Origin of the sequence: Paraburkholderia lacunae (assembly GCF_003353175.1) — a bacterium.
Taxonomy (GTDB): domain Bacteria; phylum Pseudomonadota; class Gammaproteobacteria; order Burkholderiales; family Burkholderiaceae; genus Paraburkholderia; species Paraburkholderia lacunae.
On sequence record NZ_QHKS01000014.1, the window covers coordinates 115,343 to 170,799 of the forward strand.

The 55,457-nt window shown below is 63.5% G+C and carries 54 protein-coding genes, 1 tRNA gene, 2 pseudogenes and 1 riboswitch (1 of these 58 cut by a window edge); of the genes and pseudogenes, 22 read left to right on the forward strand and 35 right to left on the reverse strand.

Features of this window, described 5'->3' with window-relative positions:
- A protein-coding gene (pabB, locus tag DLM46_RS22040) for an aminodeoxychorismate synthase component I (protein WP_115103800.1) crosses the window boundary here: on the forward strand, positions 1–902 show its 3' end. The gene continues 985 nt to the left of window position 1, outside the view; 902 of the gene's 1,887 nt are visible here — the last part of the coding sequence; its start codon lies beyond the left edge, outside the window; it ends in the stop codon at positions 900–902.
- Between the two features lie 51 nt (positions 903–953).
- Here pabB and DLM46_RS40975 read toward each other — a convergent pair whose 3' ends face one another.
- The 8 genes from DLM46_RS40975 to DLM46_RS22075 all read right to left on the reverse strand — a co-directional run bounded on the left by DLM46_RS40975 (position 954) and on the right by DLM46_RS22075 (position 7,529).
- Positions 954–1,088 carry a hypothetical protein gene (locus DLM46_RS40975; protein ID WP_279635213.1) on the reverse strand — a complete coding sequence of 45 codons (135 nt, stop codon included), beginning with the start codon at positions 1,086–1,088 and terminating at the stop codon, positions 954–956.
- 140 nt (positions 1,089–1,228) lie between these two features.
- A complete protein-coding gene (panB, locus tag DLM46_RS22045; RefSeq protein WP_115103802.1) occupies positions 1,229–2,044 on the reverse strand; it encodes a 3-methyl-2-oxobutanoate hydroxymethyltransferase in 816 nt (271 codons plus the stop codon).
- Positions 2,045–2,083: 39 nt separating this feature from the next.
- Entirely contained in the window at positions 2,084–2,764 is a 681-nt protein-coding gene (locus DLM46_RS22050; protein ID WP_115103941.1) for a deoxynucleoside kinase, read from the reverse strand.
- Entirely contained in the window at positions 2,761–3,309 is a 549-nt protein-coding gene (gene folK, locus DLM46_RS22055) for a 2-amino-4-hydroxy-6-hydroxymethyldihydropteridine diphosphokinase (RefSeq protein ID WP_115103805.1), read from the reverse strand. Before folK ends, DLM46_RS22050 begins: the two co-directional genes overlap by 4 nt.
- Before the next feature lie 48 nt (positions 3,310–3,357).
- Positions 3,358–4,953, reverse strand: a complete 1,596-nt coding sequence (gene pcnB, locus DLM46_RS22060; protein WP_115103807.1) for a polynucleotide adenylyltransferase PcnB — start codon at positions 4,951–4,953, stop codon at positions 3,358–3,360.
- Positions 4,950–5,636, reverse strand: a complete 687-nt coding sequence (locus DLM46_RS22065) for a histidinol-phosphatase (RefSeq protein ID WP_115103810.1) — start codon at positions 5,634–5,636, stop codon at positions 4,950–4,952. The genes pcnB and DLM46_RS22065 overlap by 4 nt, the downstream gene beginning before the upstream one ends.
- Positions 5,629–6,390 (reverse strand): DnaA regulatory inactivator Hda, encoded by a 762-nt coding sequence (hda, locus tag DLM46_RS22070; RefSeq protein ID WP_115103812.1) that lies wholly within the window; start codon positions 6,388–6,390, stop codon positions 5,629–5,631. Before hda ends, DLM46_RS22065 begins: the two co-directional genes overlap by 8 nt.
- A 62-nt stretch (positions 6,391–6,452) precedes the next feature.
- Complete coding sequence (locus DLM46_RS22075) at positions 6,453–7,529, reverse strand: AI-2E family transporter (protein WP_115103942.1); 1,077 nt, start codon at positions 7,527–7,529, stop codon at positions 6,453–6,455.
- Positions 7,530–7,623: 94 nt separating this feature from the next.
- On the opposite strand from DLM46_RS22075, the gene purM reads away from it, so the two are divergent.
- A complete protein-coding gene (purM, locus tag DLM46_RS22080) occupies positions 7,624–8,691 on the forward strand; it encodes a phosphoribosylformylglycinamidine cyclo-ligase (RefSeq protein ID WP_115103815.1) in 1,068 nt (355 codons plus the stop codon).
- 73 nt (positions 8,692–8,764) lie between these two features.
- Here purM and miaA read toward each other — a convergent pair whose 3' ends face one another.
- Positions 8,765–9,712, reverse strand: coding sequence for a tRNA (adenosine(37)-N6)-dimethylallyltransferase MiaA (gene miaA / locus DLM46_RS22085; RefSeq protein ID WP_115103817.1), 948 nt, complete (start codon positions 9,710–9,712; stop codon positions 8,765–8,767).
- A gap of 43 nt (positions 9,713–9,755) precedes the next feature.
- Complete coding sequence (mutL, locus tag DLM46_RS22090; protein WP_115103819.1) at positions 9,756–11,789, reverse strand: DNA mismatch repair endonuclease MutL; 2,034 nt, start codon at positions 11,787–11,789, stop codon at positions 9,756–9,758.
- A gap of 309 nt (positions 11,790–12,098) precedes the next feature.
- Between mutL and DLM46_RS22095 the strand changes: the two genes are divergently transcribed.
- Complete coding sequence (locus DLM46_RS22095) at positions 12,099–12,773, forward strand: DedA family protein (protein WP_208866312.1); 675 nt, start codon at positions 12,099–12,101, stop codon at positions 12,771–12,773.
- A gap of 108 nt (positions 12,774–12,881) precedes the next feature.
- Here the strand turns inward: DLM46_RS22095 and DLM46_RS22100 are convergent, their stop codons facing one another.
- Together DLM46_RS22100 and DLM46_RS39875 are read right to left on the reverse strand one after the other, a co-directional pair.
- Positions 12,882–13,694 (reverse strand): mechanosensitive ion channel family protein, encoded by an 813-nt coding sequence (locus DLM46_RS22100; RefSeq protein WP_115103825.1) that lies wholly within the window; start codon positions 13,692–13,694, stop codon positions 12,882–12,884.
- A 107-nt stretch (positions 13,695–13,801) separates the two neighbouring features.
- Positions 13,802–14,161, reverse strand: coding sequence for a hypothetical protein (locus DLM46_RS39875; RefSeq protein ID WP_208866313.1), 360 nt, complete (start codon positions 14,159–14,161; stop codon positions 13,802–13,804).
- A gap of 856 nt (positions 14,162–15,017) precedes the next feature.
- Between DLM46_RS39875 and DLM46_RS41135 the strand changes: the two genes are divergently transcribed.
- On the forward strand, positions 15,018–15,878 hold the full coding sequence (locus tag DLM46_RS41135; RefSeq protein WP_115103828.1) for a DUF2846 domain-containing protein: 861 nt from the start codon (positions 15,018–15,020) through the stop codon (positions 15,876–15,878).
- Here the strand turns inward: DLM46_RS41135 and DLM46_RS39560 are convergent.
- The 10 genes from DLM46_RS39560 to ydfG form a co-directional block, all read right to left on the reverse strand.
- Positions 15,871–16,176, reverse strand: a complete 306-nt coding sequence (locus DLM46_RS39560) for a serine hydrolase (RefSeq protein WP_165848040.1) — start codon at positions 16,174–16,176, stop codon at positions 15,871–15,873. The two genes, DLM46_RS41135 and DLM46_RS39560, sit on opposite strands and share 8 nt — an antisense overlap.
- A 536-nt stretch (positions 16,177–16,712) precedes the next feature.
- Positions 16,713–16,788 (reverse strand) — tRNA-Lys (locus DLM46_RS22120).
- Positions 16,789–16,976: 188 nt separating this feature from the next.
- Positions 16,977–17,726: a tol-pal system protein YbgF gene (ybgF, locus tag DLM46_RS22125; RefSeq protein ID WP_115103830.1), complete on the reverse strand. Its 750-nt coding sequence runs from the start codon at positions 17,724–17,726 to the stop codon at positions 16,977–16,979.
- Between the two features lie 19 nt (positions 17,727–17,745).
- Positions 17,746–18,255: a peptidoglycan-associated lipoprotein Pal gene (gene pal, locus DLM46_RS22130; RefSeq protein ID WP_115103832.1), complete on the reverse strand. Its 510-nt coding sequence runs from the start codon at positions 18,253–18,255 to the stop codon at positions 17,746–17,748.
- Between the two features lie 33 nt (positions 18,256–18,288).
- Complete coding sequence (gene tolB, locus DLM46_RS22135; RefSeq protein ID WP_115103833.1) at positions 18,289–19,581, reverse strand: Tol-Pal system beta propeller repeat protein TolB; 1,293 nt, start codon at positions 19,579–19,581, stop codon at positions 18,289–18,291.
- A gap of 148 nt (positions 19,582–19,729) precedes the next feature.
- Positions 19,730–20,728, reverse strand: a complete 999-nt coding sequence (gene tolA, locus DLM46_RS22140) for a cell envelope integrity protein TolA (protein WP_115103835.1) — start codon at positions 20,726–20,728, stop codon at positions 19,730–19,732.
- Entirely contained in the window at positions 20,725–21,171 is a 447-nt protein-coding gene (tolR, locus tag DLM46_RS22145; RefSeq protein ID WP_115103837.1) for a protein TolR, read from the reverse strand. The genes tolA and tolR overlap by 4 nt, the downstream gene beginning before the upstream one ends.
- Before the next feature lie 10 nt (positions 21,172–21,181).
- On the reverse strand, positions 21,182–21,859 hold the full coding sequence (gene tolQ, locus DLM46_RS22150; RefSeq protein ID WP_012431821.1) for a protein TolQ: 678 nt from the start codon (positions 21,857–21,859) through the stop codon (positions 21,182–21,184).
- Positions 21,860–22,015: 156 nt separating this feature from the next.
- Positions 22,016–22,495, reverse strand: a complete 480-nt coding sequence (ybgC, locus tag DLM46_RS22155) for a tol-pal system-associated acyl-CoA thioesterase (protein ID WP_115103839.1) — start codon at positions 22,493–22,495, stop codon at positions 22,016–22,018.
- Between the two features lie 70 nt (positions 22,496–22,565).
- Positions 22,566–23,312 (reverse strand): bifunctional NADP-dependent 3-hydroxy acid dehydrogenase/3-hydroxypropionate dehydrogenase YdfG, encoded by a 747-nt coding sequence (gene ydfG, locus DLM46_RS22160; RefSeq protein ID WP_115103945.1) that lies wholly within the window; start codon positions 23,310–23,312, stop codon positions 22,566–22,568.
- A 238-nt stretch (positions 23,313–23,550) separates the two neighbouring features.
- Positions 23,551–23,659, forward strand: a riboswitch (ZMP/ZTP riboswitch).
- 166 nt (positions 23,660–23,825) lie between these two features.
- Between ydfG and glyA the strand changes: the two genes are divergently transcribed.
- The 7 genes from glyA to DLM46_RS22200 all read left to right on the forward strand — a co-directional run bounded on the left by glyA (position 23,826) and on the right by DLM46_RS22200 (position 28,556).
- On the forward strand, positions 23,826–25,073 hold the full coding sequence (gene glyA / locus DLM46_RS22170; protein WP_115103842.1) for a serine hydroxymethyltransferase: 1,248 nt from the start codon (positions 23,826–23,828) through the stop codon (positions 25,071–25,073).
- 6 nt (positions 25,074–25,079) lie between these two features.
- Positions 25,080–25,562 (forward strand): transcriptional regulator NrdR, encoded by a 483-nt coding sequence (gene nrdR, locus DLM46_RS22175; protein ID WP_115103844.1) that lies wholly within the window; start codon positions 25,080–25,082, stop codon positions 25,560–25,562.
- Between the two features lie 215 nt (positions 25,563–25,777).
- Positions 25,778–26,344 (forward strand): GspH/FimT family pseudopilin, encoded by a 567-nt coding sequence (locus tag DLM46_RS22180; RefSeq protein ID WP_425274009.1) that lies wholly within the window; start codon positions 25,778–25,780, stop codon positions 26,342–26,344.
- Positions 26,341–26,787, forward strand: a complete 447-nt coding sequence (locus tag DLM46_RS22185) for a type IV pilus modification PilV family protein (RefSeq protein WP_115103950.1) — start codon at positions 26,341–26,343, stop codon at positions 26,785–26,787. The genes DLM46_RS22180 and DLM46_RS22185 overlap by 4 nt, the downstream gene beginning before the upstream one ends.
- Positions 26,784–27,593 carry a PilW family protein gene (locus DLM46_RS22190; RefSeq protein WP_115103847.1) on the forward strand — a complete coding sequence of 270 codons (810 nt, stop codon included), beginning with the start codon at positions 26,784–26,786 and terminating at the stop codon, positions 27,591–27,593. The genes DLM46_RS22185 and DLM46_RS22190 overlap by 4 nt, the downstream gene beginning before the upstream one ends.
- Before the next feature lie 74 nt (positions 27,594–27,667).
- Positions 27,668–28,114, forward strand: coding sequence for a pilus assembly PilX family protein (locus tag DLM46_RS22195; protein ID WP_115103953.1), 447 nt, complete (start codon positions 27,668–27,670; stop codon positions 28,112–28,114).
- Between the two features lie 10 nt (positions 28,115–28,124).
- Positions 28,125–28,556, forward strand: coding sequence for a type IV pilin protein (locus DLM46_RS22200; RefSeq protein WP_115103850.1), 432 nt, complete (start codon positions 28,125–28,127; stop codon positions 28,554–28,556).
- A gap of 159 nt (positions 28,557–28,715) precedes the next feature.
- On the opposite strand, the gene DLM46_RS22205 is transcribed toward DLM46_RS22200, so the two are convergent.
- The 3 genes from DLM46_RS22205 to DLM46_RS22215 form a co-directional block, all read right to left on the reverse strand.
- Positions 28,716–29,195 (reverse strand): DUF3318 domain-containing protein, encoded by a 480-nt coding sequence (locus tag DLM46_RS22205; protein WP_115103852.1) that lies wholly within the window; start codon positions 29,193–29,195, stop codon positions 28,716–28,718.
- A gap of 108 nt (positions 29,196–29,303) precedes the next feature.
- Entirely contained in the window at positions 29,304–29,690 is a 387-nt protein-coding gene (locus tag DLM46_RS22210; RefSeq protein ID WP_115103854.1) for a phage holin family protein, read from the reverse strand.
- Positions 29,691–29,826: 136 nt separating this feature from the next.
- Positions 29,827–30,129, reverse strand: coding sequence for an ElaB/YgaM/YqjD family protein (locus tag DLM46_RS22215; protein ID WP_091796641.1), 303 nt, complete (start codon positions 30,127–30,129; stop codon positions 29,827–29,829).
- Positions 30,130–30,472: 343 nt separating this feature from the next.
- Here DLM46_RS22215 and DLM46_RS22220 point away from each other — a divergent pair, with 343 nt between their 5' ends.
- A complete protein-coding gene (locus DLM46_RS22220; protein ID WP_115103856.1) occupies positions 30,473–31,111 on the forward strand; it encodes a peroxiredoxin in 639 nt (212 codons plus the stop codon).
- A gap of 230 nt (positions 31,112–31,341) precedes the next feature.
- Here the strand turns inward: DLM46_RS22220 and DLM46_RS22225 are convergent, their stop codons facing one another.
- Positions 31,342–32,532, reverse strand: coding sequence for an acyl-CoA dehydrogenase (locus tag DLM46_RS22225; RefSeq protein WP_115103859.1), 1,191 nt, complete (start codon positions 32,530–32,532; stop codon positions 31,342–31,344).
- 105 nt (positions 32,533–32,637) lie between these two features.
- Here DLM46_RS22225 and DLM46_RS22230 point away from each other — a divergent pair, with 105 nt between their 5' ends.
- Complete coding sequence (locus tag DLM46_RS22230; RefSeq protein ID WP_115103861.1) at positions 32,638–33,423, forward strand: IclR family transcriptional regulator; 786 nt, start codon at positions 32,638–32,640, stop codon at positions 33,421–33,423.
- 80 nt (positions 33,424–33,503) lie between these two features.
- Here DLM46_RS22230 and DLM46_RS22235 read toward each other — a convergent pair whose 3' ends face one another.
- Entirely contained in the window at positions 33,504–34,337 is an 834-nt protein-coding gene (locus DLM46_RS22235; protein ID WP_115103864.1) for an EAL domain-containing protein, read from the reverse strand.
- A gap of 339 nt (positions 34,338–34,676) precedes the next feature.
- Between DLM46_RS22235 and DLM46_RS22240 the strand changes: the two genes are divergently transcribed.
- From DLM46_RS22240 to fahA, 3 genes are all read left to right on the forward strand, one after another.
- Positions 34,677–36,038 carry an MFS transporter gene (locus DLM46_RS22240; RefSeq protein WP_115103867.1) on the forward strand — a complete coding sequence of 454 codons (1,362 nt, stop codon included), beginning with the start codon at positions 34,677–34,679 and terminating at the stop codon, positions 36,036–36,038.
- A gap of 73 nt (positions 36,039–36,111) precedes the next feature.
- Positions 36,112–37,476, forward strand: a complete 1,365-nt coding sequence (gene hmgA / locus DLM46_RS22245; protein WP_244306325.1) for a homogentisate 1,2-dioxygenase — start codon at positions 36,112–36,114, stop codon at positions 37,474–37,476.
- Complete coding sequence (fahA, locus tag DLM46_RS22250; RefSeq protein WP_165848041.1) at positions 37,473–38,771, forward strand: fumarylacetoacetase; 1,299 nt, start codon at positions 37,473–37,475, stop codon at positions 38,769–38,771. The genes hmgA and fahA overlap by 4 nt, the downstream gene beginning before the upstream one ends.
- A gap of 23 nt (positions 38,772–38,794) precedes the next feature.
- Here fahA and DLM46_RS22255 read toward each other — a convergent pair whose 3' ends face one another.
- From DLM46_RS22255 to DLM46_RS22270, 4 genes and pseudogenes are all read right to left on the reverse strand, one after another.
- Positions 38,795–40,528 (reverse strand): PQQ-binding-like beta-propeller repeat protein, encoded by a 1,734-nt coding sequence (locus tag DLM46_RS22255; protein ID WP_115103959.1) that lies wholly within the window; start codon positions 40,526–40,528, stop codon positions 38,795–38,797.
- Between the two features lie 193 nt (positions 40,529–40,721).
- Positions 40,722–40,871: pseudogene (locus DLM46_RS22260) on the reverse strand (MFS transporter); the annotation flags it as partial.
- A gap of 148 nt (positions 40,872–41,019) precedes the next feature.
- Entirely contained in the window at positions 41,020–42,186 is a 1,167-nt protein-coding gene (locus DLM46_RS22265; RefSeq protein ID WP_115103871.1) for an MFS transporter, read from the reverse strand.
- Positions 42,187–42,496: 310 nt separating this feature from the next.
- Positions 42,497–43,321 carry a crotonase/enoyl-CoA hydratase family protein gene (locus DLM46_RS22270; protein ID WP_115103874.1) on the reverse strand — a complete coding sequence of 275 codons (825 nt, stop codon included), beginning with the start codon at positions 43,319–43,321 and terminating at the stop codon, positions 42,497–42,499.
- Between the two features lie 62 nt (positions 43,322–43,383).
- Between DLM46_RS22270 and DLM46_RS22275 the strand changes: the two genes are divergently transcribed.
- The gene (locus DLM46_RS22275; RefSeq protein WP_115103876.1) at positions 43,384–43,995 is read left to right on the forward strand and encodes a plasmid fertility inhibition factor family protein; all 612 of its coding nucleotides are present in this window, start codon (positions 43,384–43,386) and stop codon (positions 43,993–43,995) included.
- Positions 43,996–44,094: 99 nt separating this feature from the next.
- Here DLM46_RS22275 and DLM46_RS22280 read toward each other — a convergent pair.
- Positions 44,095–44,301, reverse strand: a pseudogene (locus DLM46_RS22280) (2-hydroxyacid dehydrogenase); the annotation flags it as partial.
- Positions 44,302–44,495: 194 nt separating this feature from the next.
- On the opposite strand from DLM46_RS22280, the gene DLM46_RS22285 reads away from it, so the two are divergent.
- The gene (locus DLM46_RS22285; RefSeq protein WP_115103878.1) at positions 44,496–45,722 is read left to right on the forward strand and encodes a pyridoxal-phosphate-dependent aminotransferase family protein; all 1,227 of its coding nucleotides are present in this window, start codon (positions 44,496–44,498) and stop codon (positions 45,720–45,722) included.
- Between the two features lie 108 nt (positions 45,723–45,830).
- Here DLM46_RS22285 and DLM46_RS22290 read toward each other — a convergent pair whose 3' ends face one another.
- Complete coding sequence (locus DLM46_RS22290; protein ID WP_115103880.1) at positions 45,831–47,042, reverse strand: MFS transporter; 1,212 nt, start codon at positions 47,040–47,042, stop codon at positions 45,831–45,833.
- Between the two features lie 387 nt (positions 47,043–47,429).
- Between DLM46_RS22290 and xdhA the strand changes: the two genes are divergently transcribed.
- The 3 genes from xdhA to xdhC are packed head-to-tail and all read left to right on the forward strand — an operon-like array spanning position 47,430 to position 51,941.
- On the forward strand, positions 47,430–48,941 hold the full coding sequence (gene xdhA / locus DLM46_RS22295) for a xanthine dehydrogenase small subunit (RefSeq protein ID WP_115103883.1): 1,512 nt from the start codon (positions 47,430–47,432) through the stop codon (positions 48,939–48,941).
- Positions 48,942–48,970: 29 nt separating this feature from the next.
- Positions 48,971–51,337: a xanthine dehydrogenase molybdopterin binding subunit gene (gene xdhB / locus DLM46_RS22300; protein WP_115103885.1), complete on the forward strand. Its 2,367-nt coding sequence runs from the start codon at positions 48,971–48,973 to the stop codon at positions 51,335–51,337.
- 37 nt (positions 51,338–51,374) lie between these two features.
- Positions 51,375–51,941 (forward strand): xanthine dehydrogenase accessory protein XdhC, encoded by a 567-nt coding sequence (xdhC, locus tag DLM46_RS22305; RefSeq protein ID WP_115103961.1) that lies wholly within the window; start codon positions 51,375–51,377, stop codon positions 51,939–51,941.
- A 122-nt stretch (positions 51,942–52,063) separates the two neighbouring features.
- Here the strand turns inward: xdhC and DLM46_RS39565 are convergent, their stop codons facing one another.
- Positions 52,064–52,609 carry a hypothetical protein gene (locus DLM46_RS39565; RefSeq protein ID WP_165848042.1) on the reverse strand — a complete coding sequence of 182 codons (546 nt, stop codon included), beginning with the start codon at positions 52,607–52,609 and terminating at the stop codon, positions 52,064–52,066.
- A gap of 904 nt (positions 52,610–53,513) precedes the next feature.
- On the opposite strand from DLM46_RS39565, the gene DLM46_RS39570 reads away from it, so the two are divergent.
- A complete protein-coding gene (locus DLM46_RS39570) occupies positions 53,514–53,660 on the forward strand; it encodes a hypothetical protein (protein ID WP_165848043.1) in 147 nt (48 codons plus the stop codon).
- 527 nt (positions 53,661–54,187) lie between these two features.
- Here the strand turns inward: DLM46_RS39570 and DLM46_RS22310 are convergent.
- Positions 54,188–55,195, reverse strand: coding sequence for a LysR substrate-binding domain-containing protein (locus DLM46_RS22310; protein ID WP_115103887.1), 1,008 nt, complete (start codon positions 55,193–55,195; stop codon positions 54,188–54,190).
- Positions 55,196–55,457 lie beyond the last annotated feature (262 nt).

A 55,457-nucleotide genomic window follows, 5' to 3' on the forward strand; every position in this document is an offset into this window, starting at 1 on the left:
TCGAAAGCACGCAGCGTGGTCTCTACACCGGTGCGATCGGCTGGCTCGATGCACCTGCCGCCCATTCAAACGATAACGCTTGCGGCGACTTCTGCCTGTCGGTCGCGATCCGTACGCTGACGCTGAATGCAGTCACCCAGGACGGCGGGCGTCACGGCACGATGGGCGTCGGCGCGGGCATCGTGCTCGACAGCGTCGCCGCCGACGAATTTGCGGAGTGCCAATTGAAGGCCAGTTTTCTGACCGGCGCCGAGCCGGGCTTCGAACTCTTCGAAACGATGTACGCGACGCGGGAAGAAGGCGTGCGGCATCTGTCGCGCCATCTCGCGCGACTTTCGGCGAGTGCCGCAACGCTGGGTTTCAAGTTCGACGGGAACGGAATCCGCACGTCGCTCGCGGGGACATGCGCGGCGCTGTCGGCGCAAACGCCGCATCGCGTACGCCTTGCGCTGAACAAAAGCGGCGCGGTGCAGATAACCGCTGCGGTGTTGGCGCCACTAGCCGAACCAACCGCCGGCGTACTGCTGGCGCCTGAGCATGGGTTCGCCACGATGGAGGCGAACGATCCGCTGTTACGCCACAAAACCACCCGTCGCGCGGAATACGATCGCGGCTGGCGCGAAGCGGAAGCGAAGGGCGCATTCGACACGTTGTTCTTCAACGAACGAGGCGAGTTGACCGAAGGCGGCCGCTCGAACGTGTTCGTGAAACTGGCGGGGCAGTGGTGGACGCCGCCGCTTGAGTCTGGCGTGCTGCCCGGGATCATGCGAAGTGTGCTGCTCGAGGACACCGGCCTTCACGCCGCGCAGCGTGTGCTGACTCGAGCCGATGTGCAGAATGCCGAGGCGCTTCTGGTGTGCAACGCACTGCGTGGCGCAGTACCGGCACGGATTGTGGACTGAGGCCGAGAGGATACGCGCTGCCGGTTCGAGCGGCGCGTCCCCGGCTACGCCTCAGCGCTGGCGAACGTGGAGCAGGCGCGCCATCCAGTCGGTCAGGCGCGCGTGCCAGGTCGATTCACGCACGTCATGCGGTGCGGTGGTGTGGTCGCGTATTTCCGCGACGTCGATCAGGCAAAAGGGGCTCATGGTCATCTCTCTTCGGCTGGCGGCAGTGCCGCGTTAACAGGTAGACGAAGATAGACGACCGGGTTTTGATGCGATATCGGATCTGTGTCAAAACGCGCGCTAGTGTGCTGCCGGACTTATCCGGTTCGCCACCAGGGTGATCAGAACGTGTGTTCGGGCCCGGGAAACGAGCCGTCCTTCACCCCGCGCACATACGCTTCGACAGCAGCCAGAATGCTCGGCTGTCCCTGCATGAAATCCTTCACGAAGCGTGGCCGCTTGCCGGGGAAGATTCCCAGCATGTCGTGCAGCACCAGCACCTGACCCGAGCAGTTCAGACCCGCGCCGATGCCGATCGTCGGAATCCGCAGTTGCTTCGTGACTTCGCTTGCGAGCAGCGTCGGAATCGCTTCCATCACGATCAGTTGCGCACCGGCGTCCTGCACGGCGAGCGAATCGCGCAGCAACTGGCTCGCACCCGCTTCGGTTTTGCCTTGCACCTTGAAACCGCCGAACGCATGCACCGATTGCGGCGTCAAACCGACGTGCGCGCACACCGGGATCGAACGCTCGACCAGAAAGCGCACCGTGTCCGCGAGCCATTCGCCGCCTTCGAGCTTCACCATCTGCGCGCCCGCGCGCATCAATTCGACTGAGCTCCTGAAGGCATCCTCCGGCGTGCCGTACGTGCCGAACGGCAAGTCGGCCACCACCAGCGCCGACGGCCGCGCCCGCGCGACGCTCGCCGTGTGATACGCGATGTCCGCGAGCGACACCGGCAGGGTGGTGCTCTGGCCTTGCAGCACGTTGCCGAGCGAGTCGCCGATCAGCAGCACGTCGACGCCCGCGCGATCAAGCAGTGCGGCGAAGCTTGCGTCGTAACAGGTGAGCATGGCGATCTTCTCACCGGCGTCGCGCATCGCCTGCAGTTTCGGCACGGTGATGGCGTTCCGGCTCGCTTCCTGCAAATAGGTCATGGAGTCAATCCGTTGGAAAAGAAGAGGAGGCCGCGCGGCTTACAGCGACGTGCCTTTGACAAAGAATTCCTTGCGGCCGCGCATGGTTCCGATGCGCTCGGCGAGCAACGCAAGGTCCGCGTCGGAGTCGAGCGGATTCAGATGTTCAGCGTTGACCGTCAGCACCGGCGTCTGGTCGTAGTGATAGAAAAACTCGTTGTAGGCGTCGCACAGCGCATGCAGGTAGGCATCGGAGATCTGCAACTCCATCGGTACCGCGCGCTTCTGAATGCGGGCGAACAGCACCTCGGGACTCGCTTGCAGATAGACGACGAAATCCGGCGCTGGCGCGCTCACGTCGATGTGCGCGGCAAGCGCGCGATACAACTGCCACTCGTCCTCCTGCAGCGTCAGACGCGCGAAAATGTCGTTCTTCTGCGTGATGAAGTCGGCGATCAGCGGCGTGCCGGATAGCTGCGCCGCGGCGACTTCCTGCGCCTGGCGCGCCCGTTGCAAGGCGAAATGCAATTGCGCGGGCAGCGCGTAACGCGCAGTGTCGCGATAAAAGCGTTCAAGAAAGGGATTGTCCTGCGGACGCTCGAACAGTTCATGCATCGACCAGCGCTCGGCGAGACGGCGTGCAAGCGACGTCTTGCCGACGCCGATCGGCCCTTCGATCGCGAGATAGCCGAATGGCGGATGCAGTTGCGGCGCAGTGACGGTGAGCGGCGGCGTGTTCATTCGCATCGGCCTTTAGCCGGCGTGCCGTTGCCGGCAGCCAATGCATCGAGCATCGGGCACTGACAGTGCGACCTGACCTTTTCGATGCGCTGGTCGGCGACGCCGGCAAGCAGTGTGTCGGCGCGCCCATGTAGCGGGATGATCAGCGCCGCATCGATTTCGACTAGCGGTACGAGGGCAAAAGCGCGTTCGATCAGACGCGGATGCGGCACGATCAGATCGGCTTCGTCGATCGATTGATCGCCGTAGAGCAGGATGTCCAGATCCAGCGTGCGCGGTGCATTGCGAAACGGCCGCTCACGGCCGAACTGATGCTCGATCTTATGGCACAGCGCCAGCAGATGGCGCACGGGGAGCGTCGTATCGACCTTGACGACGCAGTTGAAATAGTCGTCGCCGCCCGCGTCGATCGGGGCAGTACGATACAGGCTCGACTTGGCGAGCACGGTGATGGTGTGCTGTTGTGCGAGGCACACCACCGCGTCTTTCAGGGTCTGGCGCGCGTCCCCGAGATTCGCGCCGAGGCCGAGATAAGCAACCGTCATGGCATAACTTCCTGCAACTATCGTTCGACGGCTTCAGCGAACGCCGCGTCAGTCTTCGTGTGAGCCGTTGTGGCCCGCCTCGTTGACTGTGCGTTCGGCTGGCGTGCCGCCCTCCATTCCGTCACCCGGTGTGCGGTTTCTCGCGCCACTGCTGCGCCGCCGGCGTTTTCTGGGGCTTCGGTCCTTCCCGCCGTGCGTCAGCAATGCCTCGCGCGCGGCGACGTCTCCTTCAATGAACTCCGTCCACCACGCACCGACTGACTCGTCCAGTTCGCCCGATTCGCAGCGCAACAGGAGGAAATCATACCCCGCTCTAAATCTTTGGTGTTCCAGCAGCTTCAGCGCGCTGCGGCCCGAGCGTTTCTCGAGACGCAGCTGCAGGCCCCAGATCTCGCGCATATCCGACGAGAAGCGCTTGTGAATCGCGAGTTTCTCGGTTTGCATGTCGAGGACTTCGTCCATCGCGCGATGCAGCGCGGGCACCGGATATTCGCCGTTCGCTTCAAATTGTTGCCAGCGCTGCTGCACGTCGTGCCACAGGAGCGTGGCGAACAGGAAGCCCGGCGACACCGGCTTGCCGGCGCGTACCCGGGTGTCCGTGTTGGTCAGCGCGAGCGTGATGAATCTTTCGCCGACGGGCTGCTCCAGCACCACGTCGAGCAGCGGCAGCAGGCCGTGATGCAGGCCTTCCTGGCGCAGGCGTTTCAAACACGCCAGCGCATGGCCCGAGAGCATCAGCTTGAGCATCTCGTCGAACAGACGCGCGGCGGGCACGTTGTTGATCAGATCGGCCATTTTGACGATCGGCGTGCGGGTCGCTTCTTCGATCTCGAAGTCGAGCTTCGCGGCGAAACGCACCACACGCAGCATGCGCACCGGGTCTTCGCGATAGCGCGTGGCCGGGTCGCCGATCATGCGCAACAGGCGCGCACGCATGTCGGCCATGCCGTTGTGGTAGTCCAGCACGGTTTGCGTGGCCGGATCGTAGTACATCGCGTTGATCGTGAAGTCGCGGCGCGTGGCGTCTTCGTGCTGCTCGCCCCAGACGTTGTCGCGCAGCACGCGGCCGCTGGCGTCCACCGCATGGGTGCGGCGGTCGAGCTCGTCGCGCTTCAGGCGGCGTGGCGGCGCGGCGTCGGCCGCCGGCGGGTCGACCAGCGCGCGAAACGTCGAAGTTTCGATGATTTCCTGGCCGAACTGCACATGCACGATCTGAAACCGGCGGCCGATGATGCGCGCCCGGCGGAACAGCTTCTGCACCTGTTCGGGGGTGGCGTCGGTGGCGACGTCGAAGTCTTTCGGCGCGATGCCGAGCAGCAGATCGCGTACCGCACCGCCGACGATGAACGCCCGGTGGCCGGCCTGCTGCAAACCTTCTGTGACGCGAATCGCGTTCCTCGAGATCAGCGAGGGATCGATGCCGTGGACGTCGTGCGGAATGATGACCGGCACGTCCGGGTCGCGCACGGTTCTGGCGGCGCTGGGCCGTGCCGGTTTGCGGCGTGCCTTGTTGGCGCCGGACGCGCCAGCCGCGCTGCGTGCCGATGCGCCGCCGGTTTCGTCGGCTGTGGCCTCGGCGGGCGAGGTGTCGTCAGCGGGCGCCGGGCCCTGGCCGAATAGCTTGCGGATAAGTTTTTTGATCACGAGGGTTGGAAGAGTTCGAGGATGCGCCAGCCTTTGGCCTGCGCATGGGCGCGCAATGTGTCGTCGGGATTGGTCGCGATCGGATCGGTGACCTTTTCGAGCAGCGGGATGTCGTTGTGCGAATCGCTATAGAAATAGCTGTGCTCGAAGTCGCTCCAGGTTTTGCCGAGGGAGGCGAGCCACGCCTCGGTGCGCACGATCTTGCCTTCCTTGTAGCTCGGCGTGCCGGTGGGGCGGCCGGTGTACGGCGAATGCGGGTGGCCGTCCACGGTTTCCGCTTCGCAGGCGATCAGCGCATCCACGCCGAAGGCCTGCGCGATGGGGCGGGTAATGAATTCGTTGGTGGCGGTGACGACGCAGCAAAGATCGCCTGCCTCACGGTGCTGCTTCACGAGTTCGAGCGCGGCGGGAAAGATCGCCGGCTTGATGACCTCGTGCATGTACTGCGCGTGAAAGTCCGCGAGCTGCGCGCGCGTGTATTTCGCGAGCGGCGTGAGCATGGCGATCAGATAGGCGTGAATGTCGAGCTTGCCGGCCTTGTAGTCGGCGAAAAAGCGGTCGTTTTCACGCGCGAAATTTTCCGCATCGACCATGCCGTGTTTCACCATGAAGCGGCCCCATTCGTGGTCGCTGTCGGTGGGGATGAGCGTGTGATCGAGGTCGAAGAGTGCGAGATTAGCCATGGGGGCCTATTTTACTTGAAGCGGCGGATGAAGCGGATGAGGCGGGCGCCGTGCGCCGCTCGTCGGCGTCGGGCGATGCCAGCATGGTGCGCAGCAGCGGCAGCGTGACGGCGCGTTTCTGTTCGAGCGAGAAGCGGTCGAGTGCGTCGAGCAGCGCCATCAGGCTCGGCATGTCGCGGCGAAAATGCGTGAGCAGGTAGGCGGGGACGTCGTCGGCGAGCATGATGCCGCGTTCGCGCGCCGCGTGTTTCAGCACCGCGGCCTTGCCGTCGTCCGGCAGTGGCGCGAGATGGAACACGAGACCCCAGCCGAGGCGCGTGCGCAGATCTTCGCGCACCGTCATGCCGATCGGCGGCGCGTTGCCGGCGGCGACCAGCGCGCTGGTCGGATGCGCGCGCACTTCGTTGAACAGGTTGAAGACGGCGATCTGCTGTGCGGCCGACAACCCGTCGCAATCGTCGAGCGCGTACAGTGCGACGCGCGGGTCGAAGGCAAAGGCAGCGAGACTGCTTTGCGGACCGGCATAGCGCGCATGGCCCGGCGGCGCTTCGTGGACGAGCGCCTGCAACAGATGGGTGCGGCCACTGCCGGCTTCGCCCCAGAGGTAGAAGGTGCGGTCGGCCACCGGGCCGGCCGCGAGCGCGTTGTCCAGCTCGCGCAGCCGCGTGACCAGCTCGGCGTTGGCGCCGGCGAAGAAATTGTCGAATGTCGATGGCGGCGGGGTGCCGAGATCGAGCGTCAGTTGACGAAGCACAGTAGGTTAATGCCGAAAATGAGGCGCAGGCCGCAATGGCCCGTGCCTCGGGCCGAAAACAGTCAGTTGTTGTAAAGCGTGCTCGTCAGGTAGCTCTGGCGCAACTCGCGCAATGCCACCGATAGAATTGCGCTGACCGGCAGCGCCAGCAACACGCCGAAAAAGCCGAACAGCTGGCCGAACGCGAGCAACGCGAAGATGACCGCAAGCGGGTGCAGACCGATCCGTTCGCCCACCAGCCGCGGCGTGAGGTAAAAGCTCTCCACGATCTGGCCGATTCCATAAATCACCGCGACCGCGCCAAAGCCGTACCAGTCACCGAACTGTAGCAGTGCCGCGAGCAGCGCCAGCGCCAGACCGGTTGCAAAACCGATGTACGGGATGAACACCGCGAGACCCGTGAAAATGCCGACCGGCAAGGCAATCTCGAAGCGGGCAATGGTCAGCGCGATCGCGTAGTAGGCTGCGAGCACCGCCATCACGAGCAACTGGCCGCGCAGGTATTGCGACAGCATCTGGTCCATGTCGCGGGCGAGTTGCAGGGTCTTGTCGAGCCAGCGGCGCGGCACCACGATCTGCATGCGCGCGAGCATGCGGTTCCAGTCGTACAGCAGATAGAACAGCACGAGCGGCACCATCACGACGTTGCCGATCAGTGTGATCATCATGTTGCCGCTGGTGCGGATCGACGTCCACGCGTAGCGAGCGACGGTCTGCGCACTGCCTTCCAGTTGTCCCATCACGAGATCGCGGATGCTGGCGAAATCGAGCGAATCGGCGAGACCCAGCAGGGCGAGTTTCGGCTGCAGCCACGCGCTGACGTGCGCGAAAAATACCGGCACCTGCTGCTTCAGCTGCGGGCCTTCCTTCTGGATGACGGCCAGCACCAGCAGCACGAGCATCGTCATGAGCAGCGAGAAGAGCAGCATCATCAGCAAGGCGGCGAGTCCGCGCGGCACGCGCCGGCGTACCATCCAGGCGACGCCCGGCTGCAGAATGTACGCGAGAATCGCTCCGAGCAGGAACGGCGTGAGGACCGGGCTCAGTAGCCACAGCAGAATACCGACGCCCAGCGCAATGGCTAGCCAGATGAAGGCGCGGCGCTGAACGGGTGTCAGAATCGGAGGGGTTTGCTGCAAAATGCGTTTCCCAGGTGGTTGGCGCGGGTGAAAGTCCAGCCAACCGGCCGGCATCGGGTAAAATCGCATTTTACCGACCTTCGAGCTCTTCCCCATGAATCAACCGAAATCCGCCCCGAGTTCAACCGATTCGGCCCAAGGTTTGTCGTATCGCGACGCCGGCGTGGACATCGACGCGGGCGACGCCCTTGTCGACGCGATCAAGCCCTTTGCCAAAAAGACGATGCGCGACGGCGTGCTGGGTGGCATCGGCGGATTTGGCGCGCTCTTCGAGGTGCCGAAGAAATACCGCGAGCCGGTGCTGGTTTCGGGTACCGACGGCGTCGGCACCAAGCTGCGACTGGCGTTTCAGCTGAACAAACATGACACGGTCGGCCAGGATCTGGTGGCGATGAGCGTCAACGACATCCTCGTGCAGGGTGCCGAACCGCTGTTCTTCCTCGATTATTTCGCTTGCGGCAAGCTGGACGTCGGCACGGCGGCAACGGTCGTCAAGGGTATTGCGCACGGCTGCGAGCTGGCCGGTTGCGCGCTGATCGGCGGCGAGACGGCTGAAATGCCGGGCATGTATCCGGACGGCGAGTACGATCTGGCCGGTTTTGCGGTCGGCGCGGTCGAAAAGAGCAAGATTATCGACGGCAGCACGATTGCCCCGGGCGATGTGGTGCTCGGTCTGGCGTCGAGCGGGATTCATTCGAATGGTTTTTCGCTTGTGCGGAAGATCATTGAGCGTGCGCAGCCTGATTTGAATGCCGATTTTGACGGGCGCTCATTGGCTGATGCATTGATGGCGCCTACGCATATTTATGTAAAGCCGTTGCTGTCCCTGATGCAGCAGGTTGCCGTGAAGGGTATGGCGCATATCACCGGCGGCGGGCTGGTCGAAAATATTCCGCGGGTGTTGCGTGATGGTTTGACGGCAGAGCTGGATCATCGGGCGTGGCCGTTGCCGCGGCTGTTCTCGTGGCTGCAGGAACACGGTGGTGTGGCCGATGCTGAAATGCACCGCGTGTTTAATTGCGGGATCGGGATGGCTGTGGTTGTTTCCGCTGCCGATGCGGATGCCGCGATTGAGGTGCTGGCTGCCGCCGGTGAGCAGGTTTGGAAGATCGGCGTGATTCGCGAGAGCGCGGTTGGCGAGGCTCAGACCGTCGTTGTTTGATTCTTTTGCCTGACGCGGCGCAATGGACCGTTTGCGTACAGCGAATAACCAAAGCGCCGCGAGCGGCAAACGCTCAAATTAACCCTTCAACAACGCTGACAACCCGCGCGGTAGCGCCCCCATCACAGCAATCGACCACGACCCTCTCGGGCATGCTCCGCAGCCACGTGAGTTGGCGCTTGCACAATTGCCGGGTCGCGAAAACCCCCTTATCCCGCATGGTCGGATAATCGATCACTCCGTCGAGATATTCCCAAACCTGCCGATACCCGACACACCGCATCGACGGCATCCCCGGCGACAAATCCCCGCGCTCGCGCAACCTCACGACTTCATCGACGAATCCGTCAGCGAGCATCGCATCGAATCGCCGTTCGATCCGGGCATGCAGCACGCTGCGATCGGAAGGCTCCAGCGCTATCGGCACGAACCGCCATGCCTGCGCAGCATCATCGGAGCGCGGGGGCGCCGCCAGCAGAGCGGACATTGCCTGGCCGGTCAGCGTGAACACCTCGAGCGCACGCTGAATTCGCTGCGAATCATTCGGCGCGAGGCGCGCAGCAGTAACAGGGTCGACCGCGGCAAGCCGCGCATGCATAGCCGGCCAGCCATCGCGTGCGGCGTCGGCATCGAGGGCGGTCCGGACCTCGGCATCGGCGGCAGGCAGGTCGTTCAGCCCCTGTGTGAGCGCCTTGTAGTACAGCATGGTCCCGCCGACCAGCAGCGGTACCCGCCCGCGCGCGCTGATCTCGCCGATCAGGCGCAGCGCATCGGTGCGAAAATCCGCCGCTGAATAGGCGTCAGCCGGATCGACGATATCGATCAGATGATGTGGCGCCAGCGCACGCTCTTCCACCGTCGGCTTCGCGGTGCCGATGTCCATCTCGCGATAAACCAGCGCCGAGTCGACGCTGACGATCTCCACCGGCCGCCGTGCGGCCAAGGCCAGCGCGGCAGCGGTTTTGCCGGACGCGGTCGGGCCCAGCAGGCAGGGGACGGGCGTGGGAATACGTGAAGTCATAGGCGAGCCGGTGCGCGCGGCAAAAACGTAAGCGGGCTCACCCTCACTGTCCGCGCATGAACAGCCGGTCGAGATCGGGCAGCGTCAGCTGATACCAGGTCGGACGCCCGTGGTTGCACTGGTCGGCGCGCTCGGTCGCTTCCATCTGGCGCAGCAGCGCGTTCATTTCGTCGAGCGTCAGCCGACGCTTCGCCCGCACTGCGTGGTGGCACGCCAGTGTGCCGAGCAGCTCATGCTGGCGCTCGGTCAGCACACGCGAGCCGCCGAACGCGTGCAAGTCGGTCAGGACCGCTCGCGCGAGCGCCTGCAGATCGGCGTCTTTCAGCAAGGCCGGCACCGCGCGGATCGCGAGCGTGGTCGGCGACAGCACGGCGAGGTCGAAACCGAGCGCGTCGAGCGTGTCGCGCTCTTCTTCTACCGTGCCGATTTCGATCGGATCGGCCTGCATCGTCTGCGGAATCAGCAGCGGCTGAACGGCGATCGTGCGATCGGCCAGCGCGTTCTTGAACTGTTCGTACAGAATGCGCTCGTGCGCGGCGTGCATGTCGACAATCACCAGCCCATGCGCATTCTGTGCAAGCACATAGATGCCGTGAATCTGGCCGAGCGCAAAACCGAGCGGCTGTTCGTCGGAGGCGTGGAACGCGGGGGACGCATACGGCGCGGGCGCGTCATACCGCGACGGCGTTTCGGCGGCGGAGTCGCGCGCCTCGAAGAGCGTCGCGCCATCGGCGGTGCCGGCGTTCGGGTCTTTACGGCCGAACAGCGCATCGTAAAACGCCAACGGTTGCGCAACCGGGAGCGTGCCCTGCGTCATGCGCGCCTGACGCATCCACGTATTGCCCGGCTGCGAGCCAAATCCACCGCCGAGGCCGCCTGTTCCGGCGCCTGTGCTTGCACCTGCACCGAAGCCGCCCGTGCCCGCGCCACCGGGCGGCGTAGCGCCAAACGACGCCGGACCACCTGCCGCGGGTTCGAGGTGCGCCGCGTGGCCGCCCGCCGTCGTTTCCGGCGACGCACCCGCATGCCGCGCCAACGCGCGCTGTACCGCGTGAAACACGAACTGGTGAATCGAGCGCGAATCGCGAAACCGCACTTCGATTTTCGACGGATGCACGTTCACGTCGACCGCTTCAGGCGGCAGATCGAGAAACAGCACATAGGACGGATAGCGGTCGCCGTGCAGCACGTCTTCATATGCGGCGCGTACGGCATGCGTGAGCAGCTTGTCGCGCACGAAGCGGCCGTTGACGAAGAAATACTGCTGGTCGGCGCGCCCGCGGCTTGCGGTCGGCAGGCCGGCGCAGCCATAGACGGCAAGCGGTCCGGCGGATTCGTCGAGCGGCAGATGGGCCGTCGCGAAGGTCTCGCCGAGAATCTTCGCGACCCGCACAGGCGGCTCGCTGGCGTTCCAGTGCTCGACCGCGCGGCCGTTATGCAGCACCGAAATCGCCACCTCCGGCCGCGCCAACGCGGCGCGGCGAATCTGTTCGAGGCAATGGCCGAGTTCGGTCTGCTCGCTTTTCAGGAATTTGCGGCGCGCGGGCGTGTTGAAGTACAGTTCGCGGACTTCGATCGTGGTGCCCTGGGTACCGGCGGCAGGACTCAGCACACCGGTTTGTGCGTCGATGCGCACGGCGTGCGGCGCGTCGGCAGTGCGGCTCGTAATGAACATCTCCGCGACCGACGCGATCGACGCCAGCGCCTCGCCACGAAACCCTAGCGTGGCAACGGCTTCGAGTTCAGCGAGCGAGCGGATTTTGCTGGTCGCATGGCGCATCAGCGCGAGCGGCAGTTCGCTTTCGGGGATGCCGCAGCCGTCGTCGGTGATCGAGATGCGTTTGACGCCGCCTTCGTCGAGCACGATGCGCAGTGTCTGCGCGCCGGCATCGAGCGCGTTTTCCAGTAACTCCTTGACCACCGAGGCCGGCCGCTCGACCACTTCGCCGGCGGCAATCTGGCTGATCAGCTGGTCGGGAAGGGGCTGGATCGCCCGCAACGGGCGTGGGACAGGCGCGGCGGCCGGAGCTGCGGCCGCGGCGGCGGTGTCGGCAGGCGTTTGGGAGAATTCGGGCATGGCGAAATTATAGCGATTCGGCGCGCAGGGACCGGACGCGGGCCGAATACCTTGGACTTGGTGGTCCGGCGACCCGAGCGCCCCGACCCGGCAGCAAGGCGGTCATGGGGGGGAGAGCGTGATATCCAACCCGCCGCACGGAATCCAGGTTGCCTACCCACGCAGATTTTCAATCGCTTCCGGGCACTTTCGGTATCATGACGCGGTCAATTTCCGGCGGTAAGCTTGCGCTCGCCGCCCATCGCTCGCAGGCCCGCTAACGCGGCCCTTCTCGCCACCCGCACACATTCGCTCTATAAAGGACGCTTTTTGGACACGCTGCTGCAGTTCGCAAACCTTGTCTTGCATATCGACAAGTTTCTGGGAGTCTTCATCCACCAGTACGGTGCCTGGGTCTACGCGGTGCTGTTTTTGATCGTGTTTTGCGAAACCGGGCTCGTTGTACTGCCGTTTCTGCCGGGCGATTCGCTGCTGTTCATCGGCGGCGCTTTTTGCGCGGCCGGCGAAATGAATGTCGGTTTCCTGATCGTGCTGTTGCTGGCGGCGGCAGTCTCCGGCAATACGGTGAATTACATGATCGGGCGAGCCATCGGGCCGCGAGTGTTCAATACGCACATACCTTTTCTGGAACGCTTCCTCGACCGCAGCGCGTTGCAAAAGACCCATGATTTCTATGAGAAGCACGGCGGCAAGACCATTGTGCTGGCGCGTTTCATTCCGGTGGTGCGGACTTTCGCGCCGTTCGTTGCCGGCGCGTCGCAGATGACAGCTAGCCGGTTTCAGCTTTTCAACATCCTGGGTGCGCTGCTGTGGGTGTTGCTGCTGGTGCTTCTTGGCTACTTCTTCGGCAACATTCCGTTCATTCGTCAGTACCTGAATGTGATCGTGCTGGTGGGCATCGGCGCGGCCGTGGTGCCGGTTCTGCTCGGCGCGCTGTGGAAGATGACGCGCAAAAGCGCAGCCAAGACGACGGACAGCCGCTGACGCTTCACACACGCTTTTCACAGTGTGTGGCCTCCACGAACAAACGGCGTCGCGAATTTCGCGACGCCGTTTTCAATTGATTCGGAGAAACTCCTCGTTCACGCGACCTCAGGTCACGGCGCGCGGCGCAAGCGGTGTTTCCGGTGTGGGGTAGCCCGCATCCTTGAAGGTCTGGATGATCGCGCGATTGGTATCGAAATAGACCTGCCAGTAGTTGCTGTTGTTCGTGTAGGGCCGCACGCACAACAACGGTCCTTCCGGTGTGAAGCTCAGCACTTCGATGTCCGGCGCGGGACTCTCGGCAACGTTCGGAATCTTCGTGACTGCCGCCTTCAGCCGATTCATCGCGTCCGCCGGATCGACGCCGTTGGCGATCTTCGCGATCAGTTCGACGCGCCGTACCGGCAGCGCGCTGTAGTTCGAGATCGTGTCGGAGAAGACCTTGTTATTGCCGACGATGGTGATCACGTTGTCGGGCGTCACGATGGTCGTGCCGAACAGGCCGAGCTCCGAGACTGTGCCGGTAACCCCACCCGCCGTGACGAAATCACCGACCTTGAATGGCCGCAAGACCTGCATGAAGATGCCCGCCGCAAAGTGCGCGAGCAAGCCGCCCCACGCGGTACCGATCGCGAGGCCGAGGCCGGCGAGCAACGCGGCGAACGAAGTAGTCTGGACACCGAACACCTGCAGAATCGCGAGGATCAGCAGCAGGTTGAGCAGGCCGCCGAAAATCGAGCCGAGGTAATGAGCGAGCGTGGGATCGACGTGGCCGTTGCGGGCCAGCAGCTTGCGGAGCATCCCGGTGATCAGGCCAATGATCCAGCGGCCGACGATCCACAAGACGATCGCGCCGACGACCTTGGTGCCAAGGTCGATGCCCCGGGTCATGACGAACACGCGTACGTTTTCGAGATCCAAGATGTCCTCGTTGGTTGAGTTGCCTTCGACTGATTGAACGGATGTGGCGCAATACAGCGGCAAATGCCCGGCGACGGGCGCAGACGGTAACTCTCGGTCTTGGGAAGTTATAGGCGACGGCTCGCGCATACGCAAGGACCGTTCCTGTCTGTTATGCGCATTGCCAACATGTCATGCGCTTTCGCTTTGGCCGGCTGCTCGCGGCGAGCTGCGTATCCCAACGCCAACGCGATCGCGGCTGCAAACGCATAGGCGCCGACGCGCTCGAAGAATGCCGCCGGTGCACTGAACCTGCCGTAGCGGTTTTGCGCATCGGCGAATACCAGAAAGGTGAGCGCTGCATCAAGCAACAAGGCGGCGAACGCCAGCGCGGCAAAGACATGCGGGGCATTGAGCGCGGCGTTGGGAACAAGCCAGTTGCACAGGCGGCATGCGGCCAGCACGATCGCTAGCAAAACCAGGCTCATGAAAAGATCGAACAGACAATTGGTCATCTTGACGGAATGAAAGCGCGGGAATCTGCGGGGTGTTGTGCAGAATCGGCGGCGATCATTGCACGTCTCTACGTCTCAATAAATATAAACATTCGGAGTCCGTTGTATTGTTTTTTTGGGGGGCGTGGCGTTTGCGTGCAATCAGAAATTGTACGAATCACCGACTTGCAGTGTCGGGCCAGGGGAGAACTGCACGTGGCCTTAGTAGAGCATTTTTCGACGGCGGAAGTACAAGCCGCTGATCGCATCGGATTCTGGAACCAGATTGTCGGACAGACGTTCCGCGGCGGTGCCGTCGACGCTCGGCGGGACGATATTCTCGCCGAATTCTGGCGCTGGAATGTCGGTCCCATCCGACTGATGCGCGCGAAGTCAAGGCGCTCGACGGTTACGCGGTGGCGGCATTCCCGTGCGGACGACGCAGACGCAGGCCGATTGATTCTCCATTTGCAGAATCGCGGATCCTAGCGCACCGTGCAGGGTGCACGCTCGGCAACGCTCTCGATCGGCGAGCTGACGCTCTGCGACGGCGCAAATCCCTACACACTGGACATTTCGGACGGCAACGGTACAGTCTGGCCAATCAACTTCTTGATTTTTCGTGAAGGGCGAAGGGTTTGCCATTGACGCAAGTATCATCAAGGCCGATGCCAGTCGCTTCAGCGCAGTGCCGGGAACTCAGCCTGTCTGGTTTGGCAGTGCGTGAGGACAAGCCCCACTCGCCTCCACATACGTTCGTCACCCACATTTCACTGGCGTCGCGTTAGCGGATAACGGAGAATCGCACGTCGTCAAGACAAATCAATTAGAAAGATTCGGGGATCTTTTCATGACACGAACCTGCCAGGCACTGGCCGGCGCGGGCAGCTTGCTGCTTCTCGCGGCTTGCGCATCGGGACCGACCTACCACGATGTCGCCACATCGATTCCGACGCTAGACGCAAATCTCGGACGCATCTATTTCCTGAGATCCGCGTCGGTGCTCGGTGCAGCGGTCCAGCCGGAGATCCGGCTCAACGCCCAGGTCGTCGGGCGTTCGACGCCAGGCGGGTTCTTTTACGTCGACGAGCCACCGGGGACCTACACCGTCGTCACCGCCACGGAAGTCGAACGGAAGATCAGCTTTGACCTGACGGCAGGCCAGACGCGCTACGTGCGCACGGCGGTCGGTTTCGGGGTGCTCGTCGGACACGTGACGCCGTCGCTTGATTGGCCAGACAGCGCGGAGGCGGAAATCCAGGATCTGCACTATACGGGAAACTCCATACCCGCGGCGGCGCGGGCCGCGCGCGCGTCGGGAACGGCTGCGGCGGTCCGATCGCCGGCGGCGACCGCCTCGGCCCCCGCAGCAGCGGCACAAACCGTCAGCATGTTGAAGCGCGTTACGGCGGGGCAAAAGGAAGTGAAGCTGTCGTCGCATGCGACGTGGAACAAGCAATGCGTCGCCGGAGAAGCGCCCGACCTGACGTTTATCCGCGAACCCGTGCACGGGCACATCGAAGTAAGGAACGAATCGTTCCAGCTCGCCAATACGGCGACAATGACCGCCCCGTGCGACGGCACGACGGTGTTCGGCAAGGTGGTTTACTACATCCCCGATCCCGATTATCACGGGGATGATCACGTCGACTATCGAATCGCATCGCGGTACCGAACGTACACCCGGGCAGTATCCATCGAAGTCAACTGATGGCGTCAAGCCAGGAATCGGAAACTTGCGAACGGGCGTCTTCAACCTTGCGGACGTTGGAATCATGCTCGGCGTGGCGCTGCTCCTCCTCGGCGGCTTTCGTGAGAGACGCGGCCTCAAAGACGGTCGCGGCATCGACAACGGCACGGTCGTGTGCGCCGCGGATGCCAAAGTAATGCTCGGCATCTTTCCTCCCCGCGCGAAGCATTGCGAGCGATACGCCGGCAATTTGGCCGCTGCCAGCGATTTCCGCGAGAAATTGGTTGAGGCCAGTCATCGGTTCTCGCATCAGCAACATTTCGGGGATCTTCTTACCCTCAGCCGATGCTTGCGAGAGGTTTGTAGGTCAATCTGAGAGGTCGATCTTTTCACCGGCGTATTGAACACGCCGTGCAGCGACTTTTTCAACAACATTGGCCAGTTTCGGTCGTTCGCGCCTGCCATCTAAATCCGCTGGATGACTGCGCCTGAATGTGAGATCGGTGGTCGGTATCCGCCCACATATGGACCTGCTTGCCGTCCTTATGAAGCAGCGCCGATCTGAGGTGCCTAAAATTGCCGTCGAAGCGGCGCACTAGGGCGAAGGCGCACTAAGTTCTGAACATCGTTTCGGGTTTTGGAGCGTTCTCGATAGAAAAAGACCCCTGCCGGGGGACAGCGCGCCGTGCTGTTAACTTTTCGGCGCGATGCTCTCCAGTCACTCCCCTGCCGGGGTCTCTTTTTCGGCCGGTATCGGGCGCCGCTGTGGCTGCGAGTTCTAAGTAATTGCGGAGCGCTGTACTAGTTGCGGAGCAAAGAAAAAGGGCCTAGCCGAAGCTAAGCCCTTGAATCTTTTGGTAGGCCGTACGGGATTCGAACCTGTGACCAACGGATTAAAAGTCCGCTGCTCTACCAGCTGAGCTAACGACCCAAAAGAGAAGCGGAATTATAGCGACAGCCCTAGGGGCTGTCAACCAGCTGCGGCCATTTCAGTACCCAGGGCACTCCGGATAGCGAAAAGCCCGAGGTATTACTACCCCGGGCTTTCCGGCGAGAGGCGCGCGTGGCTTTTGACGACGGACACTGCGCGTTTACCGCGAACCGCTAAACGTCAAACAACTACTTGATCTGCGACAGCTTGCTTTGCGCCGTTTGCGCGACGTCCGAGCCGCCGTATTGCGCGACGATCTGCTCCAGCGTCTTCTTGGCCGCGGCCTTCTGGCCTTGCTCGAGCTGATTGTTCGCTATCGCAAGCAGCGCTTCGGGCGCGCGTGGATGCTGCGGGTAATTCTTCACGACGCCTTGCCACGTTGCCGTCGAGCCCTTGTAGTCGCGCAGTGCGTACAGCGCGTTGCCGAGCCAGTACTGCGCGGTCGGCTGGTAGGGGCTGTTCGGGAACTTGGAGATGAAGCTGCGAAACGACGCTGCCGCATTCTTGAAGTCGCCGTTGCGAAACTGCTGCGAGGCCGCGTTGAACGAATCCGTTTCACCCGGCTGCACCTCGCCCTGGACGCCCTCCACCGTCTGTTGCTGCGGCTCGATTTTCTTCAGACGGGTGTCCACATCAGTGTAGTAGTCCTTCTGCTGCTTTTGCAGCGTGGCGAGCTGGTTGGCCATGTCTTCGTTCTGCCCGCGCAGCGTCGCGACCTGCTGATTCAGCTGGTCGAGACGGTTGGACTGATCGAGGATCGTGCGCTGCGCCGCCGACAACTGGCTCGACAGGCTATCGGTCTTCGAACGCAGATCGAGAATGGCCTGACGGGCCTGATCGTCGTCGAAGATGCCCGCATGCGCGGGAACGGCCGCGAGGACCGTACCCGCGACGCAGGCCGCTGCGGCGAACCGCAGCCAGGAGAAACGAAGCGTCATTCGGCTCATCACTCGTTAGTTACTGTTGGTACAAGAGGTCGCCGCGGCGGTTTTGTGCCCACGACGATTCGTCATGACCGGTAGCTTGCGGCTTTTCCTTGCCGAGGCTCACGGCTTCCATTTGCGAGTCCGTCACGCCCATCAGCGACAGCGAACGGCGCACAGCTTCAGCACGCTTCTGGCCGAGTGCCAGGTTGTATTCGCTGGTGCCGCGTTCGTCGGTATTGCCCTGAATCAGGACGTGGCGTTGCGGATGGCTCTTCAGGTATTGCGCGTGTTGTTGCAGCAACGATTGGTAATCGTCTTTGACCGAGTAGCTGTCGAAATCGAAGTAGATGCTGCGCTTGGCGAGCGGGCTGTTCGGATCGTTCAGCGGATCGACGTTGACCTGTGCGACGTCGGTCGGGTTCGGTTGCGTACCGATTGCGCCGCCCTTGTTGGCGTTTTCGTCGAGCTTGACGCCCGAATGACATGCCGCCAGCGCACCGACCATCAATACGGCAAATGCGAAACGAAGTTTAGACATCATTTGTTACTCTCCTTGTGTGTTGTTGCATAAACGTTATTGCATAAACGGGCCCCAGGACGGCTCACGTACGGTGCCGCCCTGAACGGACAGGACCTGCCGCGTACGACCATCGGTCGACACTGCGGCCAACACGCCACGGCCGTTCACCTGTGTGGCGTAAAGAATGTACTGACCGTTCGCCGCGAAGCTCGGTGATTCGTCATGGATGGTGTCGGTCAGGCCAGTGGCCGTGTTGCCCTGCAGGTCCTGGATATACAGCTTGAACCCGCCGCCGACGCGCGAAATATAGGCAAGCTGCTTGCCGTCCGGACTCACGCGCGGGCTGGTGTTGTAGCTGCCCGTGAAGGTCACGCGTTGCGCGGCGCCGGCATTCTCGCCCTGGGCCGACATCTTGTAGATTTGCGGTGCGCCACCGCGGTCGCTCGTGAAGTAGATCGACTGGCCGTCAGGAGAGAAGGACGGTTCGGTGTCGATCGAGCTGCCTTGCGTCAGGCGCCGCAGGCCGCTGCCGTCCGCATTGACGGCGAAAATCTGCGTGTTGCCGGTGCGCGATAGCGCGACGGCCAGCGTGCGTCCGTCCGGCGACCATGCCGGCGCACTGTTATTGCCCTTCTGGTCCGATACGACCACACGGCGGCCCGTGGGCAGATCGTGGATATAGACGATCGGTTTCTTCTTCTCGAACGAAACGTACGCGACTTTGGTGCCGTCAGGTGACCACGCCGGCGAGATGATCGGCTCGGGGCTCGACAGGGCGATGTGCGCGTCCTGGCCGTCCGAATCGGAAATCTGCAACTGGTAACGGCCGCCGGTCTTGATGACGTACGACAGGCGGGTGGCGAACGCGCCGCGGCCGCCCATCAGCTTCGCGTAGATGTAGTCCGCGACCTTGTGCGCGCTCATGCGCAGCCCGCTTTCCGGACTCACCAGCACGAGGCCGCCGAGGCTTTCCTGCTTGACGGTGTCGTACAGCTTGAAGCGCACTTCATACTGGCCGTTCGGCAGGCGGTTCACGCTGCCCGACACGAAGGCGTTGGCGCCTTTGGCCTTCCAGCTGCCCAGGTCGACGGAATCGGTTTCGGAAACCGGCGTGCTTCCCGCGTCGATATTGGTGAATTTGCCGCTGCGCTGCAGATCTTGACGCACGATTGTGCTGACCTGCTGCGGTGAGTTCGCTTCATTGGCGAAATTCGCCGTTGCGATCGGAAACTGTGTGGACCCGACGCCTGTCACGAGGACGTTGAGTTGTGCGTGGGCGGCACCGCCCGCGGCGATCAGGCACGACGCTACAAGTGTCCGCAGGCCTAGCTTGGTCATCAAACTCATGCTGTATGGATTCCCCAAAAAACGGTTTTGCTAACACTTCACAACAGCAGACAGACCGGAAAACATCCGTTTCGTTCCCGGGCGCGCCACGCTGGGCGGGGCGCTGCGTCTGCTGTCAACTCACCTTCACGTGGCGCTCCGCCGCATATCAACCGGCCGGCCGCAACGTAATCTTGAAGCTGGCGGGCGTCTTGCCGTCGATGTCCTGCGGCATCGGATCGGAGCGCTGGACGGCCCGCAGCGCGGCGTCGTCCCAGGCCGGATTGCCGCTGCTGTGCGAGACCGTCGCGCTCAGCAAGGTGCCAGTCGGCGAGCAGCGCACGGAGATTACTGTCTCGAGACCCTCTGTTTCGCCGCCCCACGAGATGTTCGGACGCACCACGCGACGCACTTTGTCCGCGTAACCCGGCGATGCTGCGTTGCCGCCCGAGCCGCTGCCCGTGCCGGTCTTGCCGAGCCCGTTGCCGGTCGAACCTGCGCCGCCGGCCATGCCTTGCATCTGTGCAAGGCGCTCGCGACGTTCCGCGTCGACTTTCTTGGCTTGCGCCGCGGCATCGGCTTGCGCCTTGGCCTTCGCCGCTTTCTGCTCATCGGCCTTCTTCTGCGCGTCGGCCTGAGCCTGCTTCTGCTGCTGTTCTTTCAGTTGCTGCTGCTTTTGCTGCTCGGCCAATTGCTGTTGTTTCAGCTTGTCGGCCTGCTGCTGTTGCTGCTTCTGTTTGGCTGTCGCGGCTTTCTGCGCGGCGAGTTGCGCCGCCTGTTCAGCGAGCTGCTGCTGACGCCTCGCCTCGGCTTCCTGCTGGGCCTGCAGCTTCTGTTGACGCTGCTGCTCCGCGAGTTGCGCCTGACGCGCGGCTTCCTGCTGCTGGCGCTTCTTCTCCTGCAGCGCGATGTCGGCCTGTTCGTCTGGCAGCGGCGGGGCCGGAGCCACCGGAACGGGCGGCGGCGAGGGCACACGCGGAATCGCCGTATCCGGCACTTCGGTCCACAGTTCGGCTTCCGCACCTTCGGGCGTGCTGTTTTGCCATTGAATGCCGTGGTACAGGAAAAATCCGAGCAGCAAATGCATCAGCACCGCGAACACAAAAGCTCGCCCGGTGCCGCGTTCACGCGGTGGCTGGAGCGGATATTCGGATTTCTTGCGGATCATTGCGATTTGACGAGCAATCCAACGCGCTTGACGCCCCGGGCTTTCAGCTGGGACATCACATTCATCACGACTTCGTACCTCACGGTCTTGTCGGCGGCGATCACGACGGGCTGATCAGGATGCGTCTGCGCGCGATCGGCGATGAAGCCGTTCAGATCGGCCTTCGTCATGTCTTCCTGCTGCTGTGCGCCCGCGTCGTCCTTGTATTTGACGCTCATATTGCCGTCCGCGCGAATGTTCACGATCACGGGCGGGGTTTGCTGCTGCGGCGCGGCGCCGCCGACGGTCGGCAGATTGACGATCGACGGGGCAACGAGCGGCGCGGTCACCATGAAGATCACGAGCAGCACGAGCATCACGTCGATGTACGGCACGACGTTGATGTCGGCCATCGCGCGGCGCGAGCGGCCGCCGCGCATGCTGGAGGGGCGAGAGCCTGCCATCGTGGACTCCTTACTGTGCCTGGCGCTGCAGAATGTTCGAGAACTCTTCGATAAAGGTCTCGAAGCGGATCGCCAGACGGTCGATGTCGTGCGCGTAGCGGTTGTAGGCGACCACGGCCGGAATCGCGGCGAACAGGCCGATTGCGGTAGCGGTCAGCGCTTCGGCAATGCCCGGCGCGACGTTCGCAAGGGTGGCCTGCTGCACGTTGGCGAGGCCGCGGAACGCATTCATGATCCCCCACACCGTGCCGAACAGACCGATATAAGGGCTGACCGAGCCGACCGACGCGAGAAACGCCAGATTTGCTTCGAGCACGTCCATTTCACGCTGGAACGCGGCGCGCATCGCCCGGCGTGCGCCGTCGAGAATCGCGCCCGAATCGTTCAGGCGCTTTTCTTTGCCTTTCAGGAATTCGCGCATGCCGGACTCGAAAATCCGTTCCAGCGCGCCGATCGTATGACGGTTGTTCGCGGCGCTCTGGTAAAGGGCCTGCAGGTCGCCCCCCGACCAGAAATCGCGCTCGAAGCGTTCAGTTTGCGCGCGTGCCCGGCGGATCGCAAACCACTTGCGGAAGATGAACGTCCACGACAACAGCGACAACAGCAGCAACAGCGCCATGACTGCCTGCGCCAGCAGGCTCGCATTGAGTACGAGAGAAACGATCGACAGATCTTGTGTAGTGTTCATAAAGGTTCGTTTTAACGTCCCGGAAGGGGGCGTCCGGCCTGCAAGGCCACTCGAAGCTTGCCGTGAGCAAAACGGAAGCATCGGCGACATTGCAAGCCGAACCATGCTTTGTGTTGCTTGATCGATACGAGTTCACTGGCCCCGTAACAACGGGGTTCAGACATTGTTCGTTGACATGCCGCCGTCGTTCACGCCCGGCCCGCGCCGCAAGGCGGCGAGCACGGATGGAGGAATCGCGGCCGGCCGCAGCGCGGTGCGCTCGACGCAGCCGACCCGGATGGAGCCGGCCGCAAGCAGCGTGCCGTCACGCCACGCCTCCTGCGCGAAGTCGACCGACGCCCGGCCAAGACGCTCGATCCGGCTCACGACCTTGACGATGTCGTCGAGCCGGGCCGGCGCCCGGTAGTCGACGGCAGTGCTGCGCACGACGAAGAGCGCGCCGGTTTCGTCCGCGAGCCGGTTCTGGTCGACGCCGCACGCGCGCAGCCATTCGGTGCGCGCCCGCTCGAAAAACTTCAGGTAATTGGCGTAAAACACGATGCCGCCGGCGTCGGTATCTTCGTAATACACGCGGATTAGCCACGTGAAGCCGATTTCCGTACCGGGCTGGCTGGTCGACATATTCATGCGGCGCATTTTACCGGAACGCACACCCCGAGGTCTGTTTCAAGATGTGCGCCCCGCCTGGCGGGCTTCCGCGGCAATTTTAGCCGCGCTGAACCGCCAAACCGGCGAACGATTGAGCCACCGGCATCAACTCGATCGTATTGATGTTGACGTGGGCCGGACGCGTGGCGATCCAGTAGATCGAGTCGGCGATATCTTCGGCCGTCAGCGGCTGCACGTTCTGGTAGACATTGGCGGCTTTCGCGTCGTCGCCGCGAAAACGCACGTTCGAGAACTCGGTGCCGCCGCACAGGCCGGGCTCGATGTCGGTCACGCGCAGCGCGGTGCCGGCCAGATCGGCTCGCAGGTTCAGGCTGAACTGGCGGACGAACGCCTTGGTGGCGCCGTACACGTTGCCGCCCGCGTACGGCCAGCGGCCGGCCACCGAGCCGAGGTTGAAGATGTGTCCGCGGTTGCGCTCCACCATGCCGGGCAAGAGCGTGTGCGTAACCTGCACGAGGCCCGTGCAGTTGGTGTCGATCATGGTGTTCCACTCGTCCAGGCTCGCCTTGTGCGCTGGTTCGACGCCGAGTGCGAGGCCGGCGTTGTTCACCAGCACGTCGATCGCGGCGAAATCGGCCGGCAGCGCAGCCGGCATGGCTTCGACGGCGGCGCGGTCGCGCACGTCGAGTTCGAACGGCAGAAGCGCGTCGCCGAGCTCGTCGGCGAGCGCATGCAGGCGATCCTTACGCCGCGCGGTGGCGACGACCCGATGGCCGCCTTTGACGAAAGTGCGAGCGATAGCGGCGCCGAATCCCGCGGACGCTCCGGTGACGAACACGATCATTGCAGTTCCCTGGTCGGTAAGAGAGAAAGGTCCCAAGCCTACTTCCAATGCGGCGCTGCGGCAAGGATGAACGAGCCGCACAAGCGGCTGCGGGAGGGGCTCGGCCCGGCTTGCCGGCGAGCTTTCGCCAGATGTTTGCGAGGCCCGGACGCCGGCGCCGCGGCATGTCCCGCGAGCGCCCGCTGGGGCGGCAGGAGGCCGGTTGCCTATTCGATCCGCTTCCAATAAACTAACGCGCTCATCCCTGCGTGACTGGCGATAGAACCGATACAAGCAATCGGGTTCAAGGTGGAGCAACCCACCGTGAAGCGCAGGGTGCCGTTTTGCCGTTCGCCTGGGCAGCTGTGATCCGCGCGCATTGATCTGCGCTGCCGGTGGCTGTCCTGCCTCGCGTGTGCGGCGTCTCTCCATCCGCCACGTCAGGGCTGGCCCAGCCGCCAGCAGCGCCGCGTACCCTCTACGCAAGATTCGGCGCACGATCCGGTCAACCTGAACACACTCAACGGAATCCGTATGTTTGACAGAGCCCAAAGCACCATCGCCAACGTCGATCCTGAACTCTGGAACGTCATCCAGCAGGAAAACCGCCGCCAGGAAGAGCACATCGAACTGATCGCGTCGGAAAACTACACGAGCCCGGCTGTGATGGCCGCGCAAGGCTCGCAACTCACCAACAAATACGCCGAAGGTTACCCGGGCAAGCGCTACTACGGCGGCTGCGAGTTCGTCGACGTCGCCGAACAACTGGCGATCGACCGCGTGAAGCAACTGTTTGGCGCAGAAGCCGCGAACGTCCAGCCGAACTCCGGCTCGCAGGCGAATCAAGGCGTGTTTTTCGCCATGCTCAAGCCGGGCGACACGATCATGGGCATGAGCCTCGCGCACGGCGGTCACCTGACGCACGGTTCGCCGGTCAACATGTCGGGCAAGTGGTTCAACGTGGTCAGCTACGGCCTGAACGAAGCCGAAGACATCGATTACGACGCTGCTGAAAAGCTCGCACAGGAGCACAAGCCGAAGCTGATCGTGGCCGGTGCGTCCGCGTTCGCGCTGCGTATCGATTTCGAGCGCATGTCGAAGATCGCCAAGTCGGTCGGCGCGTACTTCATGGTCGACATGGCGCACTACGCCGGCCTGATCGCCGCGGGCGTCTATCCGAACCCGGTGCCGCATGCCGATTTCGTCACCACCACCACGCACAAGAGCCTGCGTGGCCCGCGCGGCGGCGTGATCCTGATGAAGGCCGAGTTCGAAAAGCAGATCAACTCGGCCATCTTCCCGGGCATCCAGGGTGGCCCGCTGATGCACGTGATCGCCGGTAAGGCTGTCGCATTCAAGGAAGCGCTGTCGCCGGAATTCAAGGCATATCAGCAGCAAGTCGTCGAAAACGCACGCGTGCTGGCCGAAACGCTGGTCAAACGCGGTCTGCGCATCGTCTCGGGCCGTACCGAAAGCCACGTGATGCTGGTCGACCTGCGCGCGAAGAAGATTACCGGCAAGGTTGCGGAAGCGGCGCTCGGCGCGGCGCACATCACGGTCAACAAGAACGCGATTCCGAACGACCCGGAAAAGCCGTTCGTCACGAGCGGCGTGCGTCTCGGTTCGCCGGCCATGACCACGCGCGGTTTTGGCGTCAAGGAAGCGGAGCAGGTGGGTAACCTGATCGCCGACGTGCTGGACAACCCGGAAGACGCGGCCACGATCGAGCGTGTGCGCGCGCAGGTCGCCGAGTTGACTCAGCGCTTCCCGGTCTACCGCTAAGCCGCCATGCACTGCCCCTTCTGCCGGCATGCCGATACGCAGGTTGTGGATTCCCGCGTATCCGAAGACGGCGCGACGATTCGCCGGCGCCGCCGCTGCCCGGCCTGCGACAAACGTTTTACGACGTATGAGCGGGTCGAGCTGGCGTTGCCGTCGGTCGTCAAGAAGGATGGCAGCCGCACGGAATTCGACCGCCGCAAGATTGTCGCGAGCATGCAACTGGCGCTGCGCAAGCGCCCGGTGGCGGCGGACGAGATCGATGCGGCAGTCGCCCGCATCGAGTATCAATTGCTCGGCAGCGGCGAGCGCGAGGTGCGCAGCGAGCGCCTCGGCGAACTCGTGATGAACGAGTTGCGCGCGCTCGACACGATTGCCTATGTGCGTTTTGCCTCCGTATACCGGCGCTTTGAAGACGTTTCCGAATTCGAAGACGTAATCGAAGAATTTCGCCGCGCCTCCTCCCCGCCCAAGCCTCCCCGCAAGCGCTGATTGATGATGTCGCGCCCGGACTCGCGGTCGAGTTTCCGGTTGAGTGTCCGTTTTTAGTCGCGTCTGTTCGCGCATAGGCATCTCCATTCCCCGTTATGGTTCGTCGCGCATGCATTTTTGCGTGGGAGCGTGTCTGAGCGCCACCTGGCCATTCGGCCGATTGTTGGCGCGTTTCCGACCCGCTAGATTGACTGCATTCTTTGAAACGATCAGGGATGCAGATGAAATGGGATGCAGTCTGTTTGTGGCGGCGTCGCGGCTTGACGCTTATCGAAACGCTGGTTGTCGTCACGCTGCTGGCGGTGATCGCGGTGATGGCGACACCGTCCTTTGTAGCGTGGCATCTGCGGGATCAGGTCGATGCGCGCGCCAAAGCGCTCGCTTCAACGCTTGCCTATGCGCGCAGTGAAGCATTGCGGCGCGGTACGCGCGTTACCGTGTGCCGGATCGACGCTGCGCGGCGTTGTCTTGCCGCGGGGCAAGCGTGCGGCGAAGGCGTTACCGACTGGTCATGCGGCTGGGCGGTGCTGGCTGAGCGCGGCGGCGCGCTTTCGCTGCTGCGCGCGCACCCGCAGCTTGCGGCGGTCAGCATCACCGGGACGCAGACGAATCTCACCTTCACGCCACCGGCCGGGCAGTTGATCGGCACATTTCGCAGCTTCGACATCGCGCCGCGCGTTCTATCGAAAGCGACGCAGGGCGACAAGTGGCGGCGCTGCATTCGTATTGCGGCGGGTGGCCGTGCGCGGATCGTGGAGGGCGCATGCGGAGCGACGTCATGAACCGGCATTCATTCAACGTGACGCCGCGCCGCTGCGCATCGAAGCGTGGCGGCAGCTCGCTGATCGAAGTCATGCTCGCCGTGGCGCTGATGGCGGTGACGGCGCTCGGATTGATCGCCGGTCAATTGTGGACCGCGCGTGAAGCGCGCGCGATGGCAATGCGCGAGCACGCCGCGTGGATAGCCGATTCCGTCGCCGAAGCGATGTGCGTGCCGTCTGCGGGCGAATCCGCGCTCAGGCGATGGAGTGCGCGCGCGGCGTCCCTGTTGCCACACGGCGAAGCCTCTGTGGGTGAAAACGGCGGCGTGTCCTTGGCGCGCGTGACGTGGGCGGCGCTGCGCGACATGCCGCGCTCCGGTGACGTAATCGACAAGCCTGAGTCCTGTGGCGGCGTGGACATTCCCGCAGGCTCCTCGTGCGTTGCACTGGCGTTCGCGAAATGACGCGGCGTTTGCTTGTTGCGCGCGGCCATACGCTGGTCGAGCTTGTGATTGCAATCGCGCTGGGACTGGTGGTGACCGCCGGCACGGTGTCGCTGTATACCACGCAGCGGACCGCATTCGAGCGTGCGGGCGATGCGCTGCGGGTCCGCGAAGCCGGCCTGAGCGCACTCACGCTGATCGGCCAGCAGCTTCAGATGGCCGGTTTCGTGCCTGCGGACGTCGTGAGGTTCAACAGTCCGCCACCGCTGTTCGGGTGTTCGGGTGGCCGTCCGATCGGCGCGGACGACAGTCTCGCCTGCGAGGCGCTGGCGAGTCATTCCGACGGCGTCGCGGTTCGCTATGTCGGCGACAACGTGTCGACGTGGCCGTCGGCGACCAGTCAATCCACCGATTGCCTGGGGCAAGCCGTGACCAGCAATAGCGCGGCGTTTGGTGGCCAGGGCGTGTCGATCGTCAATCGCTATTTCGCCAGAATCAGCGGCTCGACGGGTGAGCCGGAGTTGTACTGCGAAGGAAGCGGCAAGGTCGGCTCTGCGCAGCCGCTGGTCGAAGGCGTCGAGCGCGTGCGGCTCAAGTACTGGCTGGCCGGTGCGCTGAGCGCGATTGACGCCTCCGCGCTGAGCGCCGATCAATGGTCGAAGGTCGTTGCCGTCGATCTCTGCGTACTCGTACGAGGCGCGCCGCAAGGGCGGCGCGTGCGCTACGTCGATTGCGACGGCGCGAGCATCGTCGGCGCCGATACGCGGCCGCGGCAGGCGTTCTGGCGACGAGTCGCGATCCGCAATCAGGCGGCGGATTCGCTGTGAGGAGCCGTACCGACCACATCTCCCGACTCCGCAGCGGCGGCGCGGTTTTGCCGATTGTCCTGCTGATTTCCGCGATGCTGTTGGCTACCTCCGCTGCCTGGTTCGAGACATCGCTTGCGGCAGCGCGCGGCACGACCAACGTACGCGACTATTTGCAGGCATTTCACGCCGCGGATTCGGCGCTGACTTTGTGCGTCCGCAGTGTCGTCGCAGCAGCAGCCGTCGAGCCGGTGGCCGCTGCGCCGGTCGCAATCGGCGAGCCGACCCAATGGAAGCTCGAAGCCGCCTTCGAAACGGGCGCTGTCACGCCCATCGCACAATGGCCCGGCTCGCTGCGGGCGCCGCAGTGTCTGATCGAAGCGTGGCGGCTGGGCACTCGTGCCGATGCCCGCGCGTATTTACTGACCGCGCGTGGTTTCGGCCGGGCGAGAGAGTCTCAGGTGTGGCTGCAGATGGAACTCGTGATTGACGGCGCGCGGATCGAGCGGCATTGGCGGCGCGTTGTCGCGCGGCCATTCTGAAGGGAGGTTCATGACGAAGCCGTACGCATTCGCATTCACGCTGCTCGAACTCATGATCGCATTGGCGATAGCCGCGACGCTGGTCGCGTTTGCGGTGCCGTCGTACCGGAGCCACGTTGCGCGGACGCACAGAATTGATGCAGCATCGGCGCTTTATCAGGCAGCCCAGTTCGTCGAAAGAACGGTAAGCGGGAGTGCTGCGACGTTGCCGCCCGGCCTGGATCAGGCGCCGCGATTCGGCACGCCGATCTATCGGCTGCGAGTGCTGCCGGCTGACGACGCAAACGGCGGGTACTCTGTGGAAGCTGCACCCACCGAGGCCGGCCCGATGCGGGACGACGCTTGCGGCATCTTTACGCTCGATGCAACGGGTCTGCGAAGCAATAGAAGTGGCGCAAGCGGTGCGGTAATGGCCCGCGCCGAATGCTGGAATACGAGTTAGAAGAGCGAGCCGAAGGGTGCTCGCTGGGAGGCGAAACGAGCCGGCGTTCTTCAGCGCCGCCGGCTCGAAAGCAAGCCAGACTCGAAGGCAACCCAGACTCGACGCCAAGCCGCACACCCCAATCAGCCAGCTATCCCAAGAACGTCGTAGCCGCCCGGTTCAGGAGCCGCCATCGGCAGGTCCTGCTTTGTCACCGGCGGACGCATTGGAGTCGTTCTTTATCTGCTGCCAGATCCGGTACGCTTCCCAGCCGGCAAGCGCAAGGCCGCCCCACTTGATCACGGGTTTCGCGCTGGCCAGGACGGTCGCGCGCAGCGGCTTGGCCAGCAAGATCGAGGCGATCGAACTGATGAGCGGGTACTGTTTGAGTAGCGCGCCGATGCTCGCCGCGTTCAGGATGCCTGCTTTCGATCCGCTGCCCACCCGCATGCCGCCGAAGCCCGGCACGATGAATTTGAGCCAGCTGAAGTGCGTCACGACTTGCCGCAGCTCGACGGTTGCCTGAGCGAGTTCCACCCGCTCCACGTCCGCGCGCACCATCAGCAGTTCCTTGCGCAACGCGCGCAGATGCGGCGCGCTCAAATCTCTCGCCTGGAGGCGCTTGTTGCGGAAAGCGGTATCGGAATGGCTTTGGCTCATGGCGGGTCGGCGGCAGTAGTGGGGGGGGCAGTAAAACGGCGCTGCTAAACGCTGGCGGCAGATGCGGAAGGCGCAGGGCGCTTCAATCACCGCTTATGCGTAGCCGTGTCACTGTTTGCGGAAGATATCCCGGTCTTTCTCGAACTCGGCAAGGGTGGCTTCGAAGACCATCGGCGCATTGCGCAAACTGCTGCGCGCCTTCAGCGCACAGGCTAGTCCGGCAATCGCATAAACCGCCGTGATGCTGGCGAGCGCCTGCCATCGGTACGTGTCCCAGAACGCGATAGCGATCAGCGCCGTCAAGGCGACCAAGGCCATCGTAGCGAGCATCATGGCTGCGAGGCCGAGGAACAGCACGCCGAGCAGTCGGTCTTTTTCTTCGGCGAGTTCGATGCCGACCAGTTCAAGCCGCGTTTGCAGAATGGCAAATACGGAACCGATGATGCGGCGCATCGGACTGTGTTCTCCGCGCTGCGATTGTGTATCGATCGTCATGGCTGTGGGCGTTGCGCGTGAAGGCCTAACCGGCGCGGGAGCGAGCGCGCCAGGAAAAGCGGACCGGCCGGGCATGCGCCGGTCAACTCGATTTGCTGGTGTGCCGGACGTCGTGCGCCCGGCAACGGGGCCGCTTTTACTTGCGGTTGATCAGAAGTCCCAGCAGCACGCCGGCGCCCGCTGCGATGCCGATGGACGCCCACGGATGTTCGTGCACATAGTCGTCGGTGGCGCGGGCGGCCTTCTTGCCTTTTTCGACCACCACGACCTGCACGTCAGCCGCCTTCTCCCGTGCCTGCTTCAAACGCGTTAGCGCCGTTTCGCGCAGTTCCGAAGCACGTTCGCCGGTGGCGCTCGCGGCCTGTTTCAGCAGATCTTCAGCGTCCGCGAGGACGGTTTTGATATCCGACATCAATCTCTCCTTGTTGACTTCCGACATTGACAGCTCCCCTTCGTGTTACGCCACGCGTGAATCGTAACTAAAGAAACGGCCGCTGGCGAGCACAGTGCCCGCTTCGTCCAAACAAACGCACGAACCGTTCCCGGTTGGGATAAAGCCAGAAAATTCCGTGATCGAGTACACCGTGCAGTAAAGTTTGCCTGAGATGGAGTTGATCTGTCCCGCAAAGTTTCCACCAAAGCGGCGAAAATTACAAAAACGCCTAACGAAGTGACGCATTCTTGGTTCGTCGTGTACGGCCGCTCCCGTATCCTGTATTTTTGCGGGGGCGCTGCGGGCGAACACTCGCGCGACATGTCCAAATACAACAAGGAGCTGCAATATGAGTCTACGTCTTGGCGACATCGCACCGGATTTCGAACAGGAGGCGAGTATCGGCCGCATCAGGTTCCACGAATGGCTGGGCGATAGTTGGGGCGTGCTGTTTTCGCACCCGGCTGACTTCACGCCGGTCTGCACGACCGAACTGGGGTTGACGGCCAAGCTGGCGGGCGAGTTCGAAAAGCGCAATGTGAAGACGATCGCGTTGTCGGTCGACAGCGCCGAGTCGCACAAGGAATGGATCAAGGACATCAACGAGACGCAGGCCGCGAGCGTCGGATTCCCGATTCTCGCCGACGGCGATCGCAAGGTCGCCGAGCTCTACGACATGATTCATCCGAACGCCAACGAAACGCTCACGGTGCGCTCGCTGTTCGTGATCGATCCGAAGAGGAAGGTGCGGCTGATCATCACGTACCCGGCCAGCACCGGCCGTAACTTCGACGAAGTGCTGCGGGTGATCGACTCGCTGCAGCTCACCGACAACTATTCGGTTGCCACGCCCGGCAACTGGAAGCAGGGCGATGACGTGGTGATCGTGCCGTCGTTGAAGGATGAGGAAGTGATCAAGCAGAAATTTCCGAAGGGCTACAAGGCGCTGCGTCCGTATCTGCGTCTGACGCCGCAACCTGACAAATAAGCCGCGAAGCAAGCAACGAAAAATAAGCTGCACAGGAGGCCGCGGCATAAAGCCGCGGCGCTGCAACGAAGACTGGCCTTCCTGGTCCTCCGCGCTTCGCCCCACTGGGCGATTCTCCACGCCTGAAAAACAAAACCCCACGCTCCGAAAAACGTGGGGTTGGTCAGCAGTCTGAGGCCGGTTCGAAAGAACCCGCTTTTTATCGCGCGACGCCAACTAGCGACGCCTCATCAGAAAAATGCCTGGATCCCGGTTTGCGCGCGCCCGAGAATCAGCGCGTGAATATCGTGCGTGCCTTCGTACGTGTTCACCACTTCCAGATTCACCAGATGCCGCGCGATGCCGAACTCGTCCGAGATGCCGTTGCCGCCGAGCATGTCGCGTGCGAGCCGTGCGATGTCGAGTGCCTTGCCGCATGAGTTGCGCTTCATGATCGAGGTGATTTCGACAGCCGCGGTGCCTTCGTCCTTCATCCGGCCGAGGCGCAGCACGCCTTGCAGGCCGAGCGTAATTTCGGTTTGCATGTCGGCGAGTTTTTTCTGGATCAGTTGATTCGCGGCGAGCGGCCGGCCGAACTGTTTGCGATCCAGCACGTACTGACGCGCCGTGTGCCAGCACGATTCAGCCGCGCCAAGCGCACCCCAGGCGATGCCGTAGCGCGCCGAATTCAGGCACGTGAACGGACCGCGCAAGCCGCTGACTTCCGGGAAGCGGTTTTCTTCCGGCACGAACACTTCGTCGAGCACGATCTCTCCGGTGATCGAAGCGCGCAGGCCCACCTTGCTATGAATGGTCGGCGCCGACAGCCCCTTCCAACCCTTCTCGAGAATGAAGCCGCGAATCGAGTCCTTGCCGTTTTCTTCGAGCTTCGCCCACACGACGAAGACGTCGGCGATCGGCGAATTGGTGATCCACATTTTCGAGCCCGACAGCGAGTAGCCGCCGTCGACCTTCTTCGCCCGCGTGACCATGCTGCCCGGATCGGAGCCGTGGTCCGGTTCAGTCAGGCCGAAGCAGCCGATCCACTCGCCGGTGGCGAGCTTCGGCAGGTACTTCTGCTTTTGCGCGTCCGAGCCAAATTCGTAGATCGGCACCATCACCAGCGACGATTGCACCGACATCATCGACCGGTACCCGGAATCGACGCGCTCCACCTCGCGCGCGATCAGGCCATACGCCACATAGTTCAGACCGGGGCCGCCGTATTGCTCCGGAATTGTCGGGCCGAGCAGGCCGAGTTCGCCCATCTCGCGGAAGATCTCGATGTCGGTCTTCTCATGACGGAACGCTTCGAGCACACGCGGGGCAAGCTTGTCTTGCGAGTACGCGGCGGCGGCGTCGCGCACCATGCGTTCGTCTTCAGTGAGCTGCTGATCCAGCAGCAACGGGTCTTCCCAGTGAAACTGCGCGGCCTCGGCCATGACGTATCTCCTGATTCCTGTGACTTGAGTTTGCCTTGACGAACTTGACTTAAGTTCCGCTATGCGAAACAATGTTTTGCAAACTACGACCGAGTGTATCATCACATGACGCCCACATCCACTCTCTCCGAACCGCTCGACGAGCGCAAATTCGTCGTGGCCCTGGCACGCGGGCTGGATCTGCTGCGTGCGTTCAAGCCGGGCGAAACGATGCTCGGCAACCGCGATTTCGTCGAGCGAACCGGCTTGCCGAAGGCGACCGTCAACCGTCTCGCCTACACGCTGACGGTGCTCGGCTATCTGCGGCTCGACGAATCACTCGGCAAATATGCGCTCGATGCCGGCGTGCTGTCGCTCGGTTTTGCGCTGCTGTCGGGAACCGACACGCTCGAACTCGCGCGCCCCCATATGCGCACGTTCGCACGCGAAGTGGGGGCGGCGGTGTCGCTCGGTTGCCGCGACGGCCTCGATATGATTTACCTCGAGACGATCCGCAGTGAAACCGCGCTGACGCTCGGGCTCGCCTCCGGCTCGAAACTGTCGATGCTGACGAGTTCGATGGGACGCGCTTATCTCGCGGTGCAGCCGCCCGACTTGCGCGTGGCCTTGCTGGCCGAACTGAAAAAGGCTGCGGGCAACGAGGGCCCGGCCTTGGTGGCCGACGCGCAAGTCGAAATCGAAGCCTTTGCGCAGGAACGCTGCTGCTATTCGTTTCGCGCCTGGCATGACGATGTGAACGCGGTGGCGGTGCCGTTTCGCGAGCCGCGCGAAGGGCGCTGGCTGGTGCTCAGCTGCAGCGGGCCGGCGTCGTCGATGGGAGAGGACGTGTTTCGGGAAAGCGTGGCGCCGCGCTTGAAATCACTGGCGCGGCGCCTGGGCGATACGGGTTGACGTGGCAGGTGAGGCGCTGATCGGCCAGAACTAAAACTCAAGCGAGAAACGCAGCGGCAACATAAAAATGCTCGAGCGCCTCAAGCCGCCCGATCGTGATAATGCGCGTTGAACAACGGCCCTTGCACGAAGCGCACGTCGTATTGCTGGAGCGCGTCGAACTGCGGGCCGTCCACGACGCGATTGAAGATCAGCGGAATCCGTAGCCGGCTCGCGTAACCCACGAGCGGTTTGACCATCGATTCGCGCAGTGCGACAGCCGCATCCATCTTGATGAAGTCGAGCCGTGCCGTATCGGACACCGACAGAATCTGCCCAGCATTCGACAGATTGCCCGCCACCTTGAAACCGTAGCGCTGATAGCTCCTGGTCAGATAGCCTAGGAATGTCTTGTGCGCGACCGCGGCTGCCGGCAACTCGATCACCACGCGTGACGGGTTCAGTCCGAACGACACCAGCACGCTCGAAAAATGCCGTCCGTGGTCGTACTTCACGCTCTTCAGCAAGCGCTCATGCACGCGCAGAAACAGCAGTCCGTGCCGCTGCGTGCCGAAGAAATTGATGGCGTGCAGCGCGCGTGACATGCGGTCCAGCGCGACCAGCTCCTGATCGTCGGCAATCCGGTCGAATGGATCGAAGAGGTCGAACGGCTCGCCGTCGAGACGCTGCGTGACCGCCTGAAAGCCCAGTTCATCGCCGAATTGGTCCACGCACTCGGGACCCGACGAAAGCGACTGCGCCAACGAATGCACGCTGATATCGAAGATCGGCTCATACGCGCTGCCGAGTTGGATGCCGTCGAATTCGGCCATCGCGTATTCGCTGTGCACGCCTGTTCCCATCGCCAGATGTTCGCCGAGAAACGGGTGACCGGAGGCGCGGGCAATGAGATCGGGGATGGTCGGCGGAATCATGAAGGACGAATGGATGGCAATAGGTGCGCACTCGGCGCTCGGCAGCGCGACTCGATTGCCGCACTCCTGATGGTAGCAGTCCGCACCACGCGCACATGAACAAAATGCTCATAACGTTATCGGCCGAACGCTTGTGCCATGGGCCGTTCCGGCTTCCGGACAGACCATTCAGGGTATACGTTAATTTCACTATTCGTAATTGGTTTTACTATACGTAAATTGCAGCGCGACTGCGATGGGCGAGTGCGTTTGCTGTCCAGCACGTATTCAGGACGCACCTCTGCCCGCCACGGATACGCCGCTGCTAAATCAATCCAGTCAGGATGAGGGGACAACCCAATGAGCGCCAAACCGGCCCCGGCCGCCGCCAACGTGATCGAAGTCGAGCGCGTGCTCGGCGAAACACATCACCCGGCCTTTCAATTGATGCTGCTTGCGTTATGCGGGCTGTGCCTCGTGATCGACGGCTTCGACGCGCAGGCAATGGGCTACGTCGCGCCGAGCGTGATCGGAGAATGGCATGTGTCGAAGGCTGCGCTCGGGCCGGTATTCAGCGCGAGCCTGTTCGGCATGCTGCTGGGCGCGTTGGGTTTGTCGGTGCTGGCCGACCGGATCGGCCGCCGTCCGGTGCTGATCGGCGCGACGCTCTTTTTCGCGTTGTCGATGCTCGCCACGCCGTTCGTCGAGACGATCCCCGCACTGATCGCGTTGCGCTTCATCACCGGCCTCGGGCTCGGCTGCATCATGCCGAACGCGATGGCGCTGGTCGGCGAATTCTCGACGCCCGCGCATCGCGTCAAACGCATGATGCTGGTGTCGTGCGGCTTCACGCTGGGCGCGGCGCTCGGCGGCTTCATCAGCGCCGCGCTGATTCCGGCCTACGGCTGGCGGGCGGTGTTCTGGGTCGGCGGCGCAGTGCCCTTGCTGCTCGCATTCGCCATGCTCGCCGGGTTGCCGGAGTCGCTGCAGTTTTTGGTGCTCAGAGGCCGCAGCGAACGCGCGTTGCGCTGGATCGAGAAGTTCGATCCGACGCTGTCGATCGATGCAAACACACGCGTCGTAGTGCGTGAGAAGCGCAACGACGGCGCGCCGGTCGCCGAACTGTTCCGCGCCGGCCGCGGCCCGGTCACGCTGATTCTGTGGGCGATCAGCTTCATGAACCTGATCGATCTGTATTTCCTGTCCAACTGGTTGCCGACCGTGATGCGCGATGCCGGCTACTCGCCGGGCACCGCGGTGATCGTCGGGACGGTGCTGCAGACGGGCGGCGTGGTCGGTACGCTGCTGCTCGGCTGGTTCATCGAACGCTTTGGTTTCGTGCGCGTGCTGTTCGTGTGCTTCGCGGGCGCGGCGCTGGCGGTCGGCACCATCGGCACGGTCGCGCACGCGCTGCCGTGGCTGCTGATCGTGGTGTTCGCGGGCGGCTTCTGCGTAGTTGGCGGACAGCCGGCTGTCAACGCGCTGGCCGGCCATTTCTATCCGACCACGCTGCGCTCGACCGGCATCGGCTGGAGTCTCGGTATCGGCCGGATCGGCTCGGTGATCGGACCGCTGGTCGGCGGGCAACTGATCGCGATGAACTGGTCGAACGCATCGCTCTTTCACGCGGCTGCCGTGCCGGTGCTGTGCTCCGCGCTGCTGGTGATCGCGCTGGCCGGCGCGACGCGGCAACGCGGCCCAGCGGCGCCGCAGACCGCCTGACGTAGACAACTGGCGTCGGCAGCTCATGACGACAGCCCATGTCGACAGCTCAAGTATCAACGGAGAACCTTGCATGAATACCCCGACAACCCCAACAACCCCAACACGCACGCCGAACACCGCCAGTTCGCGGCTCGAAATCGAGCCGGGCTATCAGTCGGGTTTCGCGAACGAATTCGCGACCGAGGCACTGCCGGGCGCGCTGCCCGAAGGCCGTAACTCGCCGCAGCGCGCGGCCTATGGTCTGTATGCCGAACAATTGTCGGGCACCGCGTTCACCGCGCCGCGCGGCCATAACCGCCGGTCGTGGCTGTACCGGATTCGTCCGGCCGCGGTGCATAAGCCGTTCACACCGCTGCCGTCGGAGCGGCTCGTCGCCAACTTTGCCGAGGTGCCGCCGACGCCGCCGAACCAGTTGCGCTGGGACGCGTTGCCGACGCCCGCCAAGCCGGCCGATTTCATCGACGGCTGGGTGACGATGGCGGGCAACGGTTCAGCGGAAGCGATGAACGGTTGCGCGATCCATCTGTACGCGGCGAACCGCTCGATGAAGGACCGCTTCTTCTACAACGCGGACGGCGAGTTGCTGATCGTGCCGCAGGAGGGGCGCCTGCATATCGCGACCGAACTCGGCCGACTCGATGTCGAGCCGTTCGAGATCGCAGTGATTCCGCGCGGCGTGCGCTTTGCGGTGAGCTTGCCGGACGGCGCGGCGCGCGGCTACATCTGCGAGAACTTCGGCGCGCTGCTGCGTCTGCCGGATCTTGGCCCAATCGGCTCGAATGGCCTCGCCAATCCGCGCGACTTCCTCACGCCGCAGGCCGCCTACGAAGACCGCGAAGGCGCCTTCGAACTCGTCGCGAAGATGAACGGCAATCTGTGGCGCGCGGACATCGGCCATTCGCCGCTCGACGTGGTGGCGTGGCACGGCAATTACGCGCCGTACAAATACGATCTGCGCCGCTTCAACACGATCGGCTCGATCAGCTTCGACCATCCGGATCCGTCGATCTTCCTCGTGCTGCAAGCGCAAAGCGATACGCCGGGCGTCGATACGATCGACTTCGTGATCTTCCCGCCGCGCTGGCTCGCTGCCGAAGATACCTTCCGCCCGCCCTGGTTCCATCGCAACGTCGCGAGCGAATTCATGGGCCTCGTGCACGGCGTGTACGACGCGAAGGCCGAAGGGTTCGTGCCGGGCGGCGCGAGTCTGCACAACTGCATGTCGGGTCACGGCCCGGATGCGGACACCTTCGAGAAAGCTTCGCATGGCGACACGTCGACGCCGAACAAAGTCGGCGACACGATGGCCTTCATGTTCGAAACCCGCACGCTGATCAAGCCGACCCGTTTCGCGCTCGAAACCGCGCAATTGCAGGCGGATTACTACGAATGCTGGCAAGGTCTCAAGAAACATTTCAACCCGGAGCAACGATGAACGCATTGAGCGATCTTCAGGCGACGCTCGATCCGTCGCGCAAGAGCTGGATCGAATCGGCCAACGAATCGACGAACGATTTTTCGATTCAGAATCTGCCGTTCGGTATTTTCAGCGACAGGAACAATGCGACGCGCCGCGTGGGCGTGGCGATCGGCGACGCGATTGTCGATCTGGCGGCGCTCGAGGCGGCTGGTGTGCTGAACGTGTCGAAGGAGGGCGTTTTCGCCCGCGACACGCTCAACGATTTCATCTCGCTCGGCCGCGATGCATGGCGCAGCGTGCGCATTCAGTTGAGCAGCCTGCTGGCGCGCGACACGGCGACCTTGCGCGACGATGCCGCCTTGCGCTCGAAGGTGCTGGTGCGCCAGGCCGACGCGCAACTGCATTTGCCGGTGCAGATTCCCGGCTATACCGACTTTTATTCGTCGAAGGAGCACGCGACCAACGTCGGCTCGATGTTCCGAGATCCGAAGAATGCGCTGCTGCCGAACTGGTCGGAGATGCCGATCGGCTATAACGGGCGCGCTTCGTCGGTGGTGGTGAGCGGCACGCCCGTACGCCGTCCCAACGGTCAACTGAAGCTGCCCGATCAGGAGCGTCCGGTATTCGGCGCGTGCCGCAAGCTGGATATCGAACTGGAGACGGGTTTCGTGATCGGTCGCGGCAATGCCTTGGGCGAGCCGATCGCATGCGCCGATGCCGAAGCGCACATCTTCGGCATGGTGCTGCTGAACGACTGGAGCGCACGCGATATCCAGCAGTGGGAATACGTGCCGCTCGGACCGTTCAACGCGAAGACCTTCGCGACCACCATCTCGCCGTGGATCGTCACGCTCGACGCGCTCGAGCCGTTCCGCGTCGCGCAGCCGGTGCAGGAACCGCAGCCTTTGGCCTACCTGCGTCACGACGGCGAGCATGCTTTCGACATCTCGCTGGAAGTGAAGCTGCGGCCACAACAAGCGAAGCAGGCGAGCACGATCGCGCGGACCAACTTCAAGTACATGTACTGGACGATGGCGCAGCAACTCGCGCATCACACCGTGTCGGGATGCAACACGCGCGTCGGCGATCTGATGGGTTCGGGGACGATTAGCGGTCCGGCCGAAGATTCATTCGGCAGCCTGCTGGAGCTGACCTGGAATGCGAAGAAGCCGTTGGCGCTGGAGCATGGCGGCACACGTGCGTTTATCGAAGATGGTGATGAGCTGATCCTCGCCGGGTGGTGCCAGGGGGATGGCTATCGAGTTGGGTTTGGCACGTGCGTTGGGGAGATTTTGCCGGCGCTTCGGTAGCGCCATGGTTTGTACGCCGTCGCTCACTTCGCCAGCAATCCAAACACGGCAACCCCATTCGTCGTACCGACATAAACCTTCCCATTGGCAATCATCGGCGTGATGAACTTGTTCCCCACGCCGAACTGATCGCGCGTACCCATCTGATTGCTGTTGTACAACTCGGTGGCGAGATTGCCGGGATCGAACGCGTGCAACGCCGCCACGTTGCCGTTCTCAGCCGCCCACACAATCCCGTTGGCGGAACCATTGGCCGAAATGCTGGGCGTCGTCCCAGGATAAGCAAAACTCATCACGGTCTGGCTCGTGGGCGTCGCCGATAACCGCGCATTGGTGATCGTGAACGCCTTCAAATGATCGCTGACGGAGCCAAAGTAAACCGTGCTGTTGAAATAGGCCGGCATGCCGAATTCGCCGCCGCTCAACTGCGATGGAATTTCCTGGTAGATGTTGTCGCCGGCCGCATTGAATTTCCCCATCGAGTCGCGATTCAGGACGTAAATAATGTCGTCCTTACCCGTGCCCAGCGTGAGATGGTGAACCGCGCCGCTCGCATCCGTGAGATCGGGCAGCACGAGCGCGCCACCCGAGCCGAGATCCTCGTCGGCGTTCGACTCCTGAACGACGTTCGACATCGCGAAATAATCGGCGACCGACAACCCGCTGGACGTGCCGAGTTTCAGGTACGCATTGCCGAAGTTGCCTTGAGCGGGAAAGCCGCTGGCGTTGAGCGTGGTGTCGAACGTGCCGTTCCCGTCGAGCAGATAAATCGACGAGCCGTCCGATGCGGGCCCGGCGGCGCTCATCCAGATCGCGCCACCGGAACCATTCGGCGTGACGTCGAGCACGGAGGTCTGCTGCAAGGTATCGGCGCTGTAGCCGATGATCCAGCCGGTGTACGCACCGGCGTCGCAATGCGAGGTCCACGTCGTGTAAATGACGCCGTTGAGCAACAGCAACGCCGCTCGATCCGCGTAAGACGACGGTGCGAATATGACGTGGCCGTTCGAGCTGTTGGCACCGCTACCCGGATACGACGCCGTGACTTCGATCGGGCCATTCAGCAGTTCGGCGCCGGTCGCGAGGTCGAGCGCGTGCACGCGCTGGTGGTAGGCACCGGCCGCGTCTTTCGACATCGCGACTACGTAGATCGTGCCGTGCGCCCCGCGTGAGCGGTCGATTACCGGCGTCGACGTGATGCCGACCTCCGGGGTGAGCCGCGCGCACCCGAGATCGTCACTCGGCGTTTCGCCGGCGAGGAGCGCCGAGACTTTCCACAGTTGCGCGCCGGTATCGGCGTCGAATGCAAATACGCTGTCGTGCTCGGTCACGACGTACAGCACGTTATGCGTGCCGCCGGCAATCGCCAGCGCTCCAGCGAATAGCGGCTCGCCATCCACCTTGCCGTCCACCGTAAAGAAGCCGACCTTGCCGAACGTAGCCGCCTTGACGTTCGCGGGAGTGAGGATCGTTTCGTTGAGATTCTGGCCGGTGCGCGCGATGTCGTTGTGGTAGGTCGCGACATCGCTGGCTGATGACATTGCTGTGCCGCCGCCTGACGACGTGCCTGTGCCCGAAGTGCCTGTGCCGCCCGTGCTTCCCGTTCCACCGGTTGCGCTACCGGTGCCGCTGCCACCGGCGCTGGCCGCACCTGAAGTCCCGCCGCCACCGCCGCCCCCGCAACTCATGAAGATCGACGCGCAAACAATCAGCACGCTCAGCAGGAAAAAACGACGCGGATTGGGCAGAGTTTGCATGGCGTTCTCCCCGATGCCGGCCACCGCGCCATGCGACATAGGCTGTCCTGGCGAAGCGCCGTGCAAAGTGGCACCAAAATTAGCACCAAAGGTGCAGTCGGAAGCGCCAAAAATCAGTGCCGGAGCGTCATCCGATCGCGCGCAGCGGCGCCCGCCGCCTTTCCCACCACGCGGCTGTCAGAAACGCGAGCGCCGCGGCGAGCAGCAGACCGACCACGTCGGTGCCATAGCCGGCCTGCGTCAGCGCGAGGGCGGTGAGCGGAAGGGTGGCGCCGCTGCCGAGTCCGACCACGGCCACACTCAGGATCAGGGCGAGGAAATCGCGCGTAAAGATGACTTTCATCGGGCCAGATGCTACTAGGGCAGCCGGTCATTCATCTCCTGGTGGGGCTTGGTGTGGGGTTTTGCGAGGATGGGGTGAACGCGGACGAGGGCCGCGTTCGGCGGTATGTTCCAGGGCGGCCGGGGCGCTCCGGCAGCCGCGTCAGTGCTTAACCCGGCACGGCCATCCGTTGCGTACGCCGATCGATCGACACCGACCACAGCGTCAACACCAGCGCGCCGATCGAGGTCGCGACGCCGACCCACGGCAAGGTCGTCAGCGGCGCGCCCGCGCCGATCGCCATGCCGCCGAGCCAGGCGCCCGTCGCATTGCCGAGGTTGAAGGCGCCCTGATTCAGGGTCGATGCCAGATTCGGCGCATGGCTCGCGCGGTCGACGATCAACATTTGCAGCGGCGGGACGATCGCGAAGGCCAGGATGCCCCACACGAAGATCGTGATCAGCGCCGGAATCTCCGCGTGCATCGTGCCGGTGAAGACGGTCAGGATCACGACGATCGCCAGCAGAAATGCCACCAGCGACGGCATCAGCCGCCAGTCGGCCAGCTTGCCGCCGAGCGTGCTGCCGACCGTCAGGCCGAGGCCGAACAGCAGCAGCACCAGCGTGACCGCATGCGGGGTGAAACCGGTCACGTCTTCGAGAATCGGCGTGATGTACGTGAAGGTCGAAAAGAGGCTGGCCGACGCGAGCACGCTGATGCCGAGCACCATCACCACTTGCGGATTCTTCAGCACACTGAATTCGCGCACGAGGCTGGCCTTCTGCATGTCGATTTTCGACGGCAGGCACACGGCGAGGGCGCCCGCGGCCAGTACGCCGATGCCGGTGACCGCCCAGAAGGTCGCGCGCCAGCCGACCGCCTGGCCGAGCGCGGTGCCGAGCGGCACGCCGAGCACGTTGGCGAGCGTGAGGCCGGTGAACATCAGCGCGATCGCTTGCGCGCGGCGGTTCGGCGCCACCAGACCGGCCGCGACCACCGAACCGATGCCGAAGAACGCGCCGTGGCAGAACGCTGTGACGATGCGCGCGGCCATCAGCACCGCGTAGCCTGGGGCGACCGCGCACAGCAGATTGCCGACGATGAACACGCCGATCAGGCTCATCAGCGCCTTCTTGCGCGGCATGTTCGCCACTGCGATCGCGACGATCGGCGCGCCGATCGTGACGCCGAGCGCGTAGGCCGACACCAGCATGCCGGCAGCGGGAATCGGCACGGCCAGGTCGCGCGCGACATCGGGCAGCAAGCCCATGATCACGAATTCAGTGGTACCGATTCCAAAAGCGGCAACGGCAAGAGCGAGCAGGGGTAAAGGCATGATGATGGAGCGAGAATCGGCGGGGCGGGGAGCGCCACGCGGCTGGCGCGCGTTTTCGGGGCGAAAAGCGCATACGCCGTGTAAGGGGTAAACAGTAAGGGATTCTACCTAAGTCAAAACGGCTTTGCTGGGCCTTTGCTGAACGTGATGCGGACTGTTGTTTTTCGCTGAAAGACGCGGCGGGGCGGGCTTAATCGGCAATGGCCCGATGTACGGCGGGTGTTTGACTGGCCCTTGATGGGCGCTTCACCGGTGTTTGACCAGCGGTTGGCCGACGCTTGACCGGTGTTTGACCAGCGCTTGGCCGGCCCTAGCCGCCGTTGCCGCCGGGGCCGAGCGTTTCGCCGTGGCGGCCGGCGCCGGCGGCGAAACGCTCGGCACCCGCGACGCCTTCGTCGAACACCGCCTGATAGCCGCCGGCGCCTTCGCGCCGCAGCGCGTCGGCGAGATCGTCGAGCATGCTGTGCTCGAACGCGGAGCGGCGGTCGGCCAGCAGCGCCGCTTGCGGAAACGCCGCCAGCTCGGCGGCCAACTGTTCGGCCGCCGTGCGTGCCTCGCCCCTGCGCACGACGCGGTTGGCCAGACCGAAGCTGAGCGCTTCTTCGGCATGCACGGCGCGGCCGGTCAGAATCAGGTCCAATGCGCGCGAGAGCCCGATCAGGCGCGGTAGCCGGATCGTGCCGCCGTCGATCAGCGGAATGCCGACACGGCGGCAGAACACGCCGAGCACCGCGTCTTCTTCGACCACCCGCAGGTCGCACAGCGCCGCCAGTTCCAGACCGCCCGCGACGGCGTATCCGGCAATCGCCGCGATCACCGGTTTGCTGAAGGCCATGCGTGTCGGTCCCATTGGGCCGGGGCCGCTGCCGTCGGCGTGCAGTTCGTTGCGGCGCGTGTCGTCGGCGAGCGCGGTGAGGTCCGCACCGGCACAGAAGGTGCCGCCCGCGCCGAACAGTATCGCCGCGCGCCACGCGGGCTCCGCTTCGAAGCAGCGGAAGGCGGCGCTGAGCGCATCGGCGGTAGGGCGGTCCACCGCATTACGCCGGGCCGGACGATCGAGCACGATGGTGGCGACGCCGGTGGTCTCATTGGCCTCGATGCGCACGTGGTCAGTGAAATTTTGGGTGGATATCATCGTTACCTCCGTCAGACCTGCGGACGCCCGCCGATGCCGGGCGATTAAACCATTGGCTTGTCATGCTTCTTACACAATCGACTCGTAGCGTAGGCGCTCTTCTAACTCGCTGGCGCTTGCGCGCTGGCTTATCGAGCCTGCTTTTGCCTTTGTCCAACCCATCGTCCGCCGCCGCGCCGGCCTCCGCCGAGTCGGTCTGGGTCGTGCCTCTGCATGACCATCCATGGTACGACCATGTGCGCCTGAGGCGCGTCTTCGTCGCCGACGGCACGCGGCATCAAGTGGTACTGGTCGATGCGCGCAAGCTGCTCGCGTGCGCGGATCGCGACGATACCGATTACGTGCTGAAGCCGGTCGCCGAATGGCATTCGGGCAAGATGCGCGGCATCCGCGAGTTTCTCGATCCTGACAACCCGCGCATTCCGGCGATGCCGTACGTGACCGTCACGACGCGTCGCGCGCCGGGTCTGTTGGGCTGGCTGGGTCTGGAGCGCGAGGGCGTCGTCGCGTTTCGCAATGGCCAGCATCGCGCGCGCTATCTGGCCGATGCCGGCGCGCGCTGGTTTCCGGTGGAAGTGCACGAGCGCGAGGCGGCGTTGCTGCGCGAAGTCTGCGGCGCGGCGGACGACGCCCGCACGGCGATTCGCTCGACCACGGTGGAAGCCGGCGACTAGCCGGGAGCGCCCGGCTGGGCGCTCCGTCTGGGCGCCCCCGGCCAGAGCCGCCGCAGAGCCGCTTGCACCTGGCGAGCTGCGCCCGGCCTGAGCGTCCGCCTAACCGCGCGCCTGCACCACTTTGCGCGGCCTACCCGCCTGCCATGCCGCGACGTTATCGAGCGTGGTCTGTGCGATCTCGCTCATCGCTTCGCGCGTGAAGAACGCCTCGCGCGCGGTGACGATCACGTTCGGAAACATCAGCAGACGGGCCAGCACGTCGTCCTGTAGCGGCAGGTTCGAGTGATCTTCGAAAACGCGGCTACCAGCAAGAAACTCGGCAGGAGCAACGTGGAATGACGCATTGATCTGTACATTGATCGACGTTTCCGGGCGGTGAAGCATAGTCAAAAAACTTGCGCAATTGCGCGGATCGGTGAATGATCGGCTGAGCGGCCTCGCCAGTGTCATTGTTGGCGAGGCCGTTTGCTCCTTTGCGCTCTGACATTCACGTATCGATCATGCCGACTTCATCATCCAGTTCCGCTTCCTTTGCTGTGCCCTGTCCGGTTGTCGAATCGCTCGACGCCATTCTTCCCGAAGAGCCTTTGCTGATGATGGGCGCCGGCCCCGTGCCGATTCCCGCCGCCGTCGCCAAGGCCAACACGGTCGTGATCAATCACCTGGGCGGCACGATGGTGAAGGTGATCGGCCAGGTGAAGACGATGGCGCGCTACGTGTTCCAGACGAATTCGAAATGGGTGCTGGGCGTGGCCGGCCCGGGTTCGGCCGCGATGGAAATGGCGATCTCCAATCTCGCGTGGGAAGGCACGCGGGTGCTGAGCATCAAGAACGGTTTTTTCAGCGAGCGCATGGCGGAGATGGGACGGCGCGTCGGCGCGCAGGTGACGACGTTGGAGGTCGCCGACCGCTCGGTGGCGAGCCTCGACCAGATTGCCGAGGCGATCCGCCGCGAGCGCCCGGAGATCGTGACCGTGGTGCAGGGCGAGACGTCCAATACGGTGTGGAACTATCACTTGAAGGACATTGCGGCGTTGGCGAAGGCCGCGGGCGCGCTCGTGATCGTCGACGCGGTGTGCACGTTGAGTACGATGCCGCTCGAGATGGACACATGGGGGATCGATGCGGTGATTACCGGCGGACAAAAGGGCTTGTCGTCGATTCCCGGGGTGTCCCTGATTGCGTTTTCCGACGCTGCCTGGGAGAGGGTGAAGAGGCGTACGGCGCCCAATGCGCATTGGTGTCTGGATGCTTCGCTCGCCGAGAATTTCTGGCACAACGCCGGCTATCACTACACCGCGCCTGTGTCGGGCGTGCTGGCTTTGCATGAGGCTTTACGGCTGGTTTGCGCCGAGACTTTGGAAAAGCGCTTTGCGCGGCATCTGAAGTGTTCTTTGGCGTTGCAGGAGGGGGTGACGGCCTTGGGCTTGCAGTTGTATGCGCCTGCGGCTTGCCGGTTGAATTCTGTCGTCGGGATTGAAGTGCCCGTCGGGCTGAGTCCTGGGGACGTGTGCGCGCATATCTCGCGGCAGCATCAAGTCGAGATATCCGGCTCCTTCGGGCTGCCGATTGTTCGGATCGGGCAGATGGGGGAGCAGTGCCGCGAGCATAATCTTTTTCGCACGTTGCACGCGCTTGGCCGGACGATGGTCGATCTCGGCGTTAAGGTTGATTTGCCGGCTGGCGTGGCGGCCCTGGAATTCAGCCTTTCCGGGGGGAAGTCATAGGTTTTTAGCTTTTTGCCTTCGCGGCGCTGTTGTCTGTGCGCCGCGCAAGGCAAGCAAAGATCGGCGCCGCGGGCAAACAACCCATAGCGCTGCGCAGGGCAAAAAAATTCAAAGCGCCGCAGGCAAATTAGGCACCTTGGCATTGCGCAAATAGAGCAGCGTAGAAAGCCCAACCGCCGCGGCAGCGGCAACCGCCGCAAAAAGAAACACCGACCCATAGCCGAACTCGCCGGCAATATACCCAGCCAACGGCCCCGTAATGCCAAGAGAGAGGTCGAGAAACACGGAATAAGCCGACAAGGCAGCCCCGCGGCTGGCGGGCGGCACGAGCCCGACGGCTTCGACACCCAGAGCGGGAAATACCAGAGCAAACCCAAACCCGGTCAACGCCGCCCCGGCAAGGGCAATATGCGGTTCAGGCGCCAACCACAACATCAGCAACCCAACGCACTCGCACGAAAAAGAAGCAATAGCGACCCGAAACCCGCCGTAGGTCTTGATCGTATTGGCAAACAACAGCCGCGAGCCGATAAACAGCGTGCCAAACACCGTCAGCGACAAAGCGGCATTCGGCCAGTGCCTCGCCGCATAAAACAGCGTGATAAAAGTAGCAATCGACCCAAAGCCGGCGGAACCGAGCGCCAACCCAATCCCGTGCGGCAATACCCGCGTGAACACGCTCCGGTAAGACATCCGCTCGCCGTGCACGATCGGCACGGGCGCGATCGGCCGGGCCAGATAAAACCCGAGCGCCGCCAGCAAAATCACCAGAATGCCCAGCGCGGCAAACCCAACCGTGTGCGCGATCGCTACCCCGAGCGGCGCACCGACAGCCAGCGCGCCATAAGTGGCGATGCCGTTCCACGAAATCACCCGCGCATTGTTGCTCGTGCCCACGCGGCCAATCCCCCACAGAATCGCGCCCGTCCCGCACAGGCTTTCGCCAAAGCCGAGCAGGAGGCGGCTGCACACCAGCAAGACCAGACTCAACACCGGCCAGTGCGCGCACAACACCGCCAGCAGCAGGAAGATTCCGCTCGCTCCGCAACCCAGCAAGCCAATCGTCACCGTCCGCTTCGGACCCAGCGTGTCCGCCGTGCGGCCTGCGAGGGGCCGCGATGCCAGCGTCGCCAGGTATTGCACGCTGATCGCCGCACCGGCCAGCACCGCGCTGTAGCCGAGGTCGTCGTGGACGTACCCGGGCAGCACGGCGAGCGGAATTCCGATCGTCAGGTAGCAAAGAAACGTGAAAAAGACGACCGGAATGATCTGCATGGTCGTCGCAAATTCGCTGCGAGGCGTCGCTGAGTCGGTGGACATGGGGAAAACGAGACTTGAAAACGGCGGGAAACCGCGATTTTCCCATGGAACCGATTCCCTTGCAGAAGGCGCTTAATAATTTTACGGCCCGAATAACGGTGCCAGATTGATAAAGTGATCCGTTTCCGCGGCGCACATGTCAATGTCCGCCCCTGCCGCGGTAGAACGTCCACAAGCTGTTGGCCATAAATCAACAGAAATTTAAAAAACATGGCAAAACGGTCCGATCGACATAAGCCAACCGCGCGTCAAACCTATCTCTATATCGTTTTGCGGATATGTCCCGCATGCGATCCCCGCTATGGGTTGTATTTATTGACGGTGATAGTTTTCGAACCGTCACCGCAGCACGTCCCACGGACACAGAACATTCGAGAGTAACGACACATGACTGAGCCGATTCGCTTCTACCACCGCAACGCGATCCGCGAGATCAAGGACGCGCCCGTCACCCGCACGGTCCTGCAGTATCTGCGCGAGGACGCGCACTGCACCGGCACCAAGGAAGGTTGCGCCGAAGGCGATTGCGGTGCGTGCACGGTCGTGATCGGCGAGCGCAACGAGAAGGGCGGCGTCGACTTCAAGGCGGTCAACGCCTGCATCCAGTTCGTGCCGACGCTCGACGGCAAAGCGCTTTTCACCGTCGAAGACCTGCGTCAGCCGGACGGCTCGCTGCATCCGGTGCAGGAGGCGATGGTCGAGTGTCATGGCTCGCAGTGCGGGTTCTGCACGCCGGGTTTCGTGATGTCGATGTGGTCGCTGTACGAAAAGCACGGCCACGAACATAGCTGCGCGAACAAGACCGTGCCGTCGCGTGAAGCAATCAGCAATGCGCTGACCGGCAATCTGTGCCGTTGCACGGGCTACCGGCCGATCGTCGACGCGGCCGTGCGCATGTTCGAAGCGCCCGCACCGAAAGCGCCGGTCAATGTCGGCGCGCTGGCCGGCACGCTTGCCACGCTCGAGCGCAGCGGCACGTTTCACTACGAGCACGCCGGTCAGCAGTTCGCCGCGCCGCGCACGGTCGAAGCGCTCGCAAAGATCAAGGAAGCCGAACCCGCCGCGCGGATTCTCGCCGGCAGCACGGACATCGGCCTGTGGGTCACCAAACAGATGCGCGAGCTCGGCAACATCGTCTATGTCGGCCAGATCGCGGCGTTGCAGAAGCTCGAAACCAGCGGCGACTGGATCGAGATCGGCGCGGGCGTCACCGTCGAGAATGCCTACGCGGAGATCGCGAAGCAGTATCCGGAGCTGACTGAAATGTGGCAACGCTTCGCGTCGCTGCCGATCCGCAATGCCGGCACGCTCGGCGGCAACATCGCGAACGGTTCGCCGATCGGCGATTCGATGCCGGGCCTGATCGCGCTGGGTGCGCGCGTGATCGTGCGCGGCGGCGAGATCGAACGCGAATTGCCGCTCGAAGATCTGTACCTCGCGTATCAGAAGAAGGACATGGCGGAGCATGAGTTCGTCGTCGGGCTGAAGGTGCCGACGCGCACCGGTGTGCGCAACAAGCTGCAATTTCGCACCTACAAACTCTCGAAGCGTTTCGATTCGGATATCTCGGCCGTGTGCGCGGCGTTCTCGTTCATCGCCGACGGCAACGTGATCCGCGAGCCGCGCATCGCATTCGGCGGCATGGCCGCCACGCCAAAGCGCGCCACGCACGGCGAGGCCGTGCTGCGCGACGCCGACTGGCACGAAGCCACCGCGCAGGCCGCGATGCTCGCGCTCGGCAACGACTACGCGCCGCTTTCCGACATGCGCGCCACCAGCAACTATCGCCTCGAAGCGGCGAAGAACACGCTGTACCGCTTCTGGCTCGAAACGCGTCCGACCAATCCGCTGCCGAAGAGCGCGCTGGATGTTCGCGCGGTCGCCGCGGCGAGCGCCTGAGAAGCCACAAGGATACGGAGAGTAGAACAATGAATCAGCATGCCGAGCCGTTTCTGAAAGACCTTCAGGACCAGGAAGACTTTACCCAGGTGCACATCTCGCGTCCGCACGAATCCGCACATCTGCACGTGAGCGGCCGGGCGACCTACACCGATGACATTCCGACGCTCGCCGGCACGTTGCACGCCGCGCTCGGCCTGTCGCCGAAAGCGCACGCGAAGATCGTCTCGATGTCGCTCGGCAAGGTGCGCGCGACCCCCGGCGTGGTCGCGGTCTTCACCGCGGGCGATTTCCCCGGCGTCAACGACGTCGGCCCGATCATCCACGGCGACGACCCGATTCTCGCCGACGGTGTCGTGCAATACGTCGGCCAGCCGATGTTCATCGTCGTCGCGACTTCGCATGAAGCGGCGCGGTTGGCCGCGCGCCGTGCCGAAGTCGTCTTTGAAGAGCTGCCGGCGATCCTTACCGCGCAGCAGGCGCGCGCCGCGAACCAGCACGTCTTGCCGCCGATGAAACTCGCGCGCGGCGAAGCCGACACGAAGATCGCCCGCGCGGCACATCGCGAAGCGGGTGAAATGCTGCTCGGCGGGCAGGAGCAGTTCTATCTGGAAGGCCAGATTTCCTATGCGGTGCCGAAGGACGACGACGGCATGCACGTCTATTGTTCGACCCAGCATCCGACCGAAATGCAGCACATGGTCGCGCACGCGTTGGGCGTGGCGTCGCACAACGTGCTGATCGAATGCCGGCGCATGGGTGGCGGCTTCGGCGGCAAGGAATCGCAATCGGGTCTGTTCGCGTGCTGCGCGGCGCTCGCCGCGTGGAGGCTGCTGTGCCCGGTCAAGCTGCGTCCGGACCGCGACGACGACATGATGGTCACCGGCAAGCGCCACGATTTCCACTACACGTATGAAGTGGGCTACGACGACAAGGGCGTGATCGACGGCGTGACGGTCGACATGACTTCGCGCTGCGGTTTCTCCGCCGACCTGTCCGGTCCGGTGATGACGCGTGCGCTGTGCCACTTCGACAACGCGTACTGGTTGTCCGACGTGACGATCGACGGCTTCTGCGGCAAGACCAACACGCAGTCGAATACCGCGTTCCGCGGCTTCGGCGGTCCGCAAGGCGCGTTCGCGATCGAGTACATCATGGACAACGTCGCGCGTTCGGTCGGCGAAGATGCGCTCGACGTGCGCCGCCGCAATCTGTACGGCAAGACCGAGCGCAACCAGACGCCGTACGGTCAGGTGGTCGAAGACAACGTGCTTCACGAGCTGATCGACGAACTCGAAGCGACCAGCGAATACCGGGCGCGGCGCGCGGCGGTCAACGAGTTCAACGCGAACAACGAGGTGCTGAAGAAGGGGCTCGCGCTCACGCCGGTCAAGTTCGGCATCGCGTTCAACGTGACGCACTTCAATCAGGCCGGCGCACTGGTGCACATCTACACCGACGGCTCGGTGCTGGTGAACCACGGCGGCACCGAAATGGGCCAGGGCTTGAACACGAAGGTCGCGCAGGTCGTCGCGCATGAACTGGGCGTCGGCTTCAACCGTATTCGGGTCACGGCCACCGACACCAGCAAGATCGCCAATACGTCCGCCACCGCGGCATCGACGGGCTCCGATCTGAACGGCAAGGCCGCGCAGGATGCGGCGCGGCAGTTGCGCGAACGTCTGTCGGCATTTGCGGCCGAGCGCTTCGGCGCAGGACAGGTGAGCGCCGCCGACGTGCGCTTCGCGCACGACCGCGTGCTGGTCGGCGATATCGTGGTGCCGTTCGAGGAAGTGATCGCGAAGGCCTACGTCGCACGCATTCAACTCTGGTCCGATGGTTTCTACGCGACGCCCAAGCTCTACTGGGATCAGTCGAAGCTGCAAGGCCGGCCGTTCTATTACTACTCGTACGGCGCGGCTGTGTCGGAAGTCGTGATCGACACGCTGACCGGCGAAATGCGCGTGCTGCGTGCGGACGCGTTGCATGACGTAGGGGCGTCGCTGAATCCGGCGCTCGATGTCGGCCAGGTGGAAGGCGCGTTCATCCAGGGCATGGGCTGGCTCACGACCGAGGAACTGTGGTGGAACGCCGGCGGCAAGCTGATGACGCATGCGCCGTCCACCTACAAGATTCCGACCGTCAACGATACGCCGCCGGTCTTTAATGTGCGGTTGTTCAGGAACCGCAATGCGGAGGACAGCATCCATCGTTCGAAGGCGACCGGCGAGCCGCCGCTGCTGCTGCCGTTCTCGGTGTTCTTTGCGATTCGCGATGCGGTGTCGGCAGTGGGGGGCCACCAGGTCAATCCGCCGTTGAACGCGCCCGCGACGAGCGAGGAAATCCTCAAGGCTGTCGGCGCGGTGCGGGCGGCGACAGCGGCGGCACGGCAGTAGCCGCAGCGATAAAATACTCAATGCAATGGTGATCGCCATGAACGACTTTTCTTCCGTTCAGATCGGCCGGCGCAGCGCCGTGCAAGCGGCGCCTGCGGCGCCGATGCACGTCGTACTGTTCGGCGCGGGCCACGTCGGCCATGCGCTCGTCACGCTGCTCGGGGGCTTGCCGTGCGTCGTCCAGTGGGTCGACGAACGCGATGAACTGTTCCCCGACGAAACCCCCGCCAACGTGCAGATCGAGGCAACCGACACACCCGACGCGATCGTCGATGCGGCGCCGTCCGGCGCGTACTTCCTCGTGATGACGCACAATCACGCGCTCGATTTCTCGCTCGCCGAGCGCATCATGCGGCGGCGCGATTTCACCTACTTCGGCATGATCGGCTCGAAGACCAAGCGCGTGAAATTCGAGCGCCGCCTGCTGGATCGCGGTGTGGATCTGGATCGGCTGGTGGAGATGACTTGCCCGATCGGCGTGGCGGGTATCGTCGACAAGGCGCCGCCGGCCATTGCGGTCGCGGTGTGCGCGGAACTGCTGCGCGTTCGCGCGCGGCAGGCGGTGGCCCAGGCGGCGACGCACAAGCTCTGCGCGAGCGTCTGAGGGGTCGGTTTGGGCAGTCGAAGCAGATAGTCGAACCAGACAGGCAAACAGAAAACGTCGGCGCGCCGACGTTGACGTTTCTTCTTGTGCGGTCCCGCAGCTAGTGAAAACTGGCCGTCTGATCAATTGGGATTACCCGTCCGGTAGTCGGCATGACCTTCGTCTCTTGCACGAAAGGGCGGCTGAAAACAAGGCGGCCGATTACCTTGACCCGCCTCCGCCGTTCCCGCCTCCGCCTCCGCCGTTCCCGCCTCCGCCGTTCCCGCCTCCGCCGTGACCGCCTGCACCCGAACCGCCTGCGCCCGAACCGCCTGCGCCGTGACCGCCTGCACCCGAACCGCCTGCACCTGCGCCTGCGCCTGCACCTGCGCCTGCACCTGCACCTGCGCCTGCACCTGCGCCTGCACCGGCACCTGCACCGGCACCTGCACCGCCCGCGCCGGCACCTGCACCGCCTGCGCCTGCACCCGAACCGCCTGCGCCGTGACCGCCTGCACCTGCACCGCCTGCGCCTGCACCGCCTGCGCCTGCACCGCCTGCGCCTGCACCGCCCGCGCCCGCACCGCCTGCGCCCGAACCGCCTGCGCCTGCACCGCCTGCGCCTGCACCGCCTGCGCCTGCACCGCCCGCGCCCGCACCGCCTGCGCCCGAACCGCCTGCGCCTGCACCGCCTGCGCCTACACCGCCTGCGCCCGAACCGCCTGCGCCCGAACCGCCTGCGCCCGAACCGCCTCCGCCGTGACCGCCTGCAGGCTGTCCTTCAGCCCGCTGCAGTGAAGGAGAATTCGGAGAAGGTGCCCCGCGGTCATCGAACGAAGCGGAAGACACGGGCGGGGCGAGCTCAGCACTGCCAATTGCAGTTCCCTGGGCAGGAGGTGACGATGATGTCACGACATGACCGGACGAAGGCGCTTGTTGCGTTGGCGATGTGGGTCGGGTGATCTCGGGCGCATGTCGCGCGATTGCTCTCACGTGCGGCGCCGAATGCCGGCGACTCTGTGTGGCGGCAAAGCTTGCTTGACCAGGCCCTCGTGTAACCGACTGCGGCGCAGCAGAATCCGGAGTAGGTTCAGCGCGGTGCTCGGACGGAGCGGAAGACACAGGCGGGGTGAGCTCAGCACTGGCAACCGCGGTTCCGCGAGCGGGAGGCGACGATGGTAGCGCGACATGACCGGACCAAGACGTGTGTTGCGCTGGCGACGTGGGTCCGATGATCCCGAGCGCCTGATCATAGTCGAACCGATCGCCATACGCGACGATACCCATGACCCCGACAGCCAATGCGCTTGCCGACGCAACCCAAAGCGCAAGGCGTCTGCCCCGCGCAGGCAGTGCGGCCTTGATGTCTGCATCCGGGCTACCTGCACCCGAATGCGCAAGCTCGGCCTGTCTGAACATTACAACACGCGTCGGATCGTTTCGTCTGATCCTTCCATTCACTACGTTCATGTGCCGTCCCCTTACGGAGTGCTCGTCGAAATGAGCCGCGGGGCCGTTCTGCGTGTTCGACCCCCTGGTTTCGCCACGGCAATGGGAGCGGTGTACCAGGTTTTCTATCGTAGGCCTTTGAGTATGAAAACGCTCGCCATCTTCCTGGCCGATCCGGACGGGTGGCCAGAGTCGCCATCCGGCGTGCTTTTCCGCGGTGACTCCACAGTTGGCGACGACACGACGCAGGTGAAGCATTCGCTGTGCCTGTCAGGCCGAACCCCCAATTGAATTGTGAGATCGTGGACATAGCATGGACATACACTATCCAACCGACGCTTGCCGACATTTGACAGGGTACGCAGCGTGAGTCCGCTTCCGGGTTTGTAACCGGATAACAACCACTTTTGCGCGATGTAGCAAACGCTCGAACGTGCTGCTAAATCACCCCGGCTTCTTCACATGGTATTTGGTCGGCAGACTTTTTCCCCGGCGCTTAGGTTGGCCGATGGCGTAAACGTGTAGTGACACCAATTCAAACACCCGCCTTGGTGGAGAACGCTTAGGTCCTAAGCCGTCGGTCGGAGAATGGCCGCTTCACCTCGGGAAGCACCGCCGCTGCATGGGTTATCCCAGAAGTCCGTTCCGGGGTCGATCTGAGCCGGACGCGACAATGGCCGTGTAGAGATAGGCAGCCCGTCGGCCGTCTCCGGCCTGGGCGCCGCAACAGACCTTCCGAACAGCGGGCCTGGCCACCCAGCGCTCATTCGCTCAGCCCTTGGGCGATCTTTTCACTTTCCGCGGCTGCACTTTTTCACTTACCTGGCACAGTTTCCACTTCCTGTGGCACCCGACACTTCCGATGTCCTCTTTTCCCGCGGCCGTTTCACGCGCCGCGTCTTTTGCGCCACCAATCCCTCCGACACTTGCGACATCAAATTCCGCAGCCAGCCGACGTCGCTCGGCCGATCCGGTTGCGGATGCCACAACTGATAGCACTTGATGCGCGGAAACGGAATCGGCACTTCGACGACCGCCAGCGGCAGCATGTTCGCGTAGTGCGTCGCGAAGCGGCGCGTGGTGGTGAAGATCAGATCCGATTGCAGCAGCGTTTGCGGCACGAGGCCGAAGTAGGGCAGCGTGGCGACGATGCGCCGCTCGGCACGGGCTCGCGCGAAGCCGATGTCGATGGCGCCGCCGCGCGCGCCGCTATAAGGCGTCGGCGCGAGATGCGGGGCAGCCAGATACGCTTCACGCGTCAACGGCGCCCGCGTGAGCGGATGATCGGCGCGCATCAGGCACACCACCGTGTCGGAGAACAGATCGCTGCGCTCGAAGCGCGGATCGGGCTTCGGCCAGTTGCCGATCACGAGATCGAGTTCGCCCGCGTCGAGCGCGGCCGAGTGATCGAGCATCGGGCTCAGCGAATCGATTTCCAGACGCGCGTGCGGCGCCGCCTCGCGAAACTGCGCGATCACGGTCGGCATGAAGAAGTCGTTCAGATAATCCGGTGCTGCCACGCGAAAGGTGCGGCGCGAGCGGCCGGGATCGAAATCGCCGTGCGGCGTGGCGACGAAATCGACCTCGCGCAGCACGCGTTGCGCGGACGCGAGCAGCGATTCGCCGTATTCGGTCGGCACCATGCCCGACTTGCCGCGCACGAGGATCGGATCGTTCAGCGTTTCGCGCAGCTTGCGTAGCGCGGTGCTGATCGCAGGCTGGGTCTGGTTCAGACGCAGCGCGGTTTGCGTGACGCTGCGCTCGACCAGCAGCGTGCGCAGCACGCGCACGAGCCAGATGTCGAGGGAGGCGGCGGTGTCGTCCATGATTCAGGCGAGGCGGAGCAAGCGGATCGGGCTCAGGTGACGCGTCGTACGGAGCCGCCCGCACGACGGTTCGCGAGCGCAGGGTCTAAGGTTGTAAAGGTTATAACCTTAGGCCCGTTTGCGGTGTGCCGGCCATAGCGGGCGCGGTATGGCCGGCATCAGCACGGTTTTTTCGGCGCCCTGATGCACGTCATCGCACGCCGTCGCCTGCCGCTGCCTACCGCGGCGTGCCCGATTCGCACGAAGCTTTCGCTTTGCCGAC

What these genes read in the sequence shown, in the direction of transcription:
- fahA (WP_165848041.1), top strand. Translation starts at nt 37,473, where the DNA reads ATGAACGCATTGAGCGATCTTCAGGCGACGCTCGATCCGTCGCGCAAG.
- DLM46_RS39875 (WP_208866313.1), bottom strand. Translation starts at nt 14,161, where the DNA reads ATGAGCCTGGTTTTGCTAGCGATCGTGCTGGCCGCATGCCGCCTGTGC.
- DLM46_RS22180 (WP_425274009.1), top strand. Translation starts at nt 25,778, where the DNA reads ATGCAGATGAAATGGGATGCAGTCTGTTTGTGGCGGCGTCGCGGCTTG.
- DLM46_RS22185 (WP_115103950.1), top strand. Translation starts at nt 26,341, where the DNA reads ATGAACCGGCATTCATTCAACGTGACGCCGCGCCGCTGCGCATCGAAG.
- DLM46_RS22195 (WP_115103953.1), top strand. Translation starts at nt 27,668, where the DNA reads ATGCTGTTGGCTACCTCCGCTGCCTGGTTCGAGACATCGCTTGCGGCA.
- hmgA (WP_244306325.1), top strand. Translation starts at nt 36,112, where the DNA reads ATGAATACCCCGACAACCCCAACAACCCCAACACGCACGCCGAACACC.
- xdhA (WP_115103883.1), top strand. Translation starts at nt 47,430, where the DNA reads ATGACTGAGCCGATTCGCTTCTACCACCGCAACGCGATCCGCGAGATC.
- DLM46_RS22285 (WP_115103878.1), top strand. Translation starts at nt 44,496, where the DNA reads ATGCCGACTTCATCATCCAGTTCCGCTTCCTTTGCTGTGCCCTGTCCG.
- DLM46_RS22190 (WP_115103847.1), top strand. Translation starts at nt 26,784, where the DNA reads ATGACGCGGCGTTTGCTTGTTGCGCGCGGCCATACGCTGGTCGAGCTT.
- mutL (WP_115103819.1), bottom strand. Translation starts at nt 11,789, where the DNA reads ATGCCCGAATTCTCCCAAACGCCTGCCGACACCGCCGCCGCGGCCGCA.
- DLM46_RS22200 (WP_115103850.1), top strand. Translation starts at nt 28,125, where the DNA reads ATGACGAAGCCGTACGCATTCGCATTCACGCTGCTCGAACTCATGATC.
- DLM46_RS22270 (WP_115103874.1), bottom strand. Translation starts at nt 43,321, where the DNA reads ATGATATCCACCCAAAATTTCACTGACCACGTGCGCATCGAGGCCAAT.
- DLM46_RS39570 (WP_165848043.1), top strand. Translation starts at nt 53,514, where the DNA reads ATGAAAACGCTCGCCATCTTCCTGGCCGATCCGGACGGGTGGCCAGAG.
- tolB (WP_115103833.1), bottom strand. Translation starts at nt 19,581, where the DNA reads ATGAGTTTGATGACCAAGCTAGGCCTGCGGACACTTGTAGCGTCGTGC.
- ybgC (WP_115103839.1), bottom strand. Translation starts at nt 22,495, where the DNA reads ATGCGCCGCATGAATATGTCGACCAGCCAGCCCGGTACGGAAATCGGC.
- DLM46_RS22205 (WP_115103852.1), bottom strand. Translation starts at nt 29,195, where the DNA reads ATGAGCCAAAGCCATTCCGATACCGCTTTCCGCAACAAGCGCCTCCAG.
- DLM46_RS41135 (WP_115103828.1), top strand. Translation starts at nt 15,018, where the DNA reads ATGACACGAACCTGCCAGGCACTGGCCGGCGCGGGCAGCTTGCTGCTT.
- ybgF (WP_115103830.1), bottom strand. Translation starts at nt 17,726, where the DNA reads ATGACGCTTCGTTTCTCCTGGCTGCGGTTCGCCGCAGCGGCCTGCGTC.
- DLM46_RS22210 (WP_115103854.1), bottom strand. Translation starts at nt 29,690, where the DNA reads ATGACGATCGATACACAATCGCAGCGCGGAGAACACAGTCCGATGCGC.
- glyA (WP_115103842.1), top strand. Translation starts at nt 23,826, where the DNA reads ATGTTTGACAGAGCCCAAAGCACCATCGCCAACGTCGATCCTGAACTC.
- DLM46_RS22265 (WP_115103871.1), bottom strand. Translation starts at nt 42,186, where the DNA reads ATGCCTTTACCCCTGCTCGCTCTTGCCGTTGCCGCTTTTGGAATCGGT.
- miaA (WP_115103817.1), bottom strand. Translation starts at nt 9,712, where the DNA reads ATGACTTCACGTATTCCCACGCCCGTCCCCTGCCTGCTGGGCCCGACC.
- tolQ (WP_012431821.1), bottom strand. Translation starts at nt 21,859, where the DNA reads ATGAACACTACACAAGATCTGTCGATCGTTTCTCTCGTACTCAATGCG.
- DLM46_RS22230 (WP_115103861.1), top strand. Translation starts at nt 32,638, where the DNA reads ATGACGCCCACATCCACTCTCTCCGAACCGCTCGACGAGCGCAAATTC.
- DLM46_RS22240 (WP_115103867.1), top strand. Translation starts at nt 34,677, where the DNA reads ATGAGCGCCAAACCGGCCCCGGCCGCCGCCAACGTGATCGAAGTCGAG.
- pal (WP_115103832.1), bottom strand. Translation starts at nt 18,255, where the DNA reads ATGATGTCTAAACTTCGTTTCGCATTTGCCGTATTGATGGTCGGTGCG.
- DLM46_RS22050 (WP_115103941.1), bottom strand. Translation starts at nt 2,764, where the DNA reads ATGAACACGCCGCCGCTCACCGTCACTGCGCCGCAACTGCATCCGCCA.
- DLM46_RS22290 (WP_115103880.1), bottom strand. Translation starts at nt 47,042, where the DNA reads ATGTCCACCGACTCAGCGACGCCTCGCAGCGAATTTGCGACGACCATG.
- DLM46_RS22255 (WP_115103959.1), bottom strand. Translation starts at nt 40,528, where the DNA reads ATGCAAACTCTGCCCAATCCGCGTCGTTTTTTCCTGCTGAGCGTGCTG.
- tolA (WP_115103835.1), bottom strand. Translation starts at nt 20,728, where the DNA reads ATGATCCGCAAGAAATCCGAATATCCGCTCCAGCCACCGCGTGAACGC.
- DLM46_RS22065 (WP_115103810.1), bottom strand. Translation starts at nt 5,636, where the DNA reads ATGGCTAATCTCGCACTCTTCGACCTCGATCACACGCTCATCCCCACC.
- panB (WP_115103802.1), bottom strand. Translation starts at nt 2,044, where the DNA reads ATGACCTATTTGCAGGAAGCGAGCCGGAACGCCATCACCGTGCCGAAA.
- DLM46_RS22310 (WP_115103887.1), bottom strand. Translation starts at nt 55,195, where the DNA reads ATGGACGACACCGCCGCCTCCCTCGACATCTGGCTCGTGCGCGTGCTG.
- DLM46_RS22235 (WP_115103864.1), bottom strand. Translation starts at nt 34,337, where the DNA reads ATGATTCCGCCGACCATCCCCGATCTCATTGCCCGCGCCTCCGGTCAC.
- xdhB (WP_115103885.1), top strand. Translation starts at nt 48,971, where the DNA reads ATGAATCAGCATGCCGAGCCGTTTCTGAAAGACCTTCAGGACCAGGAA.
- tolR (WP_115103837.1), bottom strand. Translation starts at nt 21,171, where the DNA reads ATGGCAGGCTCTCGCCCCTCCAGCATGCGCGGCGGCCGCTCGCGCCGC.
- DLM46_RS22225 (WP_115103859.1), bottom strand. Translation starts at nt 32,532, where the DNA reads ATGGCCGAGGCCGCGCAGTTTCACTGGGAAGACCCGTTGCTGCTGGAT.
- xdhC (WP_115103961.1), top strand. Translation starts at nt 51,375, where the DNA reads ATGAACGACTTTTCTTCCGTTCAGATCGGCCGGCGCAGCGCCGTGCAA.
- folK (WP_115103805.1), bottom strand. Translation starts at nt 3,309, where the DNA reads ATGACGGTTGCTTATCTCGGCCTCGGCGCGAATCTCGGGGACGCGCGC.
- DLM46_RS22220 (WP_115103856.1), top strand. Translation starts at nt 30,473, where the DNA reads ATGAGTCTACGTCTTGGCGACATCGCACCGGATTTCGAACAGGAGGCG.
- DLM46_RS22275 (WP_115103876.1), top strand. Translation starts at nt 43,384, where the DNA reads ATGCTTCTTACACAATCGACTCGTAGCGTAGGCGCTCTTCTAACTCGC.
- DLM46_RS22215 (WP_091796641.1), bottom strand. Translation starts at nt 30,129, where the DNA reads ATGTCGGAAGTCAACAAGGAGAGATTGATGTCGGATATCAAAACCGTC.
- DLM46_RS39560 (WP_165848040.1), bottom strand. Translation starts at nt 16,176, where the DNA reads ATGTTGCTGATGCGAGAACCGATGACTGGCCTCAACCAATTTCTCGCG.
- DLM46_RS40975 (WP_279635213.1), bottom strand. Translation starts at nt 1,088, where the DNA reads ATGAGCCCCTTTTGCCTGATCGACGTCGCGGAAATACGCGACCACACC.
- ydfG (WP_115103945.1), bottom strand. Translation starts at nt 23,312, where the DNA reads ATGATCGTGTTCGTCACCGGAGCGTCCGCGGGATTCGGCGCCGCTATC.
- nrdR (WP_115103844.1), top strand. Translation starts at nt 25,080, where the DNA reads ATGCACTGCCCCTTCTGCCGGCATGCCGATACGCAGGTTGTGGATTCC.
- purM (WP_115103815.1), top strand. Translation starts at nt 7,624, where the DNA reads ATGAATCAACCGAAATCCGCCCCGAGTTCAACCGATTCGGCCCAAGGT.